Source organism: Macrococcoides bohemicum (genome assembly GCF_003259675.1).
Lineage (GTDB): Bacteria > Bacillota > Bacilli > Staphylococcales > Staphylococcaceae > Macrococcoides > Macrococcoides bohemicum.
Genome location: NZ_PZJG01000003.1, coordinates 1 through 57,671 on the forward strand (window position 1 = coordinate 1; position 57,671 = coordinate 57,671).

The 57,671-nt window shown below is 33.7% G+C and carries 56 protein-coding genes, 6 tRNA genes and 2 rRNA genes (1 of these 64 running past the window's edge); 52 read left to right on the forward strand and 12 right to left on the reverse strand.

Going from position 1 to position 57,671, the window contains the following annotated elements:
- From BHX94_RS06215 to rocF, 9 genes are all read left to right on the forward strand, one after another.
- A 23S ribosomal RNA gene (locus BHX94_RS06215) occupies positions 1–112 on the forward strand; the annotation flags it as partial.
- 93 nt (positions 113–205) lie between these two features.
- Positions 206–320 (forward strand): 5S ribosomal RNA (gene rrf / locus BHX94_RS06220).
- 14 nt (positions 321–334) lie between these two features.
- Positions 335–409 (forward strand) — tRNA-Asn (locus tag BHX94_RS06225).
- A gap of 4 nt (positions 410–413) precedes the next feature.
- Positions 414–488: transfer RNA gene (locus BHX94_RS06230), tRNA-Glu, on the forward strand.
- Between the two features lie 3 nt (positions 489–491).
- Positions 492–567: transfer RNA gene (locus tag BHX94_RS06235), tRNA-Val, on the forward strand.
- Positions 568–595: 28 nt separating this feature from the next.
- Positions 596–679 (forward strand) — tRNA-Tyr (locus BHX94_RS06240).
- Positions 680–685: 6 nt separating this feature from the next.
- Positions 686–760, forward strand: a tRNA-Gln gene (locus BHX94_RS06245).
- Between the two features lie 7 nt (positions 761–767).
- Positions 768–840, forward strand: a tRNA-Lys gene (locus tag BHX94_RS06250).
- A gap of 202 nt (positions 841–1,042) precedes the next feature.
- Entirely contained in the window at positions 1,043–1,945 is a 903-nt protein-coding gene (rocF, locus tag BHX94_RS06255) for an arginase (RefSeq protein WP_111745361.1), read from the forward strand.
- Positions 1,946–1,972: 27 nt separating this feature from the next.
- On the opposite strand, the gene BHX94_RS06260 is transcribed toward rocF, so the two are convergent.
- Positions 1,973–2,416, reverse strand: coding sequence for an ArsR/SmtB family transcription factor (locus BHX94_RS06260; protein ID WP_111745362.1), 444 nt, complete (start codon positions 2,414–2,416; stop codon positions 1,973–1,975).
- 354 nt (positions 2,417–2,770) lie between these two features.
- Here BHX94_RS06260 and BHX94_RS06265 point away from each other — a divergent pair, with 354 nt between their 5' ends.
- The 6 genes from BHX94_RS06265 to BHX94_RS06290 all read left to right on the forward strand — a co-directional run bounded on the left by BHX94_RS06265 (position 2,771) and on the right by BHX94_RS06290 (position 10,221).
- Positions 2,771–4,072 carry a tetratricopeptide repeat protein gene (locus BHX94_RS06265; protein ID WP_111745363.1) on the forward strand — a complete coding sequence of 434 codons (1,302 nt, stop codon included), beginning with the start codon at positions 2,771–2,773 and terminating at the stop codon, positions 4,070–4,072.
- 31 nt (positions 4,073–4,103) lie between these two features.
- Positions 4,104–4,913: a diadenylate cyclase CdaA gene (gene cdaA / locus BHX94_RS06270; RefSeq protein WP_096077325.1), complete on the forward strand. Its 810-nt coding sequence runs from the start codon at positions 4,104–4,106 to the stop codon at positions 4,911–4,913.
- Entirely contained in the window at positions 4,913–5,848 is a 936-nt protein-coding gene (locus tag BHX94_RS06275; protein ID WP_111745364.1) for a CdaR family protein, read from the forward strand. The genes cdaA and BHX94_RS06275 overlap by 1 nt, the downstream gene beginning before the upstream one ends.
- A gap of 26 nt (positions 5,849–5,874) precedes the next feature.
- Positions 5,875–7,221: a phosphoglucosamine mutase gene (gene glmM / locus BHX94_RS06280; RefSeq protein WP_111745365.1), complete on the forward strand. Its 1,347-nt coding sequence runs from the start codon at positions 5,875–5,877 to the stop codon at positions 7,219–7,221.
- A 526-nt stretch (positions 7,222–7,747) separates the two neighbouring features.
- Positions 7,748–9,550 (forward strand): glutamine--fructose-6-phosphate transaminase (isomerizing), encoded by a 1,803-nt coding sequence (glmS, locus tag BHX94_RS06285; protein WP_111745366.1) that lies wholly within the window; start codon positions 7,748–7,750, stop codon positions 9,548–9,550.
- Positions 9,551–9,675: 125 nt separating this feature from the next.
- Positions 9,676–10,221, forward strand: a complete 546-nt coding sequence (locus BHX94_RS06290; protein WP_111745367.1) for a hypothetical protein — start codon at positions 9,676–9,678, stop codon at positions 10,219–10,221.
- A gap of 96 nt (positions 10,222–10,317) precedes the next feature.
- On the opposite strand, the gene BHX94_RS06295 is transcribed toward BHX94_RS06290, so the two are convergent.
- Complete coding sequence (locus tag BHX94_RS06295; RefSeq protein WP_111745368.1) at positions 10,318–10,701, reverse strand: hypothetical protein; 384 nt, start codon at positions 10,699–10,701, stop codon at positions 10,318–10,320.
- Between the two features lie 123 nt (positions 10,702–10,824).
- On the opposite strand from BHX94_RS06295, the gene BHX94_RS06300 reads away from it, so the two are divergent.
- On the forward strand, positions 10,825–11,931 hold the full coding sequence (locus tag BHX94_RS06300) for a glycerate kinase (protein WP_170120780.1): 1,107 nt from the start codon (positions 10,825–10,827) through the stop codon (positions 11,929–11,931).
- A 23-nt stretch (positions 11,932–11,954) separates the two neighbouring features.
- Here the strand turns inward: BHX94_RS06300 and BHX94_RS06305 are convergent, their stop codons facing one another.
- A complete protein-coding gene (locus BHX94_RS06305) occupies positions 11,955–12,857 on the reverse strand; it encodes a CPBP family intramembrane glutamic endopeptidase (protein ID WP_111745370.1) in 903 nt (300 codons plus the stop codon).
- A gap of 110 nt (positions 12,858–12,967) precedes the next feature.
- Between BHX94_RS06305 and BHX94_RS06310 the strand changes: the two genes are divergently transcribed.
- From BHX94_RS06310 to BHX94_RS06320, 3 genes are all read left to right on the forward strand, one after another.
- On the forward strand, positions 12,968–13,564 hold the full coding sequence (locus tag BHX94_RS06310) for a hypothetical protein (protein ID WP_111745371.1): 597 nt from the start codon (positions 12,968–12,970) through the stop codon (positions 13,562–13,564).
- Positions 13,565–13,694: 130 nt separating this feature from the next.
- Positions 13,695–15,848 carry a Z1 domain-containing protein gene (locus BHX94_RS06315; RefSeq protein WP_111745372.1) on the forward strand — a complete coding sequence of 718 codons (2,154 nt, stop codon included), beginning with the start codon at positions 13,695–13,697 and terminating at the stop codon, positions 15,846–15,848.
- An 80-nt stretch (positions 15,849–15,928) separates the two neighbouring features.
- On the forward strand, positions 15,929–16,144 hold the full coding sequence (locus BHX94_RS06320) for a hypothetical protein (protein ID WP_099483900.1): 216 nt from the start codon (positions 15,929–15,931) through the stop codon (positions 16,142–16,144).
- 43 nt (positions 16,145–16,187) lie between these two features.
- Here BHX94_RS06320 and BHX94_RS06325 read toward each other — a convergent pair whose 3' ends face one another.
- Positions 16,188–18,599, reverse strand: a complete 2,412-nt coding sequence (locus BHX94_RS06325) for an MMPL family transporter (protein WP_099483899.1) — start codon at positions 18,597–18,599, stop codon at positions 16,188–16,190.
- Between the two features lie 142 nt (positions 18,600–18,741).
- Between BHX94_RS06325 and BHX94_RS06330 the strand changes: the two genes are divergently transcribed.
- Positions 18,742–19,296: a TetR/AcrR family transcriptional regulator gene (locus BHX94_RS06330; RefSeq protein WP_111745373.1), complete on the forward strand. Its 555-nt coding sequence runs from the start codon at positions 18,742–18,744 to the stop codon at positions 19,294–19,296.
- 267 nt (positions 19,297–19,563) lie between these two features.
- Positions 19,564–20,616: a hypothetical protein gene (locus tag BHX94_RS06335; RefSeq protein ID WP_111745374.1), complete on the forward strand. Its 1,053-nt coding sequence runs from the start codon at positions 19,564–19,566 to the stop codon at positions 20,614–20,616.
- Between the two features lie 16 nt (positions 20,617–20,632).
- On the opposite strand, the gene BHX94_RS06340 is transcribed toward BHX94_RS06335, so the two are convergent.
- On the reverse strand, positions 20,633–21,025 hold the full coding sequence (locus BHX94_RS06340) for a hypothetical protein (RefSeq protein WP_111745375.1): 393 nt from the start codon (positions 21,023–21,025) through the stop codon (positions 20,633–20,635).
- A 134-nt stretch (positions 21,026–21,159) separates the two neighbouring features.
- Here BHX94_RS06340 and BHX94_RS06345 point away from each other — a divergent pair, with 134 nt between their 5' ends.
- The 4 genes from BHX94_RS06345 (at position 21,160) to BHX94_RS06360 (ending at position 23,975) form a co-directional block, all read left to right on the forward strand.
- Positions 21,160–21,795, forward strand: a complete 636-nt coding sequence (locus tag BHX94_RS06345; RefSeq protein ID WP_111745376.1) for an endonuclease III domain-containing protein — start codon at positions 21,160–21,162, stop codon at positions 21,793–21,795.
- A 23-nt stretch (positions 21,796–21,818) separates the two neighbouring features.
- Positions 21,819–22,325 carry a DUF6933 domain-containing protein gene (locus BHX94_RS06350; protein ID WP_111745377.1) on the forward strand — a complete coding sequence of 169 codons (507 nt, stop codon included), beginning with the start codon at positions 21,819–21,821 and terminating at the stop codon, positions 22,323–22,325.
- A gap of 29 nt (positions 22,326–22,354) precedes the next feature.
- Positions 22,355–22,843 (forward strand): hypothetical protein, encoded by a 489-nt coding sequence (locus BHX94_RS06355; protein ID WP_111745378.1) that lies wholly within the window; start codon positions 22,355–22,357, stop codon positions 22,841–22,843.
- A 64-nt stretch (positions 22,844–22,907) separates the two neighbouring features.
- Positions 22,908–23,975 carry a ubiquitin family protein gene (locus BHX94_RS06360; protein WP_111745379.1) on the forward strand — a complete coding sequence of 356 codons (1,068 nt, stop codon included), beginning with the start codon at positions 22,908–22,910 and terminating at the stop codon, positions 23,973–23,975.
- 191 nt (positions 23,976–24,166) lie between these two features.
- On the opposite strand, the gene BHX94_RS06365 is transcribed toward BHX94_RS06360, so the two are convergent.
- Positions 24,167–25,840 carry a DUF262 domain-containing protein gene (locus BHX94_RS06365; RefSeq protein ID WP_111745380.1) on the reverse strand — a complete coding sequence of 558 codons (1,674 nt, stop codon included), beginning with the start codon at positions 25,838–25,840 and terminating at the stop codon, positions 24,167–24,169.
- A gap of 200 nt (positions 25,841–26,040) precedes the next feature.
- Between BHX94_RS06365 and BHX94_RS06370 the strand changes: the two genes are divergently transcribed.
- From BHX94_RS06370 to BHX94_RS06380, 3 genes are read left to right on the forward strand one after another with little or no spacing between them, the layout of a single operon-like run.
- A complete protein-coding gene (locus BHX94_RS06370) occupies positions 26,041–27,942 on the forward strand; it encodes a hypothetical protein (RefSeq protein ID WP_111745381.1) in 1,902 nt (633 codons plus the stop codon).
- Positions 27,939–28,793 (forward strand): hypothetical protein, encoded by an 855-nt coding sequence (locus BHX94_RS06375; RefSeq protein WP_111745382.1) that lies wholly within the window; start codon positions 27,939–27,941, stop codon positions 28,791–28,793. Before BHX94_RS06370 ends, BHX94_RS06375 begins: the two co-directional genes overlap by 4 nt.
- A gap of 4 nt (positions 28,794–28,797) precedes the next feature.
- The gene (locus BHX94_RS06380; RefSeq protein ID WP_242446667.1) at positions 28,798–29,520 is read left to right on the forward strand and encodes a hypothetical protein; all 723 of its coding nucleotides are present in this window, start codon (positions 28,798–28,800) and stop codon (positions 29,518–29,520) included.
- A gap of 82 nt (positions 29,521–29,602) precedes the next feature.
- Here BHX94_RS06380 and BHX94_RS06385 read toward each other — a convergent pair whose 3' ends face one another.
- Complete coding sequence (locus tag BHX94_RS06385; RefSeq protein ID WP_111745384.1) at positions 29,603–31,540, reverse strand: DUF2075 domain-containing protein; 1,938 nt, start codon at positions 31,538–31,540, stop codon at positions 29,603–29,605.
- Between the two features lie 61 nt (positions 31,541–31,601).
- On the opposite strand from BHX94_RS06385, the gene BHX94_RS06390 reads away from it, so the two are divergent.
- The 3 genes from BHX94_RS06390 (at position 31,602) to BHX94_RS06400 (ending at position 33,073) form a co-directional block, all read left to right on the forward strand.
- Complete coding sequence (locus BHX94_RS06390) at positions 31,602–31,895, forward strand: nucleotide pyrophosphohydrolase (protein ID WP_111745385.1); 294 nt, start codon at positions 31,602–31,604, stop codon at positions 31,893–31,895.
- A 66-nt stretch (positions 31,896–31,961) separates the two neighbouring features.
- A complete protein-coding gene (locus BHX94_RS06395; RefSeq protein WP_146606906.1) occupies positions 31,962–32,705 on the forward strand; it encodes an Ig-like domain-containing protein in 744 nt (247 codons plus the stop codon).
- 107 nt (positions 32,706–32,812) lie between these two features.
- Positions 32,813–33,073, forward strand: coding sequence for a hypothetical protein (locus tag BHX94_RS06400; RefSeq protein ID WP_111745387.1), 261 nt, complete (start codon positions 32,813–32,815; stop codon positions 33,071–33,073).
- A 167-nt stretch (positions 33,074–33,240) separates the two neighbouring features.
- On the opposite strand, the gene BHX94_RS06405 is transcribed toward BHX94_RS06400, so the two are convergent.
- A complete protein-coding gene (locus BHX94_RS06405) occupies positions 33,241–33,342 on the reverse strand; it encodes an SE2200 family small protein (protein WP_086038098.1) in 102 nt (33 codons plus the stop codon).
- A 22-nt stretch (positions 33,343–33,364) separates the two neighbouring features.
- Positions 33,365–34,864 carry an L-lactate dehydrogenase (quinone) gene (gene lqo, locus BHX94_RS06410; protein WP_111745388.1) on the reverse strand — a complete coding sequence of 500 codons (1,500 nt, stop codon included), beginning with the start codon at positions 34,862–34,864 and terminating at the stop codon, positions 33,365–33,367.
- Positions 34,865–35,180: 316 nt separating this feature from the next.
- On the opposite strand from lqo, the gene BHX94_RS06415 reads away from it, so the two are divergent.
- Positions 35,181–36,158, forward strand: coding sequence for an aldose epimerase family protein (locus tag BHX94_RS06415; protein WP_111745389.1), 978 nt, complete (start codon positions 35,181–35,183; stop codon positions 36,156–36,158).
- Between the two features lie 52 nt (positions 36,159–36,210).
- Here BHX94_RS06415 and BHX94_RS06420 read toward each other — a convergent pair whose 3' ends face one another.
- Together BHX94_RS06420 and BHX94_RS06425 are read right to left on the reverse strand one after the other, a co-directional pair.
- The gene (locus BHX94_RS06420) at positions 36,211–37,146 is read right to left on the reverse strand and encodes an ornithine cyclodeaminase family protein (protein ID WP_111745390.1); all 936 of its coding nucleotides are present in this window, start codon (positions 37,144–37,146) and stop codon (positions 36,211–36,213) included.
- 9 nt (positions 37,147–37,155) lie between these two features.
- Complete coding sequence (locus BHX94_RS06425) at positions 37,156–37,377, reverse strand: hypothetical protein (RefSeq protein ID WP_170120782.1); 222 nt, start codon at positions 37,375–37,377, stop codon at positions 37,156–37,158.
- Positions 37,378–37,578: 201 nt separating this feature from the next.
- Here BHX94_RS06425 and BHX94_RS06430 point away from each other — a divergent pair, with 201 nt between their 5' ends.
- From BHX94_RS06430 to BHX94_RS06475, 10 genes are read left to right on the forward strand one after another with little or no spacing between them, the layout of a single operon-like run.
- Positions 37,579–38,871, forward strand: coding sequence for an ABC transporter substrate-binding protein (locus BHX94_RS06430; protein WP_012656261.1), 1,293 nt, complete (start codon positions 37,579–37,581; stop codon positions 38,869–38,871).
- A 57-nt stretch (positions 38,872–38,928) separates the two neighbouring features.
- A complete protein-coding gene (locus BHX94_RS06435) occupies positions 38,929–39,795 on the forward strand; it encodes a carbohydrate ABC transporter permease (protein ID WP_012656262.1) in 867 nt (288 codons plus the stop codon).
- A complete protein-coding gene (locus BHX94_RS06440; protein ID WP_012656263.1) occupies positions 39,795–40,607 on the forward strand; it encodes a carbohydrate ABC transporter permease in 813 nt (270 codons plus the stop codon). The genes BHX94_RS06435 and BHX94_RS06440 overlap by 1 nt, the downstream gene beginning before the upstream one ends.
- Positions 40,608–41,618, forward strand: coding sequence for a LacI family DNA-binding transcriptional regulator (locus BHX94_RS06445; RefSeq protein ID WP_111745391.1), 1,011 nt, complete (start codon positions 40,608–40,610; stop codon positions 41,616–41,618).
- Positions 41,615–42,328 carry a ThuA domain-containing protein gene (locus tag BHX94_RS06450; RefSeq protein WP_012656265.1) on the forward strand — a complete coding sequence of 238 codons (714 nt, stop codon included), beginning with the start codon at positions 41,615–41,617 and terminating at the stop codon, positions 42,326–42,328. The genes BHX94_RS06445 and BHX94_RS06450 overlap by 4 nt, the downstream gene beginning before the upstream one ends.
- A gap of 1 nt (position 42,329) precedes the next feature.
- Positions 42,330–43,346, forward strand: a complete 1,017-nt coding sequence (locus BHX94_RS06455; protein ID WP_012656266.1) for a Gfo/Idh/MocA family protein — start codon at positions 42,330–42,332, stop codon at positions 43,344–43,346.
- Positions 43,347–44,393: a Gfo/Idh/MocA family protein gene (locus BHX94_RS06460; protein ID WP_111745392.1), complete on the forward strand. Its 1,047-nt coding sequence runs from the start codon at positions 43,347–43,349 to the stop codon at positions 44,391–44,393.
- Positions 44,394–44,405: 12 nt separating this feature from the next.
- Positions 44,406–45,374, forward strand: a complete 969-nt coding sequence (locus tag BHX94_RS06465) for a sugar phosphate isomerase/epimerase family protein (protein WP_012656268.1) — start codon at positions 44,406–44,408, stop codon at positions 45,372–45,374.
- A gap of 10 nt (positions 45,375–45,384) precedes the next feature.
- Positions 45,385–46,494: an ABC transporter ATP-binding protein gene (locus tag BHX94_RS06470; protein WP_096077264.1), complete on the forward strand. Its 1,110-nt coding sequence runs from the start codon at positions 45,385–45,387 to the stop codon at positions 46,492–46,494.
- A 21-nt stretch (positions 46,495–46,515) separates the two neighbouring features.
- Positions 46,516–48,171 (forward strand): glycoside hydrolase family 13 protein, encoded by a 1,656-nt coding sequence (locus tag BHX94_RS06475; protein ID WP_111745393.1) that lies wholly within the window; start codon positions 46,516–46,518, stop codon positions 48,169–48,171.
- A gap of 48 nt (positions 48,172–48,219) precedes the next feature.
- Here the strand turns inward: BHX94_RS06475 and BHX94_RS06480 are convergent, their stop codons facing one another.
- On the reverse strand, positions 48,220–48,630 hold the full coding sequence (locus BHX94_RS06480; protein WP_111745394.1) for a DUF2188 domain-containing protein: 411 nt from the start codon (positions 48,628–48,630) through the stop codon (positions 48,220–48,222).
- A 118-nt stretch (positions 48,631–48,748) separates the two neighbouring features.
- Here BHX94_RS06480 and BHX94_RS06485 point away from each other — a divergent pair, with 118 nt between their 5' ends.
- The 10 genes from BHX94_RS06485 to BHX94_RS06530 all read left to right on the forward strand — a co-directional run.
- A complete protein-coding gene (locus tag BHX94_RS06485; protein WP_111745395.1) occupies positions 48,749–49,072 on the forward strand; it encodes an antibiotic biosynthesis monooxygenase family protein in 324 nt (107 codons plus the stop codon).
- 128 nt (positions 49,073–49,200) lie between these two features.
- Positions 49,201–49,392 (forward strand): arginase family protein, encoded by a 192-nt coding sequence (locus BHX94_RS06490; protein ID WP_146606907.1) that lies wholly within the window; start codon positions 49,201–49,203, stop codon positions 49,390–49,392.
- A gap of 27 nt (positions 49,393–49,419) precedes the next feature.
- Entirely contained in the window at positions 49,420–50,610 is a 1,191-nt protein-coding gene (gene gltS, locus BHX94_RS06495; RefSeq protein WP_111745397.1) for a sodium/glutamate symporter, read from the forward strand.
- Positions 50,611–50,800: 190 nt separating this feature from the next.
- Entirely contained in the window at positions 50,801–51,559 is a 759-nt protein-coding gene (locus BHX94_RS06500; RefSeq protein WP_111745398.1) for a DeoR/GlpR family DNA-binding transcription regulator, read from the forward strand.
- Positions 51,560–51,678: 119 nt separating this feature from the next.
- Entirely contained in the window at positions 51,679–52,569 is an 891-nt protein-coding gene (locus BHX94_RS06505) for a carbohydrate ABC transporter permease (protein ID WP_111745399.1), read from the forward strand.
- Positions 52,566–53,390: a carbohydrate ABC transporter permease gene (locus BHX94_RS06510; protein ID WP_096077257.1), complete on the forward strand. Its 825-nt coding sequence runs from the start codon at positions 52,566–52,568 to the stop codon at positions 53,388–53,390. Before BHX94_RS06505 ends, BHX94_RS06510 begins: the two co-directional genes overlap by 4 nt.
- 29 nt (positions 53,391–53,419) lie before the next feature.
- Positions 53,420–54,742 (forward strand): ABC transporter substrate-binding protein, encoded by a 1,323-nt coding sequence (locus BHX94_RS06515; RefSeq protein WP_111745400.1) that lies wholly within the window; start codon positions 53,420–53,422, stop codon positions 54,740–54,742.
- A 16-nt stretch (positions 54,743–54,758) separates the two neighbouring features.
- Positions 54,759–56,081 carry a CehA/McbA family metallohydrolase gene (locus BHX94_RS06520; protein ID WP_111745401.1) on the forward strand — a complete coding sequence of 441 codons (1,323 nt, stop codon included), beginning with the start codon at positions 54,759–54,761 and terminating at the stop codon, positions 56,079–56,081.
- On the forward strand, positions 56,071–56,787 hold the full coding sequence (locus BHX94_RS06525) for an HAD family hydrolase (RefSeq protein WP_096077254.1): 717 nt from the start codon (positions 56,071–56,073) through the stop codon (positions 56,785–56,787). Before BHX94_RS06520 ends, BHX94_RS06525 begins: the two co-directional genes overlap by 11 nt.
- Positions 56,787–57,671: the 5' portion of an ABC transporter ATP-binding protein gene (locus BHX94_RS06530; protein WP_111745402.1), read on the forward strand. It continues 150 nt past the right edge of the window; 885 of the gene's 1,035 nt are visible here — the first part of the coding sequence; its start codon is at positions 56,787–56,789; its stop codon lies beyond the right edge, outside the window. The genes BHX94_RS06525 and BHX94_RS06530 overlap by 1 nt, the downstream gene beginning before the upstream one ends.

Below are 57,671 nucleotides of genomic sequence, written 5' to 3' on the forward strand. Positions count from 1 at the left end.
TTCCCAACTTCGGTTATAAGATCCCTCAAAGATGATGAGGTTAATAGGTTCGAGGTGGAAGTACAGTAATGTATGGAGCTGACGAATACTAATCGATCGAAGACTTAATCAATTTTATAGATTTTTTGCACGGTGATGTTTGGTACATCATATTTCTTCTTAAGTTTATCTAGTTTTGAAGGTACAATACCTTTAATATACTTTGTCTGGTGACGATGGCAGAGAGGTCACACCTGTTCCCATACCGAACACAGAAGTTAAGCTCTCTAGCGCCGATGGTAGTTGGTCTTACGATCCGCGAGAGTAGGACGTTGCCGGGCAATTTTTATATTTATCCACAGTAGCTCAGTGGTAGAGCTATCGGCTGTTAACCGATCGGTCGTAGGTTCGAGTCCTACCTGTGGAGCCATTTAGGCCCCTTGGTCAAGCGGTTAAGACACCGCCCTTTCACGGCGGTAACACGGGTTCGAATCCCGTAGGGGTCACCATTTGGAGGATTAGCTCAGCTGGGAGAGCATCTGCCTTACAAGCAGAGGGTCGGCGGTTCGAGCCCGTCATCCTCCACCATTTTTGGAAACAATCAGCATACATATACGGAGGGGTAGCGAAGTGGCTAAACGCGGCGGACTGTAAATCCGCTCCTTCGGGTTCGGCAGTTCGAATCTGCCCCCCTCCACCATCTTATTGGGCTATAGCCAAGCGGTAAGGCAACGGACTTTGACTCCGTCACTCGTTGGTTCGAATCCAGCTAGCCCAGCCATTTTTTAGAGCCATTAGCTCAGTTGGTAGAGCATTTGACTTTTAATCAAAGGGTCAGAGGTTCGAATCCTCTATGGCTCATCATTAAGCATCCTGATTAGGATGCTTTTTTTGTGGTCTTTTTTCTCATAAATTCATTATTATCAGTGTATAGCTTATCAATATTATACATAAATATCCATTTTATTCATTTATGCATAAAAATATTGTATATTCACTTTATGTTGTATAAAATTAAAGTAGTCAGATTATTTAAAAATTTATGGGATAAGGGGAATACATAATGAATAAGACAATCGAGATTATTGGAGCGCCAAGTGCTTTTGGTCAACGTAAACTAGGGGTGAATATGGGACCAGATGCTATGCGCTATGCTGGATTAATTGAACGGTTAGAAAATATAGGTCATACAGTTATTGACCAGGGTAATGTGGAATCACCAGCAATTGATATGAAAAAATATAAAGCAGAACAAGGTGGTCTTCGTAATTTAGAAGAGGTTACAATATTCTGTGAATCACTTTGTGATAAAGTTGATGGGGTAGTACAAAAAGGTAATTATCCTGTTGTCATTGGTGGAGACCATTCAATTGCAATGGGTACTATCAGCGGTATTGCTAAGCATTATGAAAATTTAGGTGTAATCTGGTATGATGCGCATGGTGATTTAAATATCGATGAAACTTCACCTTCTGGTAACATTCATGGCATGCCACTAAGAGCTTTAATCGGAGATGGTCATGAAGATTTAGTTAATATCGGTGGATACAAAAATAAAGTGAAAATAGAAAATATCGTATTAATCGGTATGCGTGATCTTGATGAAGGCGAGAAAGCATACATTAAAGAAGTAGGTATTCAAACATATACGATGGCTGATATCGATCGTTTAGGTATTGGTACAGTGATTGCGGAAACATTAGCTTATTTAGATAAATGTGATGGCATCCATTTATCATTAGATGTTGATGCTTTAGATCCTGTAGAAACACCAGGAACAGGAACAACAGTGCCAGGTGGTATTACATATCGTGAAAGTCACTTTGCATTAGAGTTATTAAATGATAGTGAAAAAATTACTTCATTTGAAATCGTAGAAGTGAATCCTTTAATCGATATTTATAACAAGACAGCAGAGCAAGCTGTTGGTTTAGTAGGGTCTTTCTTTGGTGAAAAATTATTATAAATAAGTAAAAAAAATATTCCCTGCCAATTAATTTTGGGCAGGGAATATTTTTATTTGGTAATTTGAGTCAGCATTTTTAGATGAAGCTTTTTTCACATACTTTTTAAGGTCTTTTTTAAATTCAGGAAATTCTTTTTCGTTGATTTGAAGCTTAAATGATAGATTATCTTTCTTGCTATCTTCTTCTGCATATTTCAGTAAATCTAGCTTTGGAACAAGTTGTTTTGCAACAGGTGCATAAAATTTCTGAATAATACTATGCTTTTGTTCTGTTTTCACTAATTCTATAATGCCTTGTTTTTCAAGTTCTGCTAAGTGGTAATGAATTTTTGCACGTGGAATTTCTAATTCATCTGCGAGCTGCTGTCCAGTTTTCGCTTCAACTGCAAGTAATTCTAATAATTTAATACGAAAAGGGTCACTTACGCACTTTAACTGAGCAAGGTTTTCGATAACTAAAATATCTAACATTACGCTTCTCCTTAGTATTATTACTTATTTTATTTGGATAATTATATTATCGTTGTTAACATCAATTATGTCAACGAATTACACTAATTGTTTAATTTTAGCATTATACTAAATATCATTATTTTTCATGGATTTTTAGTTTTTGTTAAAAGATAAATAGACATGTTGGAAATATTAATGATATTTATAATTTCTTGATATTTTTGTGATGCCAGTAAAAAGTGTTGTATATTTATATTATTGTTATCAAGTGGTTGTAATACTAACTTTTACTTTGATTTTATCATTTAACAATGTCTTAAAATATCTATCTATATAATAAGTTACGTATGGAATGTTAACTTTATTTCGTTTATGATGATATTATATGAAAAAGAGGTGAATCTCGTGGTTGGTCAAAGAATAAAAGAATTACGTAATCAGGCAAATTTAACACAACAGGAATTAGCTGATGGTATTATTTCAAGAACATATTTAAGTTTAATAGAAAAGAATTCGGTACATCCTTCTACCAATGTCCTAAAGAAATTGAGTGTGCGTTTAAATTGTACATTGGAGGATTTTACAAATACATCTGAAGATCGTAATTTAAGTTTATTAGAGATTAAAAAAGAGATTAAATGGGCTGAGAATCATGTTTTGATGAATGATTTCAAAAACCTTGGAGCGTTTATCAATAAGAATTACGAAACGCTTGAGAGCATTACAGAAGCTGAACGTGGAGCTATCAGCTGGGTAACAGCCAGTTATTATTTTCACCAAAAAGACTATGATAATGCCCGTAAGTATGTAGAGAAGGCGATAGCTATCGTTAAGAAGATGCGTGAAGTTACTATTTATTTACGTTCATTAGAGCTATTAGGCAGGATTGAATATGAAGTTGGCAATGTTATGGAGGCAATTAATCAATTAACTAAAGCAAATAATATTACAATCGTTGAGAATGTGGTAAATATTACGCGTGTCTCTATCCTTTACCATTTAGGTAAGTATTATTCACGTGTCGGTGAATTTTACGTTGCAATTAAACTGTGTGAAGAAGCAATCGATCTAAATATGAAGCTTAATACGTATCATATGGCGTTAAATATCGAGAATACATTAGGCCGTTCTTACCATGCAACGAAAGATTTTGAACAGGCTGAATATCATTATCGCAGAGCAATTAGTTATGCTGAACTGCGCCCAGTCTCATTTGATCTAATAGGTAGTTTGAGTAATCTCGCGATGCTCTTAATGGAGCTGAATCGTACAGATGAAGCATATGAAATCATTTTAAAATGTAATAAAATGCTTGATAACTATCGATTTGATCATCCTTATGCAGTTAATATTCGCCTGCACTTAGCTGAGGTGATGATTTGCAAAGGTAATTATGAAGATGCAAGAGCGATAATCGCAGAAAATATTAAAAATGATGATACTGGATATGGTGAAGAGTTGATGGGTGACCTCGAATATCAACTGGAGAACTATCAAGGTGCATTAACTTACTACAAAATTGCGTTAAATGGTAATGAGCATGTGTACTATTTTGGTAGAATTTCGAAAAAGATTGCAGAAATTTATGTGAAACTTGGAGATTTAGAACAATCCAATGAATATTATAAAAAATGCATCAATCTATACGAAGATTCCCTGCCATACATGGTATAATTATTTTTAGCATGAATATGGAGGAGATACAATGCAGCTCTTTAGTGTACTTGATAATTTAAGTACTGTTAAGATCATTACGGGCATCTTAGACTTGCTGATTGTATGGTATGTTATTTATTTGCTAATCAATGCAATTAAAGGCACGAAAGCCATCCAATTATTAAAAGGTATCTTCTTTATTCTGATTGGTAGAACACTGAGTAATCAGCTGGATTTAACAACAACGACGAAAATGTTTGATATGGTTATGGAATGGGGTTTCTTAGCCATCATTGTTATCTTTCAACCAGAATTAAGAAGAGCTTTAGAACAGCTCGGACGAGGTAGTTTATTTAAACGCAATGCAGCAAATTTAAAGGTTAACCAGGCAAAGCTTACAGATGCCATGGTAAAATCAGTACAGTACATGGCGAAACGTCGTATTGGTGCGTTAATCGTCTTTGAAAAAGAAACGGGTTTACAGGATTATATAGAAACAGGTATACCAATCAATGCAGATATATCATCTGAATTATTAATTAATATATTTATTCCTAATACGCCTTTACATGATGGTGCGATGATTGTACAGGGTGATAAGATTGCTGTTGCAGCAAGTTATCTTCCTTTATCAGATAGTGCTAAGATTCAAAAGAGTTTAGGAACACGTCACCGTGCCGCAGTAGGTATTTCTGAAGTATCAGATGCTTTTACTGTAGTTGTTTCTGAAGAGACAGGCGACATTTCAGTGACATATAACGGCAGATTACGAAAAGATGTATCATTAGAAGTGTTTGAGGCCTTGCTTACGGAACATTGGTTTAGTACACATGTCACGAAGAAAGGTGTTGAAGAATAATGCTTGAGAATAAATGGGGACTGAGATTTATTGCATTTGTGCTTGCTTTGTTTTTATTTTTATCAGTCAACGATGTCTTCGCACTTTTTGGTGATAATCAATTCAATCAGAAGGATCAGACGGTCATTGAAGATGTTCCGGTTAAAATTGTGTATGATGATAAAAACTTATATTTAACCGGTGCGCCGAAGACAGTAAATGTTCGAGTGAGCGGTCCACAGTCTATCGTAAAGAAGACGGAGAGTATGATGGACTTTACGGTGACGCTCGACTTGTCCAGTTCTAAAGTTGGAGAATATAAAAAGAAGTTTAAAGTAAAAGGAATTTCTGATAAATTAAATTATGAAGTAATTCCGAAATTTGCAAATATCACTTTATCTGAAAAGATTAAAGATACAAGACAAGTAGAAGCAGAAGTGAGCAATTCTCGTATTGCGACGGGTTATGAATTAACAGGTAAAGAAGTTGATCCATCACAAGTTACCATTACTGGTGGAGAAGATGAGATTAATAAGATTGCATATGTGAAAGCAACATTGCAGGATAATACGAAACTATCTAAGACAACAAGTGAAGAAGCAGAAGTTAATGTATTTGATTCTAATCTTAATAAACTTGATGTATCCGTAAAACCTGCTAAAGTAAAAGTTAACATCAAGATTGCACCGACTTCAAAGACGGTAGCGATTAGTGTAAAGAAATCAGGAAAGTTACCTTCAAATCTAAAACTAAACAGTCTGGAACTATCTGAATCTGAAGTAGAACTATTTGGAAAGCGTTCGGTGTTAGATGGTATCGGTAGTTTAGCGATAGAAGTTGATTTATCGAAAGTAACAAAAGATACAGTCGTTAAGGAAAATATTCCTTTACCGAAAGACGTATCAAGTGCCAATCCAAAGCAAGTAGAAATTATGATAGATGTATCTAAAAAATAACGATATGAATAAAAGGAGTTTAAAAAATGGGTAAATATTTTGGGACAGACGGTGTAAGAGGTGTAGCTAATAGTGAGTTAACACCAGAATTAGCTTTTGAATTAGGCCGATATGGTGGTTATGTATTAGCACACGGCGGAACGGCTAAACCAACAGTAGTTGTAGGTCGTGACACACGTGTTTCTGGTATTATGTTAGAGTCAGCACTTGTAGCAGGATTATTATCTACAGGTGCAGAAGTAATGCGCTTAGGTGTTATTTCTACCCCAGGTGTTGCTTATTTAACAAGAGAATTAAATGCACAAGCCGGCGTTATGATTTCTGCAAGTCATAATCCAGTACAAGATAATGGCATTAAATTCTTCGGTTCAGATGGTTATAAATTAAGTGATGCACAAGAAGCGAAAATCGAAGCATTATTAGATGCGAAAGAAGACACTTTACCACGTCCAACAGGCGTTGACTTGGGCCATACTTCAGATTACTTTGAAGGTGGACAAAAGTATTTAAGCTTTATTAAATCAACGATCGATGGTGATTTAGAAGGATTAAAGATCGCATTAGATGGTGCACATGGTTCAACATATTCATTAGCGCCTTATTTATTCGGTGACTTAGAAGCTGATACAGTAACAATCGGCTGTAATCCAGATGGCAACAACATCAATGACGGTGTAGGTTCAACGCATCCTGAAGGATTAGCAGAATTAGTAGTGGACTCTGGTAGTGACTTTGGTTTAGCATTTGATGGTGATGGAGACCGTATTATCGCAGTAGACGAAAAAGGACAAATTGTTGATGGCGACCAAATTATGTTTATTTTAGCGCAAAGTATGCATAATGAAGGCACTTTAAAAGACAACATGGTTGTTTCAACTGTAATGAGTAACTTAGGATTCTATAAAGCATTAGATGCATTTGATATTAAATCAAATAAAACTAAAGTAGGAGACCGTTACGTTGTTGAAGAGATGAGAAACGGTAAGTACAACTTAGGTGGAGAGCAGTCAGGACATATTGTAATGATGGATTACAATACAACTGGTGACGGATTATTAACAGGTGTTCATTTAGCGAGCATCATTAAGAAATCTGGTAAGACACTAAGTGAGTTAGCAGGACAAATGAAGAAATATCCACAACGTTTAGTGAACATCCGCGTTTCAGATAAACATGCTGTTGAAGAGCACTCAGCAGTCGCTGAATCAATTGTAAAAGTTGAAGTGGAAATGAACGGTGAAGGACGCGTATTAGTACGTCCATCTGGAACTGAACCATTAGTACGTGTAATGGTTGAAGCGAAAACTGATGAAGATGCTGAACGTTTTGTAAACAGTATCGCTGATGTTGTACGTGAACATATGGGGATTTAATAATATTATATAAGAGGACCAAATCTTCTGATTTGGTCTTTTTTATGGTTCTTAAATCTAAAAGATAATTATTTAATCTTTGTGAACTATAATAATTTCGAAATAATCTTCCAAATAATGACATTAAAAAAATAATTTAACTCATATTTATAGTGTAATAATATAAAATCTGAAGCTTGTATTGTTTTGATATATAAGACAAGTTGTATTAATAGTTCTATTTCCGAAAGATATAATCTTCTGATACTTGTCTAATTTATATAAAATATAGTACAATTACAGAAGTTTGATTGAAAGTGAGGGTAGATAAAAACTGAATATACAGCGCCAGAACAGGAAACTGTTGACGAGGAAGATGGTTATCGAAAATTCGGCGGATGCCATCACGGATAGTAGCTATTCGATAGTTGATGTAACAAACCACTTGGGCAACTGAGTGAACAAAAGACATCAGCATAGCACAAATAAACAATCTATTTAAATTAACTTATTTTAAATGCGCCAATGCGCTCAGGAGGAACTTATTATGTGTGGTATCGTAGGTTATATTGGAACACAAGATGCAAAAGAAATTTTATTAAAAGGTTTAGAAAAATTAGAATACCGTGGTTACGATTCAGCGGGTATCGCTGTTCGTAATGGTGAAGATGTACGTGTTTATAAAGAAAAAGGTCGTATTGCTGAATTACGTAAAGCAGTAGATTCAACGTTTGAATCAACGACTGGGATTGGTCATACACGTTGGGCAACTCACGGTGTACCAAATCGTGAAAACTCTCACCCGCATCAATCTGAAAGTGGTCGTTTCACTTTAGTACATAACGGTGTAATTGAGAACTATGAACAATTAAAGAAAGAATATTTAACTGGTGTAACTTTCAAATCAGAAACTGATACTGAAATCATCGTTCAATTAATTGAATGCTTCTCTAAGCAAGGTTTAGAAACTGAGAAAGCCTTCGTTGAAGTAATCAAATTATTACATGGTTCATATGCATTAGGTTTATTAGATAGTAAAAACCCAGATGTTATTTATGTAGCGAAAAACAAATCTCCATTATTAGTAGGTTTAGGAGATGGATTCAACGTTATCGCTTCTGACGCGATGGCGATGTTACAAGTTACAGACACTTACGTTGAATTAACTGATGGTGAAATCGTTCTTGTAGAACAAGAAAAAGTTACAATTAAAGATCAAGACGGTAAAGAAATTAACCGTAAACCATACAAAGCTGAAATCGATGCAAGTGATATCGAAAAAGGTACGTATGCGCACTATATGTTAAAAGAAATTTACGAACAACCTGGTGTTATGCGTAAAATCATTCAAAAATACCAAGATGATAAAGGTAACTTAATCATCGATAAAGATATCATTAAAGCTGTACGTAAGTCAGACCGTGTCTATATCGTAGCTTGTGGTACTTCATACAATGCTGGTTTAGTTGGTAAAGAATACTTAGAGAAATGGGCAAACGTACCTACAGAAGTACACGTTGCATCTGAGTTCGTATACAATATGCCATTACTTTCTAAGCAACCATTATTTATCTTTATTTCACAATCAGGTGAAACTGCAGATAGCCGTGCAGTATTAGTAGAAGCTAAAAAATTAGGACATACAGCATTAACAATTACTAACGTACCTGGATCAACTTTATCACGTGAAGCTGACCATACATTAATCTTACATGCTGGACCTGAAATCGCTGTAGCATCAACTAAAGCTTACACAGCTCAAATTGCTGTACTTGCGATTCTTTCACAAGTTGTTGCAAAAGAATCAGGTATTGAAACAGGAATCGATTTATTACCTGAACTTGCAAAAGTTACTGCTGCAATGACTGCAGTTATCGACGATGCAGATAAAATGGAACAAATCGCTACTGATTTCTTATCAACTACTCGTAATGCGTTCTTTATTGGACGTACAATGGACTACTATGTAGGTGTTGAAGGTGCGTTAAAATTAAAAGAAATCTCTTACATTCAGGCTGAAGGATTTGCTGGTGGAGAATTAAAACACGGAACAATTGCTTTAATTGAAGAAGGTACGCCAGTAATCGCATTAGCGACTCAAGAAGCGGTGAACTTATCAGTCCGTGGTAACGTGAAAGAAGTTGTTGCGCGTGGAGCTCATCCATGTATCATTACAATGGACGGGTTAGAACAAGATGGTGATACTTATGTGATTCCTCACGTTCATGAAATGTTAGCACCATTAGTATCTGTAGTTACAACTCAATTTATCGCTTACTATGCAGCTTTACACAGAGGTGCAGACGTAGATAAACCACGTAACTTAGCAAAATCTGTTACAGTAGAATAATATCAATATATTAAGTGTCTAAACATCATTGTTTAGGCACTTTTTTGTATCAAAAATCACTATATTTTTAAACACTTATCTATATGCTTTTGTTATATAATGGAACTGATGAGAGGATGATGAAAATGAAAAAACTAATGACTTGTTGTATAGCTATGTTGTTACTGTTCACTTTAACAGTTGATGCAAATGCGGCATTAAAGAAACCTTCTGTTCCTAACTTAAAGAACAAGACGGTTGTTCAGGCGATGAAAAAAGGGAATTATAAATTAAACGGTATTAAAATCGGTAACACGTACGGCTATGTGAAGCAAAAATGGGTGAAACCTTCTTTTAAAGTGACATCACTTTATCAACGTTATGATTTTGAATATCATTATTTTACAGAACGTGGTGATAATACGATTCTTTACTTTACAGGTAAACGTGGTGATAAACCGGAGCAATATCGTCTGCGTTCAATAAGTTTTGCAGGTATTCCGCAATACTTTACAGTAAGTGATATGAATAAATATTGGGGAGAAGGCGATCTTTATTATCCTCAGGCAGGTACGATTAATTACATTCAGGGTAATACATTATTATCATTTGATGTTAATGGGAGTATTGCTTATGTTGCACAATTACATCCTGAAGATATTAAAGAGATACTAAGAAAATTTGCATTTTAAAATAAAAATTAAATATAGTAAATAACCACCAATAATAAGGTATTATTGGTGGTTATTTACATGATTAAAGTTGATTAGTTGTTTTTCATTAGACATTTATCGCTTGTTTTTTCCGTTTAATTGATTTATTCGTGTTCGTATTTCAAAAAATACCGATAAAATAAGCATGAATTGAACAATCTTCGTTAAAATACCTAAGTCATAAATAAATATACCGATTAACACAATTAACCCGAATATAAATAGCAGAACTGCTGCTATAAGCTGTTGTTTAACCATAGCAGTCGTCACAACTTTACCAGACTGCGTAAGCATTGCATTGTATAAATTAAATAGCATAAACAAACCAATTGACATTAAATAGAGCGCGTTGACGACTCTCTTCGAATCATTATGTGTAATCCCATCATATAAATTAAAAATTTGTGCCATAAAAAATAATAATGCAAAAAATCCAATTAAAATATTACCGAACTTCATCATGTACTCCTTTTAAATGTATAAAATAATATAATATACAATTATCATACCATAAATGCGTTTTATCCAATCAATTTGAAGTTAGATTGATGTATTATGGATGATAAAAAGGAGGGATTTACGATGAAAATTTTAATTGCACCTGATTCCTACAAAGAATGTTTAAGTGCAATGCGTGTGGCAGAATGCATAGCTAAGGGATTACAAGCATCAATACCTGATGCTGAAGTGATTCTTCGTCCGATGGCAGATGGTGGGGAAGGAACGGTTGATGCATTAATCTATGGATTGAATGGTAAGAAAGAAGAGATACATACTGTTGATATGTATAGCAGACCGTTGACGACATATTATGGCAAGCTTGATGACACAACTGCAGTGATTGAAGTGGCTAATATTATCGGAATGGAAGTAACGCGAGCGCGTAATCCTTATCTTGCTTCAAGCTTTGGTGTTGGTGATGTCATACGTCAGTTAATTGAACGTGGATATAAGAAAGTATTTATCGGTTTAGGCGGTAGTTTAACGAATGATGGCGGTGCAGGTTTATTAGAGGCACTTGGATTACAATTTCTTGATAATAAAGGACGAATCCTTACTATTAATGGTGGAAACTTATCTGAAATTAGATTGATAAAAGGCCACCTGATACCTGCGCTAAAAGAAATTGAACTTCATTTAATTTGTGATGTGACAAACCCTTTAACCGGTGAGCATGGTGCAACATATACTTATGGTAAACAAAAGGGAATTGAAGAAGAAGAGATGAAAGCTTTTGATGAAAGTATTGCCTCATTTGCTGTTAAATTAGAACAGCATTTAAATGTACACTGTCATCATATAGAAGGTGCCGGTGCAGCTGGTGGTATAGGATATGGATTATTATGTGTTGGTGCTGTGATGCATAATGGTGCTGAATATATTGCAGATATTGTATTGAACGATCTTGATTTAAAGACATTCGATTATATCTTCACTGGTGAAGGGAAAAGTGACTTCCAGACACAGTACGGAAAGCTACCGGTTTGTGTTGCAAATAGAGGGAATGATGTGGGCGTGCAATCAATACTTGTGGCAGGGGGCTTAGGTACAAATTACGAAGCACTTTATGATCACTTCTTAAGTATCCACGCAATTACTGATGGACCGATGTCACTCGATGATGCGATGGATAATGCTGAAAGATTAATCAGTAACACGTGCAGGAATATAGGAAGATTATTGAAATAATTTTTTAAAACAAAAAGAGCCAGCTAGGCTCTTTTTTGTGTACCGTATTTTTCAAGACTTAATTTAAGTAATAAAGTGATCACGAGAATTGAGATGACAGTGACAACAAGCCCACCTTCTAACCCGAAATGCCCACCATTAATAATAGACTGATCCATATTTGATTCAGTATTTAAGATGGTTGCTGGTAAAGCCTGCCCACTTACTTCATTACCTAAAAATACGCCAAGTGTAATATTCCAGAAGCTATGCGCAGCGCCTGTCAGCCAAATATTATCTGACCAGTAGAATAATAGTGAGAATACGATACCTGCCAGGAATAAATTAACAAAGCTAAGGATACTCGTATTCGGATTTAAGAAATGCAGAAATGAGAAGAATGCTGAATTGATGATTATACCAGCAGGCACACCGATTTGATAGCTGATTTTGTTCATCAAGAAACCTCTGGCAATCACTTCTTCAGTTAAACCTTGTATCATAAATAATCCAATCACCCATGTTAAAGTAAACCAAGGAATACTAGGGTTAACCGTGCTGTGCATTGCACCGAATAGTAGATTGATGAGGTAGACGATAATGATGATTGCCATCCCTAGAAGCAATCCAAATCCATATTTGGAAAATACTTTTTCTTGAAAGAAACCTAATGCCTGTACAGGATGACGATAGGCAAATTTATTGATGATAAGACATGCAACGAGTAAGAAAGGAAAGATTAACAAACTGATGAGCGTACTCAACGGTTCTTCTTGTAATTCAGTAAGTGTTGCCGTTGGATTGAAAGCGAGAATAATTGGTACTAATATTAATCCAGCAATGATTTGAACGATAAAGAAAATCGCAAATGCAATAAGTAGTGTCGCATACCATGGAATATTGCTCGGAGATTTTTTAGATAGCGATATACTTTGATTGAAATTCATAAAGCCGCCTCCATATAATTTTACCACTAGTATAGCATAGAAAATTTACCGTATATTGCGAATTTGTAGTATCATAGAATTTAGGTGGAATATAGAACGGAGATGAACACATGAACGTAAAAAAGATGAGTATTTTATTATCGGCAGCAATTATACTTGTAGCATGTGGTAAAGAAGATACTGCACCGAAAGAAAAAGTGAAAACTGAGCAAAAAGAAAGTGCTGCAGATATCGCCAGAAAGAAAATTAAAGCGAGTCGTGAAAAACATAAATCAAATAAAAATGATTCAAATACGAGTGAAATAGAAACAACTGAACCTGCAGCTACGACAGAAGAATTAAATACAACTGAAGCGGTAACGACAGAAGAATTAAATACAACTGAAGCGGTAACGACAGAAGAATTAAATACAACTGAACCTGCAATGACAGAAGCTGTTGTCAAAGAGAATGTTAATAATATAACGAATATAAATACATTAAGCCAAATTATATATAGTAATGATTATACATATGATGAGAAAATGGCAGCATATCAAAGTGGTGTAGCCAACGGTCTGATTCCGCAAGGCACAAACACTTCATCACCAGCCGCTGCATTTGAAAGTGCGTTACAAGTAGAACGTACAGAAGCACAATCTACGACAGAAGCTCCGGCAGCTTCACCGACAGTAGATCCGAATACAGGATTACCAGTGCAGCCTTAGTGGAGTTTGTGATGAATGGGAAGTGTTGCTGAAGCGGCTGTAATCGGAAAATACAGCCGCATGCGCCATAAAAATAGAGAAACTGGCTTCTGAGCTGGTTTCTTTTTATTGTTAATTTTAGGAGAAGATTATGGATTTAAAACACGGTGTGTTTATTAATACACTTCAACATAAAAACAATTATTCAATAGATGAATTAAAAGTAATGCATGATACTATAAATAACTTAATAGAAATATCTACAACAGAAAATAAGCCCGGTATGCTACTTGGTCGTATACAGTCTGGGAAGACACGTAGCTTTATGGGTTCGATGGCTTTAGGGTTTGATAATGGCTTTGAAGTAGTGATCATCTTAACAAAGAACTCTAACGCACTTGCACGACAAACGTATGAACGGCTGCACAAAGAATATGAAGCACTGATTGATCAGGACTATATTTCAGCATATGACATTATGAGCCTTCCTGAAGATTTACGTAAGTTTGAACTAAATAAGAAAATTGTCATTGTCGTTAAGAAAGAAAAGAAGAATGTGGAACGATTAACGAAAGCTTTATTTGAAATGTATCCGGTACTCTCAAAGCGTCAGATGATGATTATCGATGATGAAGCAGATTATGCGTCAGTTGTTTATGATAAAGATAAGGATAAGAACTTAACGGAACTCAAGGTCATTGCATCCCAACTCGATCAAATTAAAAGAGAAATTCCTACAGCAGCCTACTTACAAGTAACTGCGACACCGTATTCACTATATTTACAGCCGGACAGTGAAGTGTTATCTGCACGTGGTTATCAACCGAAACGACCAGCTTTCACAGTGCTTGTGCCGACGTATCAGTCGTATGTTGGTGGGAAGTTCTATTTCGAACAGTCTAAGCTTGAAGGTCCTGCAAGTCACGTCTATCAACCGGTAAGTGAAACCGAACTGGAGCTGTTACGTAAAGAAGATAACCGACGTGTAAAAGATGCATATGTACTTACTACTAAACAATTAAATGGGTTGCGCAATGCACTGATTAACTTTGTTGTCGGAGGCAAGATTCGTAACCTTCAACAAATAGCTCAACAGGAACGTCCTAAAAAGTATGCTTTTATTATGCATACCATTACGACAAAACGCGCGCATATGTGGCAATATCAGGTTGTGATGAAGATAGAACAGAAGCTCACACAACTGATCGAAGAAAACGAAGCTGCATTTAAATCAATTATTATGAAAGCATATGAAGGGTTTAAATTATCTTCAGAATCAAATTATTTTCCAGATGCAAGAGACGTTTATGAAGCGGTAAAATCAGCGTTTCTTGATGAAGAGTTGTTGATTACTATCGTTAATTCAGAACAAGATGTGAATCAATTGCTGGATAAACGGGGAGAACTGAAACTTCGAGCACCACTTAATTTCTTTATTGGGGGTCAAATTCTTGATCGTGGTATTACGATTGGCAACTTAATCGGTTTCTATTACGGACGAGATCCGAAGAAGTTTCAGCAAGATACGGTACTGCAGCATTCACGTATGTACGGGGCACGACCGAAAGAAGATTTGTCTGTGACGAGATTTTATACTACAAATAGAATCTATGACGTAATGGAACGAATGCATACGTTTGATGAAGATTTAAGGAAAGCATTTGAAACTGGGCGTAATGGGGGAGAAGTTATCTTTATGATGCATGATACAAAGAAAGACATTGTACCATGTAACCCTAATAAGCTTCTGTTGTCGAAAGTCATTACGATTAAAGGAAAGAAACGTTTCTTACCAGTTGGATTTCAGACGAAAAGTCGCAGCGAGATGATGCGTCGCACAAAGAAGCTGGATACAATGATTCAGGAATTATGTAAGTTTGCTATCGATCAAAATAACAAAGATGCACGTCATATACTCGTTCCTGTTCAGAAAGTAATTCCGATACTTAAAGAAATAACAGAATGTCTCATCATGGAAGAAGGCTATGAGTGGAACGTTGAAACTTATAGCGCTATACTCAATTATTTATCAAGGCTACCAGGAAACAATACGGGATATGTCTGGATTGTTACACGTGAAAACCGAAATATATCACGCTTCCGTCAAGACGGTAAAAGATTTGCTGATCGACCAGATAACGGACAAGATGAACTTAAACAAAGTTATCAGCTTGGTACGACACATCCAACTGTAATGCTGCTCAGACAAAACGGAAATGAGAATGAAGGATGGCGCGGTGGACCTTTCTACTGGCCGGTCATTGTCGCACCAACACAGATGAATACGATTGTATTTGAAGGATAATAATATATTAAAGGATAAACAATAATTATGTATTTTTAATATTAACTAAATAAAATAATACTTTTATTTTTTCTACCTTTATGGTCGATTATGATTTTGCGAAACAATCATTAACTGATATTGAAAAAGTAGTCGGTAAACCAGATCGTTCTGAAAAGGGCAGCTATGTTGAAGAAGAGAACGGTGTGAAGGGTAAAAGAATTCCTACAGTAATGAATGAATATGGTCACTTAGTATTAAACGCTGAAAAGATTAATGGTAAGTGGGATGTTGTAGATATTCAGTATGTGAGATAACGAATAAGGACCACATGAAAATTGATTCATGTGGTCCTTATTTTTAATTATTCATATATTTTTCAATCAGAGTATTTAAATCTTTTATATTATTACTCTGTTGTTTTAATAAAGCTAATAATTCAGATTGACTCAATTTATCGACTTCTATTTCTTTAGTAGTCGCTTTATTTGTGTGGACGGTTGCTTCGAGTTGCGTTTCATTTATTGAATGTTTATTTGTGTCTTTAATATCTGCTGTCATTGCTTTTTGAGATGGTGTATAAATTGTAGACACATTGCTTGTAGTTTGCTGCATTTCAACTTCGTCATGCATTAAATTATGTCCTTCTATATCTACAACAGGAAGGATACGATCTAACCATTTTGGTAGATACCATGATGCTTTACCAAATAATAAAGTTAGCGCTGGAACTATCATCAATCTCACGATAAAAGCATCAAACAGCACACCGAATGCTAAAGCAATTCCCATCGACTTAATCATGACATCATCCTGGAATACGAAACTGATGAAGACGCTGAACATAATTAGTGCAGCAGCAACAATTACTGGGCCACTTTCTTTTATTCCTACTTTTAACGAATGTAAATTATTTTTAGTTTTCGAATATTCTTCGTGTACACGCGACATTAAGAATACTTCATAATCCATAGCTAATCCGAATAATAATCCAATCGTGATAACTGGTAAGAAAGCTAGTAATGGCCCATTTGCATCTATACCAAATAATTCACTCATGACACCTTGCTGCATTACTAATGTAGTAAAACCAAGTGTAGCTAAAAGTGATAATAAAAATCCGGTAACTGCAATTAATGGGATTAATAATGATCTAAACACAATCATAAGTAATACGAAAGCTAAACATATAATAACACCTGCAAATAAAGGGATTGCATCATTTAGTTTCTTAGACATATCAATGTTAATGACAGTCAGGCCAGATATTTCTGTTTGATAATCAAATTTGTCTTTTGCATCTTTATTATAATCACGTAAATCTTTTGCAAGCTCATTCGTTGATTTTGCATTCGGTCCTTTTTCAGGTACAATAGTAATCAATGCGTAGTTATTATCTTTCGTCATCTGTGGTGGAGATACAACATCCACATGATCCATATTATTAATATCATTTATAACTTGCTTAACATTACTTTGAAGTGCTTTAGGATCGTCTTTATCAGCAGTAGTTTTTATTAACATTGGAATAACCCCGTTATAACCTTCACCGAATTCATCTGAAATGATCTGATAAGCTTTTCTTTGTGTACTATCTTCAGACTTCATTCCATCATCAGGTATACCTAGACGCATATCATTTACAGGAATAATTAATCCACCTAGAAAAACTAAGCCTAAGAGTGCTGCAATCCATGGTTTGCCTAAAACAAATTTTGACCAGAAATTATCATAATTTTTCTCTTTAGTAACAATTGCTTTTGGTTCTATTTGCTTATGAAATACACTGATTAGCGTTGGTACTAAAGTTAAAGAAGTTAATACTGCAAATAAAACACTTAATGCAGAAGCAAGCCCCATTACTGATAAAAACTTAATACCTACAAGCGATAGACCACATACAGCGATCATGACTGTAATACCTGCGAAGACGACAGCACCGCCAGCAGTTCCTAATGCAAGTCCGATAGCTTTGACATGATCTCTTTCATGTTTCTTGATTTCACGATAGCGATATAAAATAAATAATGCATAATCGATACCAAGAGCGAGACCAATCATTACAGCTAGCGTCATAGTGATATTGGGAATTTCAAAGATATGCGTGAGTAAACCGATAATCCCAACACTTGAAATTAAACCGATGAGAGCACTAATAATTGGCATACCTGCAGCGATTAGAGAAGCGAAAGTAATCATTAATATAATAAATGCAACACTAATGCCAATGACTTCACTCGTTACACCCAATTCATCTATTGCATTCATCCCACTACCTGTTAATTCAATCTGTAAGGTAGTATCTTCTTTTAATTCCTTTACTTCGTCTTTAACTTTATCGATAGACTTCTTATTTAAATTAATTGGTTCAGTATCAAAGGTGACATCTGCATATGTGGCAGATTGATCTTTGTTAATAAGTTTCATTTCATAAGGATTAGAAACTTTATCGACATGTTTATCATTTTTTTTAATATCTTCCAACATCTTTGTAACCGCAGTTACATTATTTTTGTTTGTAATTTCACCATCTTCATTTGATTTTAAGACAATACGTATCGTTGCTTTACTACCATCTATACCGTACTTATCTTCAATCTTTTCATTCGTATCAAGTGATTTGATACCATCCATCTTAATCTCGTTAGAGAAAGTTGGCGGATCTATAGCGATAGGTGTAAGAATAGATGCGATGATGAGCACCCAGATAAATACACCTGCTAATTTATGCGTTGCCATAAAACGCCCTAGTTTGTTTAAGAAATTTGCCACAATTTGACCTCCTATTTAATCTACAATATAGTTTAAATATATTGTGTTGTTTGTGTGAATTATAATACTAAGGATTACGATATAGGAAAAGAGATAAAAAATTTGTACTGTATAGATAATCTACAGAATAGGAGAATTGTATATGAATGAGAATGATTTGAGAGTGAGAAGAACGAAAAAAATGTTGATTGATGCGTTAGGTAATCTTTTAGAAAAACATACCTATACCTCAATATCAGTCAATATGATATGTGATACAGCTATGGTACATCGAACAACATTCTATAAACACTTTTATGATAAATACGATTTGCTAAGCCAGTGGGTGCATCAAATAGCTGGAGAATATGAGAAAATTCCTTTTGAGCGAAGAGTGAAATCACCCTTTCAATCCCTAAGTTTAGTGTTCTTGAAGAAATTTGAAGAAATCGATCGAAAGCAGGAAGAGGACCAACAATTTAGAGAGATAGTTATTAATGATTTCGTAAAGCTGTTTAAAGAAGACTTAGAAAAGAACATCGATAAAATTGAATACGAACAATCTATACCTGAAAGTCTTGTATTCTTTATGTTCAGTTCCAGTATACTATCAATTATTGTATGGGTGAAGCACGAATCAATTGATTTACAACCTGAAGAATTGGACGCATTGTTTTTAAAGATTAACCAAATTAAATTAAAAGATTTAAAGTCATAAAAGAGAACCTATAATAAATATATTAACTTACCACAATTATAGGGCTGATTAATTGTGTTGCTAAACCATACTAATATATTAACGCTTAAAGCAAAGTATGGTTGATAGAAGAGATAAAACAGAAAAACATGATGAATTCAATATATCATTCAAATCTAAGAAAAGTGTCAAACAGTAGTATTTGAAGGATAAATATTAATAAATTTATCTTGTAAATGATATACAATTAATATACATTTAAGTAAATAAATTTATGAGGAAACCACCATGAAGAAACTAATAGCAGGGGTATTGATTGCATCATCATTAATATACGCACCACAAGTAGATGCGAAATCTAAATCACTTTGTAGCATACCAGGTAAGACGTACGACGCGATATCTATCCATAATGACAAAGATTTAAAAGCAATCAATGCTGGGAAGTACACATTTAAAGGTGTTAAAATTGGTAACACGATGAAATATGTAAAATCGAAGTTAGGTAAACCAGAATCATTCATAGTCACGAAAGATAAAACAGGAATTACCGGTTACTTAATGTACGGAGATTATACGTTAACATTCTATAGTCCGAAACGATTTGTAAGTGATGATACGTTAAGGTTAAGTGCGATATCTATTTTACTTGAAGAAGAAAAGCGTATACTGAAGCGAGACATTGAGTCAGTCGTTGGACCAGCTAAACAATCGAACGTTGAAATAGAAGGTGAAAAGATTGATATATTCAATTATTTAGGTGTACAATACTCACCAATTTCTAAAGGAAAGATAGCAATAATGGCGCATATGATGAAACCTTCATTATATCAATCAGATTCAGTTGTAAGTAAAGATAACTTAGTAGGAAATAAACTTAAAAATTTGAAACCAAAGAAACTTACGGTAGCAGAACTTAAAGTATTAAATAATGGTAAGTTTAATTACAAAGGATTAAAGTTTGGTGCATCACCTGCTACAATTAAGAAAGCAGCTGGCAATTCTAATTCAGATGAGTATACGAATGAAGAAGATACACATACTTTAACGCAGAGTTATGGTTATAAAGACTGGATTGAACTAGATTATACGGCAGATAAATGCGACGGAAAGTATATCTCGGATTACTTAACATTCGATTATAGTAAGCTGAAAGTTACAGAGAAAGAAATGCGTGCAGCATTAGGTAAACCGTCAGACAGCTATAAAGATAGTTATGAAGATGATGAAAAGCCAGGAAAAATGATTTATATGAAGACACTGGAATATAAGCACCTTGACGTTAACTTAGAGAAAGTTGGTAAGACGTATTACGTAGATTACATCGATGTGTTTAGATAATAAGAAGCACCGTGAATTATTTTTCACGGTGTTTTCTTTTGTCCGTCATAGTTAGCATGTATAGAGTAAATGTTATAAATAAAATACTAATAATAAGAAACGCAATATAAAGTATACGACCAAATGTAGACGTTGCAATCATAATGCCAACCATACTTAAAATACCGACAAATAAATAACTGAACATCATTAAACAATCGCTAATCAGTATAACCTTGCGCGTAGATCCGTTGTAGAATAGTTCTACTAAATCTTTAACAATAATAGCAAATAAATTCAGTGCAATGAGGATGTAGATGAGATAATCCTCAAGCGGCGCATCAGCAGTATAATGTTTAAAAATATTCACTGATAGAAACGTAATAACAAAAATATTAATATAAAATAGCAGTTTACTATTCTTAGTCATTAATAAAGTCCTTTCTATTTTAAACCTTTATATTTCATTATAGATTTTAAATACAGTATACAGCAAACAAGGATTGGAGAATAGGTAAAGGGGAATAAAGAAAGATAATATTTGAAGGCATTGGAGTGAGCGGAATGAAACTAACCATTCAGGAGTTATATGATAAACTGTATGATAATCTCGGACCACAAGGCTGGTGGCCAGCTGATAATCCATTTGAGATTATTGTTGGTGCGATTCTTGTGCAGAATACAAATTGGCGCAATGTAGAGCGTTCTTTACATAACTTGCGAGAGAAGACGAAGTTTGATCCAGATAAAATATTGGCATTAAATATGGAAACGTTACAATCTTGTATTCAACCAAGTGGATTCTATAAGAATAAATCAAAAGCAGTGCATAGTATCTTTCAGTGGCTAAAAGAACATGACTATGACTTTAAAGCGATTGATGCAATGTATGTGGAAAGACTGCGCAGTGAACTACTTGCCTTACCAGGTATCGGACCGGAAACCGCTGACGTGTTACTCGTCTATGTGTTTGACAAGGTCGTGTTTATTCCGGATACGTATACACGTCGATTATTTAAATTATTAGGTCACGCTGGAAGTGATAGTTATAAAGCATTGCAGGAAGCTGTAAAATTGCCAGCAGACTTTACACCAGAACATGCGCAGGAATTTCACGGCTTGCTTGATGAATTTGGAAAACTTTATTTATCACCTAAAGGCTTGAAGAGTGAGACGTTTCTGGATGAGTATTTTTGTTAAATTAATATACGGAGGAAAATATTATGATAATCAACCCAACAGTAAAGGCGATGCCGTTATTTAGCGCAATACCAAAGGTTAAAGACATTGAAGCATCAAAAGCATACTGCAATGAAAACCCAATTTATTCATGGCACGCAAATTATTATACGGTGAATCGTAAGAAGATATTGTTTCTTGTAAATGATTTAACATTACTTACAATTGTAATTCAGGATGTGAATGCTGAAAGCAAGAAATATCTGGATCATTTAATTCGTGATAGCATCTTTAAAATACTTATGAGTTGTGGCATAGCGCCAGACAAAATAGAACGATATATGGATAATGCGAATGAAATACTTATAGGTAAAGGACATAAGAGAAATATAACGAGTATTGTCACTCAGAATATAATGATGGCTGAAACATTTGAATACCACGACTTATTATGGGCAGAACTTATGGACTTTTGTAATAACATGATATTTAGTACAACGAATTATGTGAAACCGATTGATAAGACGATAGAAGTGTTTGAGGAGTTATAGAAAAAAATAAATTTAAAGAGGTGTTTCCCGTGATAACGATGCCGGATATTTTAGACAAAAAGATAATTAAACGATTAAAGAAAGGGAAATTTCATTATAAAGGTGCGAAGCTTACGATGACGTATAAACAGATCAAGGACAGATTAGGTGATGCACTGAATGATAAGCCAAGCTCTGATTACCCCGGAAATAAAATGTATACAGCAAAAGATTATCCTGAAGAAATTACCTTCGGGTTTGCCGGAAAACCTAAATGGAAGAAGAATCAATTAAAGTTAATCACGATTGATTATAATCATTTAGAGCGATTTTATGATTTGAAAGCGAAAGATATTAGAAAAGTCTGGGGAAATCCTGATAAGAAAAAGAAAAATTCTTTCGATTGGGATGATGAAGGTATATTCGATACGTACACATATCGTTATGGACATACATGGTTATGGTTTGATAAAGAAAAGAATCTTTTTGCGATGACATACTTAAATAGAAAGCTACAGAAGAAGTGGGGGGAGATATAAGATATTTGTATTTATTTACAAAAATAATGCTATAATTGTAAATAAATACAAGGAGGTTGTTGGGATGAAGAAAGCGTTATTATCAGCACTATTGTTAGCAGGTCTTGTGGGTCAGGTCAATATCGCAGATGCACAGGGAGAAGTTAAGCCATGTTACACAGCGAGTAAAGTACAGGTTAAAGCACCAAATATGTTAGACAGTAAGACGATTAATGCAATAAAGTCAGGTCAATACAGCTTTGGTAGTATTAAATTAGATATGACTTATTCAGCAGTGAAGAAAGCTTTAGGTAAACCAAAGATGGAAATGATACAGCAGGACCAATTTGGGAAGATGGTTACTTTAAAATACAATCATTTGACACTTTCTTTATTCTCTAACGACCGCTATGCGAAGCCAGATACAATAAAAGTGATCGGCATCACTTATGATTTCCCGAAATATAATAGATTTGATATAAAACTATTACAATCAAAGTATGGCAAACCTGAAGATATTACAACGGGTGCAAATGATAAGGATGTTAATTACAATAACTACAACTTAAAATATAAAAAGTCCGGTAAATCATGGTTACTCAGTTCTATGGATCTAATGACAAAGCATGAGCCTGTGATTGACGAAACAACTATGGCTAAGAATCATAAAAAGACAAAAATAGCCCATACTGGCGAGTACACAATTACCAATTCAGATATTAAGAATATGGCTAAAGGAACGTTTGCATTAAAAGGTGCAAAGTTGAATATGACAGCCACTGCTGCAACGAAAGCAATAGGACAGGCACTTGAAGATCGAACGATTATGACGCCAAATGGAACAGATGTATTTCAGGAATATGCGTTCGGCTCAGTGCATGTAAGATATCAATCTAAAGATTGTGCCTCATCACCAGTGCTTAAACAAATGATATTTGATTATGATAAACGTGGTCTAACATTTAGTAAGATTGAAAGCTTAGTTGGAAAAGCAGATCAAACTGTGGATGGTAAAGTGGATACTACGTACGTTGGCAATAAAGAAATTAAAGTGAAAACAAGAACAAACACTTACGGCCATTTAATTGCAAAAGGTGAGTATTATAAAGGTGCGTGGCGTGTGACGGAAGTGCAGTATAAATATATAAAATAGTATAAATCGAATTTATCCTTCCTATTTTAAGGAAGGATATTTTTTTGAAAAAATAGAAATTACCGCTGTAATGTATTTATAGTTATTTATGAAAAGTTATATATTTGTAATAGAAAACAAACCATTGAATTAGATTACTTTTTTATTGTGGAAATTTGCTTTTTTGATAAATATAAATGATAAATTGAAGATTATTTTGACCAAATCTCTAAAGCAATTTTCGCTAAATTTTCTTGCCTTTTTTTGATATCATTAATTGACCAAGTTTGATGATTTATCAAATCATTAGTTATTTTTATTTGTGAGTTTGCGTATATCTCCTTTTTATATTCAAATGTTTTATTAGTGGCATTTCTATTATATTCATCACCCAGTAAAGTTAAATTACCTAACTTTTGTAAATTTTCTTCGTACTCGTCATTAGATATTTTCCAACCTTTAGATAGTTTCTTAGGCATGATGTGTTCAATATGAACTTTACTATTATCATTGATAATTCTAGTTTCACTATTATAATAATTATTTATTGCTCTCAGAATATATCTAATAACTGCAGCCTTCTTCACTGAGAACTGACTGAATGCGTAATAGAATTCATCATCTGAAATTGTTTCTTTTTTAATTTCAGATATTATTTCATTCACATTTTTATGTCGATCCTTAAATTCGTCCTTATTTATTTCAAAGGCAATTTTTGAGAATGACATTTCATATTTATTCGCTACTTTTCCAGCTACAACAAAGTTTCTCACAACAAGACATTCGATTGAATTAAGGACTTTTAGTATATCTATTTCATCATAATCAGAAGCTACAAGAGATAGAATTATTGGGAAATAAGATTTTGTTCCAAGCACACTCATTTCTTGTATTTTTTCATTCAACAGATTATTTGAAAAATAGATATTTTCTTTTGGATTGTTTAATGTAACATAAACTTCTGATAAAATAGCTAATTCGTCAACGATACGTTTTGCATCTTCTGGTGTAGTAACTTTCCTTCTTAAAGATTTATATAAATCTTTCTCTCTTATGAATTTATATTGTGAATTCCAATAATGTCTAATGAATTTAGTTGGTTCGATTTTTCCAATCATATCTATCATAGAATTCCACTGTTCTTGTATCTCGTTGATTTTATTTCCAGCAATCCTAAATACATGATTTTTTAATAAATCTGAGGTTTCTAAATCTTTTCCTCTTGCATTAAGTGTTTCAAATATAATAAAAGCTTCATTTATATCATCTGTTTCAACATACATAACTAACATTTCTCTTATTAAAGATTCATAGAGTTTTTTTATAGAAATAAATTTTTTGTTAGTATCACAGATATCATTTACATGTTTGTTAATTCTCTTTTTAAAATAATCACTAGCATCTATAATACGCTGTTCAGATTTCGAAAGTTTTTTTGGATTTACAATTCTTTTCTCACTTGATTGAATATAATGTCTAAAGATCTCGAAATCACTCTTACCTAAATGAAGACGTAACTCATTTGTATTATTAGAATATCTTCCTATATATTTTGAAGTGATGTCATCAACGGCATATTGCGCATCTTGATTTTTAAATTCTTTGAAAGCTGCTCTAAACGCATCTAATAGAATAATGATAGTTGATGTTCTCTGCTGTCCATCGATAATATATTTTCTTTTATCCTCTTTATTTGAATGTATTACAATTTGCCCAAGAAAATGTGAATCTAATTCGGAGTCATCATGCATTTGGATTAAGTCCTCCCATAAATCATCCAGTTGACTTTCTTCCCATGAATATCCCCTTTGATATTCATGAATATAAAATATATCTTCTTGTAAAAATGATTCCACTTTTCTAAATGTAGCATTCTTAATACCCATAGTTATTATACTCCTTTGTTATGTATATAACAAAATTACCATAGTAAGTAATTATGATCAATTTAATAATACATTGTGTAATGATAAATAGTTATTAATAAAAAAGTATAAATATATATAATTATATTGATCTTTTCCAATTTTATAATTAAATTATTTATATACGTATAGATTATTTTATTTAAAAAAAGGGTGATAATATGGGGAATCAAATTCAGTTCGCATCAATAGATTATATGGAGGTAGCTACTTTTGATAATTCATTAGAGCATTTTCATAGAAATGGAATAAAGGGTACTATTAAAGAAAATATACAAAATGCATTAGATGCTAGGTTAAATGAAAATAAGCCAGTAAAAGTAACAATTAGAATGAATGAAGTAGATAAATCTATTTTACCTGGTATTGACGAAATTTTTGAACATATAAATTCTTTAGAGGGACATAACAATTACACGATAGAAACAATAAATTATATGAAAACAAAAATAGAGGATAAGACTGTACCAATTCTTTCTTTTGAGGATAGTAATTCAAAAGGATTAACTGGGGCCAAAAATGGACAATCTAATAGTAAACAAGACACATATGGCATATATGCGTATAATAAAGGCGTTCATTTTGTAGAAGGTGATTCCACAAAAGAAATTAAACGTGGAGGATCTCATGGTATTGGAAAAATTGCTAATAATGCTGCCTCAGATATTCATTTAATGTATTTTGCCAATTGCGACAATGAAAATAATCAGCATCTAGGTGGCACTATACAATTAATAGAGCACAAACTAAATAATAAAAATTATAGAGCTACGGGATACTATTCGGATGTATCAGAAAATAATGGCAAGTTAATACCTTTTGAAAATATAGTGAAACATGAAGCATTTGAAAAAAAAACACGAGGTCTTAAAATAATTATTCCTTATGTCAGAGAAGAGTTTTTTAAGTTTGATGAAATTATAACAGCGGTGTGTGATAATTTTTTCTTGGCAATTCTTGAACATAATTTAGCAGTAGAAGTTTTTGATGTTGATAATGAACAAACCATCATTAATCATGAAACAATAAAAGAACTAGTGCAAGATACAAGATTTTATAAAACAGATTATAGTGATATGAAAAAGATTTTTACACCTCTATATGTAAATACTTTGAATAATAACAAACCTTTAAAATTTGAAGTATCAAATAATACTGATACATATCAATTTAAATTATATTTTGTTTATAATCCTGAAATTATAGTAGGAAGAGTAGCAATCTTTAGAACAATAGGTATGAAAATAGAGGATTTCGGTGTAATAAACAATAAAAGGAAACCTTTTAATGCTGTATTAGTCGGTGGGGATAAAGAGGATGAATATTTAAAGTCTTTAGAGAATGAATCCCATACCCAAATTTCATATGAAGATATTAGAGATGAATATGAAAAGAAAAATGCTAAAAAATTTATATCAAATCTGCATAAGGAACTGTCTAGAATAATTGAAGAAAATTTTAATAAAAATAATCCTACAGATGGAAAGTTAGAAACAGACGATTTAATTTATGAAACTGAAACTAGTTTTAGAAATATGTTAGAAAGTAGTTCAGAGAAAGTTACAATAAGCGGTGGGAAAACATTATTAAAAAGAAATGTGAAAGAAAAAAGAGAAAAAAAAGGTGGATCAACAAAGAATAAAAAAGTTGATAAAAATAAAAATAGAAAGCCACGTAAGATTAAAAGTGATGATGATTCTACCACAGAACTGTTTATAACTCCTACAGATGCTGTTTCGAGAATAACTATTGGCCAAGATGAAATTATTTCAATTGATTTAAGTAAAGTTGGAGTAGATTATACTGAAATTAATGGAGTTAATTTGTGTAACCTTATTTTCAAAGTTGTAGATGGTAATGGTGAAATAGTAAAGGATATATTTGATTTCTCGAGATATGCTATAAGAATAAATGATCTAGTTTCTAACCGTACGTATCAGTACGATATGAATAAGGTAAAGAATATTAATATGAACAATCAGCAAATCCAAATAAGGATTGCATTGAAGAATAATTCTTTGAGTAGGCTTAAATTTACTTATGAAGTGGAAGTGGAGAAATGATTTACAATAAAGATGCTGCATTTTCTTACCCTATTTTAACCAATAATTCTAATAGCTATAAAAATAGTTCATTTTTATTAGATGTTAATTTGTTGGATGACAATGATAATTTTATATTTAATATTAGTTATGAAATTGAGAACAATTTTATTAAAGAGCTTATTAATAATAATAAAGCAGTATTAATTTTTATTGTTCAATCCAAGGATAATTATTTTACAAAGTTAAAAAATGGCCAAAAAACTATAATAATTCCTAAAAATAGAATCTCTATGTCAAATTCAACCGTTATACAATTACATATTCAATCATTAGAACAGGTAAGTTTCATAGATTGTAAAGAATTGACACAGTTTTATGATAAATATAAAGATAGGTTATATATTAATAAACATATGCTACTTGGATACTCTAATATTGTAAAGTATCAAGGTTCTGAGAATAAACCTTTAACATTATTTGAAACTTCTATTGCAAAGAATCAAGATGCTGCTTTTAAAGTTGAGTTGGGTTCAGAAACAATTATATTGAAATTTAATGACGAAAATTTACTTATGAGGTCATCTGTTCAGAATAAAAATATTATGAATATGTATTTATATAATGGTTTATATAGAGCAATTGAAAAGTTTATAGAGGTTAATAACTCTGATGAAGAATATATAGATGTAGATACTATAAATACAAATCAAACTAATGGATTAAATCAAAAAATATTAGATCTTATAATAAATAAAGGTATTGAAGAAATTAATCCAGATGATATAGACGGACTAATTTCTAAAATATCTAATAAATTAGTTGAAAAATTTGTGAATAGCATTGAAGGGATTGTTAATTGTGGAGATTAGGTTGTTGAGCAAAGGATATAAAAATAATGAAGAACTATATAAAGACTTTATAAATGATTCTTTAGATTTTAATAAAGAGTATTTTTCGGAAGATAGTATTTTTATAAATGATGTTGATGATTTTCCAATATATATTGCCAAAGGTACAGATAAAGAGAAGTTATTAGATTTTAAAGAGGCAATTCTTGCATTAAAAAAGTTTGTAAATGAAACTGAACGAGATATCCATTTGAATGAGACTTTTTGGCATTCATTACTAATAACAAAAAAACGTAACTATTTAATAAATAAATATCCAAGCATCGAAGATTCAATTAAAGATTTTAATAATATTGTTATAAAGAAATTTGATTGGGAAAATTATATTTATAAATGTGTTCTTGCAGCTGAATATATAAACGACGCGAATTTTAATGATAATGAAATAGATGAAAAATATATAAAATTAATTTATGAAAATTTAGATATTTATAATTACATAATTAAATATACTATTTTCCGTAATTCGGAATTTATTATTAAAGTATTAACTGTAATTGATGAAGAAGATTTATCTACTAAATTAAAAGCAAAAATCAAGAATAGAGATGATTTAGGAAATGATGAAAGATACGGTAGAAAAGTAATTTACGAATTGAACAAAAATTACCCAGTTATAATGTCACCATTCCTAGAAAAAGAAGAGTTAAAGAACGAGATTTATAATGCCTTAGCATTGTATGAATAAGTAATAATAAAAAGACTGAGAAGATGTTTATAATTAACTAAATAACTCTTCTCAGTTTTACTGTTATTTTTAAAATAAAAATTTAGTACTCCTCTAAATCTTCAGCTACGTAACTAATATCATATTTGGCTTCATAATTTTGAACTAAATTAATTACTTTATTAGCGATATAATTATTTAACTCATTATTTACACAATAAATGTAGCAGCCCTTTTGTCCGCGAGTCATGAGCGTTCTATAAGTATTTCTGATGATTTCATCAGCGAGTTTTTCATAATGTTCTTTGTTTTCTTTAATACCTTTTTTAATGCCTTTTAAAGATTGATCGGTTTTGGCACGTTTCGTGTAATCAGTGATAATTTTGCCATTTTCCATTCTCAAATCATTACCTATAATAACACCAACATAATCAAATTCTAATCCTTGTGCAGTATGAATACAGCCTATTTCATGCACAGAATCTGTTCCTATTGCCCAAGGTCCTTTACTACTTAAATTCCAACTCATGCCAAAGTTAAATTCAGGAATTTCAATGTCTTTAACTTCAGACTTATCTTTTCCATCTTTCTTCCATTCCCAACAGTAACCTGCCATCATTCTAGCTTTATTGTTACGTTGATTTAGGAGTTGAATAGATTCATACATTTTTTGTGGGTCATCAAAAACTTGTAATTTATAATCAAAGCCTTCAAAGCCATCTTCATTAGCAGTTTCTCTTATTCCTAATAAGTCATCTAACCAAGCTAAATAACCATCGGAACCATTACATCTGAATTGTGATTGAAGTTCCATTTCAGTAACCTCACTTCCTAGTAATTCAGTATATTTTTTAATTTCATCAATTGAACCTATATCTTTTAAGGTTACTTTCTGGTGTTCATCAATAAAAAATAATGAGAATTTAGATGCAAAGATAATTTCTTTAATTTGGTTTTCTCCTAAATTCGAAAACAAGCCAGATTTTTCGTTTAATCGGTGTGATTCATCAACAATTAATGCATCGAATTCATTTTCAGGTGCATTAATATAACTTCCACTACCTTTAAATAAATTATCGATTTGAGTCTTTTTAAAATCTTGTTTTAATTTTATAGAGTATACATCACGTGGTGCTGCATTTTTGGTAACATACTGTGCTACCATAGATCTACGTGTCAATTCTACTAATAAATTTATTGCTAATACTGACTTCCCTGTTCCAGGACCTCCTTTTACAATTAGTGTTTGACGCGTATTTGTTCTTAAAGCTTTTTCTGCTAATTGAAGGGCGGTTTCATAAACAACCTTTTGCTCATCAATCATTATAAACTCTTCATTACCTTGTAACATACTCAATAGAGTGTCTTGTAGAGATTTTGAAGGTCTAATTTTCCCGTTTTCAATTTTATAAATACCTTCTTTATTATCACCATATTTAATATATTTCTTGATGAAGTTTCGAAGTTTAGAAGATTGACCCTTAGTAAATATAGGAGCTTTTTCAACATAGAATGAATAACTCTTATCTAACAGAGGATCTCCTAGTTCAGCATCTGAAATGTAATTATGTAAATAGGCAGAAGGAATTATGTTAATATTTTCATTTTGAACAGTTTGATTATAGTCTTCTATTAAAGAAGCATATGACCAAGCTTGATAAGAAGGATGTGTTGTCTCAGCAAGACCATGTTGGAATCTCGTTCTTACAATACCTTCTTTGTCTACTTTTTCTACCGTGTTCCACTGTTTCAATTCTATAACGATAACGTTAGAATGCGTCTCGTCTTTACCACTAATTAAGAAATCCACACGTCTAGATGTATAGGGGATCTTAAATTCAATAGCAACACCTGAATCTTCGGGTATACCAGCATCTTGCATAACTCGATACATATACTGCATAGAATTATCCCACGAACGAACTTCACGTTCATTGATATTACCAATTTTTGCTCTGTAATTTTTAATAATATTGTTGACAAGTGTTTCTTCATATACATCATTGATAAATTCTTTCTTTGTAGCTTCATAAATAATCATATATTTCCCCCTTAGTCTCTTACTATTTATTATATAATAATAGAAAAAGGATGTGGCAGAAATGAATCAAGAAATTATAGAATTAATTAATGAATTTCGAGAAGAACGTGGTTGGAAACAATATCATAACCCTAAAGATCTTGCTTTATCACTTACGCTAGAATCATCTGAGTTGTTAGAGAATTTTCAATGGATTTCTAGTGATGAAGCGGTACAAAAGAATAGACAAAATATTGCTGAAGAACTAGCAGATGTATTTATTTATGGTATTCAACTAGCAGAAGAAATGAATTTTGATATTGAAGAAATTATTAGAATGAAAGTTAAAATGAATGGAGATAAATATCCTAAATAATAATGAAACAGGTCAACGGATAGATATATAGCGTATCAAACTACGGATCAGGCGATTCGTGGAGCAATGTCTAATCTTGATTCCTCAGTATATTACTATGATAGTGTTAATGTTTCAAAAGGCTACACAATGTTAAGTACAGGACAAATGTCTTACAGAGGAACTTCAAGTGATATTACTATTAATGTAAAAGCTTATGTGGATTATAATAAACCTGTGGTAGTTGATAGACCGACGACAGAAAGACCGACGACAGAGAAACCAACTACAGAGAAACCAACTACAGAAAAGCCAGTCTCATCTGTGAAACCTAAACCTGTAAAAAATTCAAAGCCAGTTGTTAATCCTATAGATGACAATGATATTAAAATTACAGGTAAAGCAAAGTCTGGTAGTACGGTCTATGTACTTGTGAAGAATAAAGTTATAGGTAAAGGGAATGCTAAAAACGGAAAGTATAGTATTTCGGTGAAAAAACAAAAAGCAGGAACTACAGTTAGTATCTATTCTGTTTATAAAAAGGTAAAAAGTTCAACAGTAACTACCAAGGTGCTAGATAAAACACCTCCAAGCTTTACGAAATTAAATAAGGTTACAACAAAATCAAGAGCGGTTACAGGAAAAGGTGAAAATTCTGCATTTGTAACAGTAATTAAGAATCGTAAAGTGATTGCTAATGGCAAAGTGAATTCTAAAGGAACGTTCAACTTAAAAATTAAAGGTCAAAAGAAAGGGACTGTATTAACTGTATATCTGAAAGATAAAGCTGGTAATAGTAGCAAGAAGTCGATAAAAGTTACAGTAAAATAATCTAAAAGTTTTATAAATAGTAATGCCATCTTTTGTTGTAAACAACAAAAGATGGCATTTTTTAATTATAAATAAAAGATCAAATATTAGAAAAAGAAAGGGCCATTATGTCTAAATTAAACAAGAATTTCCTAAGGGGTGGTGCTAGTGAAGGTGCATTTCGTATAGAATATAGCCTAGGTCAACAAATGCTATCACCTGTAGATTATCGTTTCGAAGACATCGCAGTACCTTTATGGAATGAGGTGAATCCAGGCATGGAAATAGAATCAATATATGATGGATATGATGATGCTATGGAAGCGATATCAGAAGATTTAAAGGCAATGAATTTTGATAAGTACATTTATACATGGGATAAATTATAAGGGATACTGAGGTTTGTTTAAACAAATTAAAAAGCAAGATTTCTATATGTAGAAATCTTGCTTTAAAATACGTAACTTAACTAAAAGTTTCGACTTTTGTGTTCACTCTAGACAGGTGAACTTTTTTTATCACTAAAAGGTTTGGTTTTACAGAATATATTTTAATATTAATATTCTATGTTTGGCATTGCGTTTACTTGTTTTTGATAACGCTTAAGCGCATAAAAACCAGCACCACTAATAATTGTTACGATTAATAATTTTTTCAAGCTCACCATTCCTTTATTTTAGCTATTTATTATTTTGGTAATAATTCAGTTCTAAATCTTTTGATGTTTGTTGACGAATTTTTTTCATCAATTCTGTGTCATCAATAAGTGATTGACCATATGACGGTATCATTTCTTTAATTTTAGGTGTCCATTCAGATTCATATTCAGGGAAGTTTTTCTCAAGCACTTCTAATGCGACTGAAACCGAAGTTGATGCTCCTGGAGATTCTCCTAATAGTGCAATCACTGTATGATCTTTAGAGTTAACAACTTCTGTACCGAATTGAATAAATCCTTTACCATATTCCGGTGTGTCTTTAATGACCTGTACACGTTTACCTGCTGTATATAATTCCCAATCTTCATCACGTGCTTCTGGGTAGAATGTACGTAAATGGTTCATACAACCTTCTTTAGTCATTAAGATTTGGTCGATAGAATACTTGATTAAAGGTAAATTCTTAACTGCAGAAGATAATAATGTTGCAATATTATATGGTTTAACAGATTTAAATAAATCTAAATTAGAACCATTTTTTAAGAATTTAGGGCCAATACTTGCGAATGGACCGAATAGTAATGTACGTTCACCATCAATATAACGTGTATCTAAGTGTGGTACAGTCATTGGTGGTGTCCCATGTGGCTCTTTACCATAGACTTTCGCGTCATGTTGCGCGATGATGTCTGGATTAGTACAAATTAAGAATTGACCTGTAATCGGGAAGCCGCCTAGATTTTTACTTTCAGGAATACCTGTTTTTTGTAAAAGTGGGATTGCACCGCCACCAGCACCGATAAATACATAATCAGCAATTTCAGTTTGAACGCCACCACTATTAAGTTGACGTACTTTTACTTCCCATTTGCCATCTTGTCTTTGATTAAAATCGATAACTTCGTGATTGTACTGAACATCAGCATTTGGGTGCTGTTCAATATTTTGAGCCATTTTACGTGTTAGCTCTCCAAAGTTCACATCCGTACCTTCATTGATTTTACTAGCGGCCATAATATCACTTGGACTGTGACCTTGCATCATTAATGGAATCCATTTTCTCATTTCTTCGATATCTTCTGTAAATTCGATATTATCGAACATTGGAGATTCTTTCATCACATGATAACGATCTTTTAAGAATTGGACGTTATTTTTACCTCTAACAAAACTAATGTGAGGTAATGGTTGAATGAAGTCTTTAGGGTCTGAAATATTTTTACTTTTAACTAAATGTCCCCAAAACTGTTTTGAAATTTCAAATTGTTCATTAATTTCTTTTGCTGTTTCAATGTCGATTGACCCATCAGGTTGTTTCACTGTATAGTTCAATTCACATAGGGCAGCGTGACCTGTTCCTGCGTTATGACGCTCATTTGAACTTTCGAGACCAGGGCGGTCTAAACGTTCATAAAGTTTTATATTCCAACTTGGTTCTAATTCTTTAAGCATAGAACTAAACGTTGTACTTAAAACCCCAGCGCCAATAACAACAACTGTTTTTGACTCTTGTTTATTCATATGAATCTCCTTCCTATTACACATAAATGTTATTGTAATACAATCATTTTGAAAATTAAAATACTTAGCTTGAAATAAAGTACTAAATTTTATTTTATAAATTTAGTACTTAATGGTTGTAGTATAGATACCTTGTGAGTAGTAACGATAAAAATTTTAACGAGAAAGTGACCTATCGTAACACTTGGAGGCCAATGTGCCAGGTATTATCGCAGCTTTATTTGTAAAATATTTTGTATTTGAGACAAGAGGGTATACATTAGAAGAAATAGAACAGGCACTTGTTACAAACAATACAAAATCTCTTAATTAAGGTGTGAACACATTGAACAATAAAGAATACAAAACCTACACAATTTCCAGTAACAATATAACCATTGAATTAACAAATCTCGGCGCAATTATGAAAAGAATTTTAGTTCAACACAATAATCAAAAACTCGATATTGTCCTGGGGTTTGATAATGAACAGGACTACCTCGAAAACGATTCAACTTATTTTGGTGCAGTTATTGGTAGAAATGCTAATAGAATAGAGGATAGTATTTTTAACATAGAAGGTACACAATTTCATGTTGAATCTAATGAAGGAAATCATAACCTGCATAGTGGTTCAAGCGGTTTTCATACTAGAAAATGGGATGTTGTATCTCATAATGAATATAGCATCACTTTTTCATTACTTAGTCCGCACTTAGATCAGGGATTTCCCGGGGAATTAAAGATGGAAGTAACATACGCACTTACTGACGATAATGCGGTAGAAGTGACTTACAAAGGTCGAAGTGATAGATTAACTGTGTTTAATCCAACGAATCATAGTTATTTCAATTTAAATGGGCATGATTCAGGTGACGTATTAGATCACAATCTATGGTTGAATAGTGATAAATATAGTGAATTAAATGATGAGAGTATTCCTACGGGTAAACAGATAGAAGCGACGGATACGAATATGGACTTTACAGAAATGAGAAAGATCTCAGAAGATAAGACGGTTGAATATGATGATAATTTTATCTTAAATAGTAATGACATTCATCAGAAAGCAGCAATGCTTATAGGGGATGTTACTGGAATACAAATGGATGTTTATACGAATAGTCCATGTATTCAGCTTTATACCGGAAATGGTTTGGATAATGTATATGGTAAAAAGGGTACGGTTTATAACAAACATGCTGGTGTTTGTTTAGAAACTCAATTTGAACCGAATAGTATAAATTCAAATCATCCACCGTTAATTGATGGTGAGAAAGAATATAAAACGATTTATAGATTTTCAGAATTTTAATAAATGAAAGAAATAAAAAAGTGAGCAATCCATCATCGGATTACTCACTTTTTTATGACTTTTTCAACACGTCATACGCCCCGGCTGTTACTGCCAGGTCATAATATGCGGCGCCGACTGATTTGAAGATGGTGATGCCTTCTGATGCTGTCTTATCTGTTACATCTTTTAATAACGTTGCCTGAATGAAATCAAAGTGTCCGTCTTTTTCAGCCTCTATAAATTCTCCTGCTTCATGCATTGCACCGTGTAGATCATCTAAGACGATTGTGTCAGCGTGCTTGATTGAAGCTGTATCGATTTCTCGCATTTCAGGTAAGTAAGATCCGACACCATTAATATGGGTATGAGCCTGAAGGTCTTTATGGTCAAAGACACTTTTCTCTGAACGTGTTGCACAGTTAATAATATCGGCATTTTTAACAGCTTCTGAAACACTATCAAACACTTGAATGTCACTCGTAACACCAAAGTCTTCGAGTCGTTGTTTAAAGTCTTTCGCTTTCTCATGTGTTCTGTTATAAAGACTAATCTTCTTTATATTCCTTACTTCAATAACACCTAATACTTGTTCGAATGCCATTCCGCCAGTTCCAATAACGCATATCACTTCAGCATCTTGCTTAGATAACTTATCCGTAGCAATGGCACTCATCGCACCTGTTCTAAGGCGGGTTAAGTAGCTGCTTTCAAGATTTGCGATATGCGTTCCATCTGTTAAATCACTAAGTAATGTGACACCTTGCGATACCGGCTTGGATGTATTTTCCGGAAATATCGAAATCGTCTTTAGAATAGAGTAGTTACTTTTTGTATTGATACAAGGCATATACAGCATTGTATTGTGTGTACCTGATACTTCAAGTACAGTTCGTTCTTTCATGATTATTTTATCATCATTTAAATCATTGAGGATTGATTTCACATCCTCGATGGCATGACGCATCTTGTAGACTTCTTCAATTGCTTCATCACTATAGAATTGCATAACTTCCTCCTAATTGATTGAAGTGTGCATTAAATCTTCAGCTTTCTTATTCTTAATTGATAATACTGAAATAATTGAGATGACTGCAATGATCATGATGTAGATGGCAACTGGTACATATGAGCCATTAAATTTACCCATCAAGTATTCCGCAATCATCGGTGCAGTTCCACCGGCTAGTGCAGCACCAATTTGATAACCTAACGTAACACCAGTATAACGTACTGTCAATTAAATTTAAGAATTATTAGAAAGATTACGTTGGTTAGTTCGTTGTTGTTCTTGCTCTTATAACGCATAGAAAAAATTAATGTATCAAAAGTTATGCAATCGTTTGCAAAAAAATATTGCACTGACAAGAATAATGTGATAATCTTTAGATGTATTAAATGAAAACGTTTTCTTAAAAAACTAAACAAAAGGAGATTGACGATGAAGAAAAAGACGTATTTATCGTGGGTAGCATTAATCGTATTAACACTTGTATTAGCGGCTTGTGGTAACTCAGGCTCAGGCGGAGGTACTGCAAAAGATGGAGACAAAACAACAGTAAATGTATTCCAGTTCAAAGTAGAATTCAAACAACAGTTTGAAGATATGGCCAAAAAATACATGGCTAAACATCCTGATGTTCAAATCAATATCGACACTGTTGGTGGTGGTAACGACTACGGTCAAGCTTTAAAAGCAAAAATCGCTTCAAAAAATGAACCAGATATTTTCAATATCGGTGGTCCTGAAGATTTAGAAGTTCACAAAAATCGTTTAGCTGATTTATCAGATATGAAAGCTACTAAAGCAGTAATTAACGAAGATTTATTAGCACCTGTTCAAAAAGATGGCAAATCTTACGGTATCCCAATGAACCAGGAAGGATATGGTTTAATCTACAACAAAGAAATCTTCGAAAAAGCTGGTGTTAAAGCTGAAGATATTAAAACTTTAGATGATCTAGAAAAAGTTGCGGAAAAAATCGATGCTAAAAAATCGGAGCTAAAACTTTCTGGCGTATTCGCTTTACCTGCAAAAGAGAAATGGGTGTTAAGTGACCATGCTTCAAGCATGTTCTTAGCAACTGACTTTGATAATGATATTAAAAAAGCTTCTGAAGCAAAAACGTTAACATTCTCTAAAGCTGATCAATTAAAACAATACTTAGATATTCAAAACAAATATTCAAAACAACCTGTTGCATCTTTAGATTACTCTCAACAAGTTGAAGAATTATTCTCAACTGGTAAAGTTGCAATGATTCAACAAGGTAACTGGGCATATCCTACAGTTGAAGGGGTAAACCCAGAACTTGCGAAAAATATTGGTTTAATCGCAGTTCCAACTGGTGATAAAGAAGTTACAATGCCAGTAGGGGTTGCAAACAACTGGGCAGTTAACAAAAAATCAGATGAAAAAGTTCAAAAAGCAGCAAAAGATTTCTTAGACTGGTTATATACTTCTGAAGAAGGTAAGAAAATCGTTGTAGAAGATTTCAAATTTATTCCTGCTTATAAAGACTATGATACTGATAAGATTGCTGATCCATTATCAAAAGAAATCTACAAATATTCACAAGAAGGTAAAACTTCTGCTTGGGTATTTAAAGGTTATCCAACTGGATACACTGATGACGCTTTAGGTGCTTATTTACAAGATTATTTAACTGGTAAATTAACATTTGATGAAGCAATTAAAAAATCACAAGATGCTTGGGCAAAAGCACGTAAATAAAAACTTAAGGGAGAACGCTTCGGTGGTTCTCCCTTTTTTAAACAAAGGAGTGAGCATATGAAGACGAAAAGTTTAGCTTTCTGGTTATTTTTATTACCGGTTTTAGTAGCTTTATTTATGGTAATTATTATTCCGTTTATTTACGGTATTTACTATTCATTTACCAATTGGAATGGAGACATTAGTCAAACACCTGGATTTGTTGGGTTTCAGAACTATGTAGATTTATTGAAGGACGATACATTTATCAATGCATTGATGTTTACATTTAAATATTCGATTGCAGCGATTTTCGTCATTAACTTTATCGGTTTAAGTTTAGCGTTAATTGTAACAAGTAAGATTAAATCAAAGAATTTACTAAGAACAGTATTTTTCATGCCCAACTTAATCGGTGGATTAATTCTAGGGTTTATCTGGCAGTTTATCTTTACGAAAGTATTTGCAATGATCGGTGAAGCAATCGGTTCTACTGCGTTGCAAGGTTGGTTAAGTGATACGCATACAGGTTTCTGGGGAATGGTCATCCTTTCAACATGGCAAATGGCAGGGTACATTATGATTATCTACATCGCATATTTAGAAAATGTACCAGATGATTTACTGGAAGCGGCAGAAATTGATGGTGCGAATGCTTGGCAACGTTTCAAAAATATTACCTTCCCAATGGTAGCACCTGCATTTACAGTATGTATGTTCTTAACGTTATCAGGTGCATTTAAAATTTATGATCAGAACTTATCTTTAACAAATGGTGGTCCAGGTAACTCAACGAAAATGTTAGCGATGGATATTGTAGATACAGCATTTAAGATGAATCACATGGGTGAAGCACAAGCGAAAGCGGTTGTATTCTTCCTTATCGTAACAGTGATTAGTTTAACGCAAGTATACTATAACAAGAAACGTGAGGTGGAAATGTAATGGCTAAAGTCAGAAGATGGGGACTCGAAATATTAGCAATTATTTTAGGAATAATTTGGTTATCACCATTTTACCTGATGATTGTAAATGCTTTTAAGACAAAGTTAGAAATTTTTGATAATACTTTAAAGCTTCCGGCAAACGTTACTTTCCAGAATTTTAAAGATGCTTTTGAACAGTTATCGTTTTTACGTACATTCTTTAATTCAGTGCTTGTTTCAGTGATAGCAGTGACATTAATTATCATTTTCTCAAGTATGGCAGCATATGCTTTAAATCGTAATAAAAGTAAGGTTTCAGGTATCATATTCTTCTTATTTGTTGCAGCGATGCTGATACCTTTCCAATCAGTAATGATTCCACTTGTTAAGATATTCGGTGATTTACAAAGCTTAAATATCAGTGGATTAATCTTTATGTACTTAGGTTTCGGTGCAAGTTTATCAATTTTCTTATATCACGGGGCATTACAAAGTATCCCGAAATCACTAGATGAAGCAGCTATGATTGATGGTGCAAGTAAATGGCAGATTTTCTGGTATATCATCTTTCCGATGTTAAAACCAATTTCAGTTACAGTAGGTATTTTAAATATTATTTGGATCTGGAATGACTACCTATTACCAAGTTTAGTATTAGGTGCTGGTCAGGAAACGATTCCACTTAAATTATTCTTCTTCTTTGGACAGTATACGAAACAGTGGCACTTAGCTTTAGCAGGATTAACATTATCTATTATACCGGTTGTTATTGGTTACTTCTTTGCACAAAAACACATTATTAAAGGTGTATCGGATGGGGCTGTGAAATAGTTGGTAACAATCAAGGATGTAGCTAAAAGAGCGAGTGTATCACCTTCAACTGTATCGCGTGTGATTAGTAACCATAGCGGTATCAGTAGTGAGACAAAGAAGAAAGTACAGAAAGTGATGGACGAAATAGGTTATACACCAAATTTATCTGCACGTTATCTTGTAACGAAACAAACGAAAACAATATTACTCGTGTTAAAGACTGCTTCGATTGAAATGAGACAGAACCCCTTTTTCACTGACGTATTAATCAGTGTTTCAAAGGTCTGTAAAGAGAATGGATATTCAACGATTACGACAACAAGTATCGATGAACAAGCACTATTTAAAGAAGTTAAGAATTATATAGATAGTCGTATGATTGACGGTGTTATTTTACTATACTCAAAACAAGACAAAGTAACAGATTATCTGAAGGCGAAATCTTTTCCGTTTGTAGTGATCGGTAAAGCACTTGATGACAATTATCCAGTTATGTATATCGATAATGATAACGTAAAGGCAAGCGAACAGTTAACTGAATATATGGTAGATCTTGGTCACAAAAACCTATTATTTATTCGTGAACAAGGTGATTATGAAGTAAGTAAAGATAGAGAATTGGGATTCATCAATGTTTGCAGAAAACACGGTATTGATTATGAAGTATTAGAAGGCACGCTTGAATTAAAAGAAGCTCAATCCATATTGAAAGAAATTAATATTGAAAGATTTAGTGGTTTGATTACATCAGACAGTATGATGAACTTGTTAGTATTAAATATACTTTATCAGAAGAAGATTAATGTGCCTGAAACAATACAGACCGCAACATTTAATGACTCATTTCTAAGTGAAACTGCATGTCCGTCACAAACTGTCGTCAATATTTATCCAGAATCACTAGGCAAAGTAGCAGCAACGAATTTAATTGAACTATTATCAGATAAAGCATTTCCAATATATAACGTGATTATTCCTACAACAATAATTGAAAGAAACTCAACACAAATGATTGGAGCGAGAAGATGAATATTACAGTATGGAATGAATATAGACACGAAAAAGAATCAGAAAAAGTGAGACTTCATTATCCAGAAGGCATTCATAAAGTTATTGCAGACTTTCTGGAAGGTGATGTAACGACCGCAACACTTGATATGCCTGAACATGGTTTAACAGAAGAAGTCTTAAATCGAACAGATGTATTAATTTGGTGGGGACATAAAGCACATGATGAAGTCAGTGATGAAATTGTTGAGAAAGTGCATCAAAGAATATTAGAAGGTATGGGGTTTATCGCCTTGCATAGTGCGCATTTCTCAAAAGTATTTAAGAAACTCATGGGTACAGGCTGTGATTTGAAGTGGAGAGAAGCAGGAGAAAAAGAAAGAATCTGGGTAATCAACCCTGCACATCCTATCGCCGAAGGTCTGCCAGAATACTTTGAACTTGAAGAAGAAGAGATGTACGGTGAACATTTTGATATTCCAGCACCAGATGAATTATTATTCTTAAGTTGGTTTGAAGGTGGAGAAGTATTTAGAAGTGGTGCTACTTTTACACGTGGCAACGGCAAGATATTCTACTTCCGACCTGGTCATGAAACGTATCCGACATACCATAACGAATATGTTCAAAAAGTCATTAAAAATGCAGTGAATTGGGTGAAACCAACGCAATCAACATATCCGACGTATGGTAATCATCAACCGATAGAATCGATACAGAAAGGTGAATAATATGGCACAATTAAATGTAGGTATTATTGGAGTAGGTAGCATTGCTACACATAGACATATCCCTGAATATCAGCTTTTGGAAGATGTAAATATTGTTGCATATTGTGATATTGTACAGGAGCGTGCTTCTGAATATGCAGAACAATTTGGTGGCAAAAGTTACGATAACTATAAAGCATTACTACAAGATGATTCTATTGATGCAGTTAGTATCTGTACACCAAACTATTTACATGCTGAGATTGCGATAGAAGCTTTAACAGCAGGAAAGCATGTACTGTGTGAAAAACCGATGGCAACAACGATTGAAGATGCAAAACGTATGATTGAAGCAGCAACCAACTCAGGAAAACAATTAATGATTGCTCAAAATCAACGATTTACAGAAGCACATGAACTAGCTCGTGAAAAACTTTCACAAGGTAAGCTAGGTAAAATTTATTCATTCAAAACAACCTTTGGCCATGCTGGTCCGGAGTCATGGAGTGTGGACGGTGCTAATAGCTGGTTCTTTGACAAAAGACGCGCTTTTATTGGTGCTATGGGGGATTTAGGTGTTCATAAAATTGACTTAATGCATTACTTATTGAATGAAACGTTCACAGAAGTTGGTGCGATGATTGAAACAAGTGAAAAAGAAGGTACTGTTGATGATAATGCAGTCTTTATTCTGAAAACTAAAAGTGGTGCTATTGGAACAATGAGTGCTGCATGGGTATACAAGGGTGAAGAAGATAACAGTACAATTATTTATGGTGAAAAAGGCATATTAAAGCTTAACACAGATTCTGAATTTAACTATATCTTTATTGATGAAGAAGGCAATAAAGAAGCATATAAATTAGGCAAGATACAAACAAATGACGCACAAACGTCAACAGGTACGATAGAGCGATTTATTGAAGCGATTCAAGGTGGTCAACCTGTACCAGTAAACGGGCAGGATGGATTAGCATCATTAAATGTAATCGTAAAAGCTTTGCAATCAGCACAAGAGAAAAAAGTGGTGAAGATTTAAATGGAACAATTAAAGATTGGTATCGTTGGAGCAGGAGGAATCGCAACAGGTAGACACATCCCTACATTCCAGCAGTTCCAGGAAGTTAGTGTAAGTCATATTTATGATATCGATGCTGAGAAAGCAAAGATTGTGGCAACTGAGTTTGGTATAGAATATGTTTGTGATACGTATGAAGAAATGCTTGAAGCAGTAGACGCAGTAATCATTACTACTCCGAACAAATTTCATGCACCATATACAATCCAGGCACTCAATCGAGATGTTCATGTGATGTGTGAAAAACCGATGGCATTATCAAGTGAAGAGTGTGATGCGATGATTGGAGCAGAGGAACGTAGTGAAGGCGTATTACATATCGCATATCATTATCGTTTCATGAAAGAAGCAATAGCAGCCAAACAAATCATTGATCAAGGCGTTATCGGCGAACCTCTTGTAATTAACGTAAAAGCAATGCGACGTCGTAAAGTACCTGGTTGGGGTGTGTTTACGAATAAAGAGCTACAAGGTGGCGGTTCATTGATTGATTATGGTTGTCATCTACTAGATTTAGCGATGTGGTTAGCAGGAGATGTTAAACCTATTGAAGTAAATGGAACGACTTATAATCGTTTAAGTAAAGACAACCATGACATCGTTAATGAATGGGGAAATTTTGATGCATCCACTTTTGAAGTAGATGACCATGTTACAGCATATGTTAAGTTTGATAATCAGGCTTCAATGTTATTTGAAACAAGTTGGGCGGCAAATATTGAACACGATGAAGAATTCATTAGTATAGCAGGTACTAAAGGCGGCATTAATGTATTTGATATGAAATACAATACAGCTTCAGAAGGTTTGATGACGACAACCATGATAGATTACGTGCAGGAGAAAAATACTTTCGAGTATTTACAGGCTAGCAATTTTATTAGAACAATCTTGCATGATTCAGTATTAAAAGTGAAGTCTGTTGAAGCACGTAACGTATCTAAAATTATTGAAGCAATTTACTTAAGCAGTGCACAAAACAAAGCGATAAAAATTCAAAATAGTTAGGAGAAGATCACGATGAAATTAGGCGTATTCAATCCTTTATTTAATGATTTATCATTTACAGAAATGTTAGATTATGCACATAAAGCAGGTTTAGAAGCGGTTGAAGTAGGAACAGGAGGAAATCCTGGTAGTGCACATATTGATGTAGATTTACTACTGGAATCAGAAAGTGCGCGTGAAGAATATTTAGCAGAATTCTCAAAAAGAGGATTGATGATCAGTGCATTTAGTTGTCACGGTAATCCGATTTCACCAAATGAAGCTGAACGCGTTGATTCAGATAATGCTTTAAGAAATTCAATTAAACTAGCATCATTGATGAATGTTCAAGTTGTGAACTGCTTTAGTGGTACAAGTGGTGCAGATGATAATAGCAAATATCCAAACTGGCCGGTAGTAGCATGGCCAACCGAGTATAAAGATATTTATGATTGGCAATGGGAACAAAAACTTATTCCATATTGGAAAGAAATAGCGGAACTTGCAAAAGCGCATAATGTAAAGATTGGTATTGAGTTACATGGTGGATTTTTAGTGCATTCACCATACACTATGCTGAAATTACGTGAAGCTACAAATGAATATATTGGTGCAAATTTAGATCCGAGTCATATGTGGTGGCAAGGGATTGATCCCGTAGCAGCAATTAAAATTTTAGGTAAAGAGCATGCGATTCATCATTTCCATGCTAAAGATACATATATTGATCAGGATAATGTCAATATGTATGGATTGTTAGATATGCAGCCGTACGGAGATGTTCTAACACGCAGCTGGACGTTTAGAAGTGTGGGTTGTGGACATGACAAATTCGTCTGGTCAAATATGATGAGTGCATTAAGAACTTATGGCTATGATTATGTAGTCAGCATTGAACATGAAGACCCATTAATGAGTGTCGATGAAGGATTTAGCACAGCAGTTAAGAACTTAAAAGAAGTATTAATAAAAGAAACGCCTGCAAACATGTGGTGGGCATAGGAGTGATATCATGGCAAATATTAAATTAGAACATATTAAAAAGACATATCCAGGTGGCAATACAGTCGTTAAAGATTTCAATCTTGAGATCCAGGATAAAGAATTTATCGTATTCGTTGGACCTTCAGGGTGTGGGAAATCAACAACATTAAGAATGATTGCAGGTTTAGAAGATATTACTTCAGGTGAATTTACAATTGATGGTGTAAGAATGAATGACGTTGCACCGAAAAATCGTGATATCGCAATGGTATTCCAAAATTATGCGTTATATCCACATATGACGGTATTTGATAATATGGCATTCGGTTTAAAATTAAGAAAGTTACCGAAAGATGAGATTAAACGCCGTGTACATGAAGCAGCTGAAATATTAGGACTTACAGAATATTTAAATCGTAAACCAAAAGCATTATCTGGTGGACAACGCCAAAGGGTTGCATTAGGTCGTGCAATTGTCCGTGATGCAAAAGTGTTCTTAATGGATGAACCTTTATCTAACCTGGATGCTAAATTACGTGTTCAAATGAGAGCGGAGATTTCAAAATTACATGAAAGAATTCAGACAACGACTATCTATGTAACACATGACCAGACAGAAGCGTTAACGATGGCATCACGTATTGTCGTATTAAAAGATGGAGATATTATGCAAGTTGGAACACCGCGTGAAGTATATGATCATCCAGAAAATATATTTGTAGCGGAGTTTATCGGCTCCCCACCAATGAATATCTTTGATGCAACACTTACTGAAAATGGTATAGTTATCGGCAATAAAACATTTGAAGTTCCAGGTGGTATTATGAAATCTTTAAAATCTCGTGGATACGTGGGGAAAAATATTAAATTTGGTATCAGACCAGAAGATATTCATGATGAGACTTTATTTATCAATGCTTCATTAAAAACTTCATTTGATTCAACTGTGACAGTAAGTGAGTTACTTGGTTCTGAAGTGATGATCTATTCTCAATTAGAAGGACAGGAATTTATTTCTAAAGTAGATGCGCGTAATGATTTATATGCAGGAGATAAGATTACATTAGCATTTGATATGAACAAAGCACATTTCTTTGATGCAGAAACAACAGCAAGAATAAAAAATGTAAACGAGTAAATGTGCACGAAGGAGAAAGCGATGAAAAGACAATGGTGGAAAGAAGCAGTTTGTTATCAGGTTTATCCAAGAAGTTTCAAAGATTCTAATGGTGATGGTATTGGTGATATTAATGGCATCACTGAAAAGTTAGATTACTTAAAGGCATTAGGTATAGACGTCATCTGGGTATCTCCAATCTATGATTCACCAAACGATGATAATGGGTATGATATTAGTGATTATCAAAATATTATGAGTGACTTCGGTACGATGGAAGACTTTGATCGATTATTACTTGAAACGCATCAACGTGGTATGAAACTTATTATGGATCTTGTCATTAATCATACAAGTGATGAGCATCCTTGGTTTATAGAAGCAAAGACATCAGAAAACTCAGCGTATAGAGACTGGTATATTTGGCAGGATAGTAAAGAGGGAAAAGAACCGAATAACTGGGCAAGTATCTTTGAAGGATCTGCATGGGAATATGAGCCGGTATCTGAACAATATTATTTCCATACGTTCAGTAGAAAACAACCCGATTTAAACTGGGATAATCAAGAGATGCGTCATGCAATTTATAATATGATTAACTGGTGGCTGGATAAAGGAATTGACGGATTCAGAGTAGATGCTATCAGTCATATTAAGAAATCATTTGATAAAGGTGATATTGAAAACCCAGAAGGATTAGAGTATGTTCAATCCTTTACAAGGCATATGAATCAGCCTGGCATACAGACGTACCTTGAAGAATTAAAGAGAGAAACATTTGAGAAGTACGATATAATGACTGTTGGTGAAGCAAATGGTGTTACAATTGAAGACTCAAATGAGTGGGTTGGAGAAGAAGATGGCAAGTTTAATATGGTCTTCCAGTTCGAACATCTTAAACTTTGGGAGGTTCATGACAAGAAACTCAACATCTTAAAATACAAAAATGTATTGAATAACTGGCAAGTTGGACTTCATAACAGTGGATGGAATGCGCTGTTCATAGAAAATCATGATAGACCAAGAATACCATCTACATGGGGTTCTGAAGACTATCGTATGGAAAGTGCGACTGCTCATGGTGCAGTATATTTCCTTCAGCAAGGTACACCGTTTATTTACCAGGGTCAGGAAATTGGCATGACGAATTATCCGTTTACCGATATAACTGAGTTTGATGATGTACATGCGAAAAATATCTATAATGTGGATCTTGCTGCCGGTAGAGAAGCAGATGACATTATTGCCGACCTGCAACTCAATTCTAGAGATAATTCAAGAACACCGATGCAATGGGACAATAGTGAAAATGCTGGATTTACAGAAGGTACACCATGGATGAAAGTTAATCCGAACTATACTATGATTAACGTGCAGGAAGAAGAAAGAAATGAGCATTCAGTATTAAACTTTTACAAAAAAATGATTCAATTTAAAAAATCACATGATATTGTTACTTATGGTGACTTCAAATTAGTTTATGCAGAAGATGAACATGTATTTGCATATGTACGAACATTGAATAAAGAAAAGTTATATGTTATCGGAAATTTAACTGATCAGGAAGTGACATTACAATCAGAAAATATTCAATATAACTCAGAAGATATCGTTTTAAATAACTATGCAATTGAAGCACACAATGACACATCATTATCATTAAAACCATTCGAAACAAGAGTATATTATGTGAAATAAAGAAAATCCCTTGAGTTTTCAAGGGATTTTTACTATATATTATAAAAGTTATTCACCCTTCTTATGCTCAATTACTGTACTACCTTTATTCGCAGCAATTTCTTTTGCACGGACAACTGCTTCTTTTTTCGTATCGAACGTTTGAGATGCACGTTTAGAACCTTTTGTTTTCACTTTCCATGACTCGTCTTCGAAATACACTTCAACGTCATTATCCATTAAATCAACATTCACTGAATCGTTTTTCTTATGCTGTGTAATCTTTTTATTCTTTAATTCATCCAGTTCATCTTTTGTCGCATCTTTATACCAGTCTTGAGCTTGTTTCGTAGCGATAGGGATCAAATCTTCCTCTTTGTAACCTTGTTTCAACATTGCGTTACCGATATCAATGGCTTTCTTACGCTCGAGTTCATCAAAGTTCTTCCAGCTGTTAGGATAATCTTTCATTGTCCACATATCGAAACCTCCTCAAAAATTATATTCATTTTATATATAACCTGTAATAAATTTCTTAAGCATTTGATATTAAAAAAATTATTTTCCTAACAAATATAGATATATTAATTATGATAATGTGATTACAGTAAATATTTATTACTCAGGAAATAAAGGCAATGCACGAAAGTTTGCAGAGGAAATGAATCGTACAGGGATAGTAGACAGAATTAAAGCACAACCAGGGAATACCCGTTATGAATATTTTATACCCGTTGATGATCCTGAAACAATATTGTTAATCGATAGCTGGGAGAACCAAGAAGCAATTGATAAACATCATGCTTCTGAAATGATATCAGAAATAACAGAGCTGCGAGAGAAATATGATTTACGCATGAAAGTTGAGCGCTATGTTTCGGATGAATTAGGAGAACATGATGCGAAGTTTATAAGAGAGTAGCTGGGATTCTTTTTTATCTTCTTCTTTTACACAACTTTTTATTTCGTCTATGTACTTTTAATTTAGAAACTATGATATCATTTTATAGAGATTATTTAAAGGGTAACTGAAATTTGACTGTTAAAATTATGACTTTATGGAATGGCAGATTAGATAGTGCTTATGCGCCTGGTGTCAGTGCACCTGCTGTATTTGGTATGACACCATTTCAGCTCGAATGTATCGTTCAAGCGGTGCTTCATACGACTAATATAAATTCAGTCAGTATTGGTGAAATGAATCCACAATATGATGTAGATAATCGCACAAATTATGCATAGAATTATTTATTAATAAGGGGGATAAATATGACGATAACATTAAATGAAATTACGACAGTTTTATTAGCTTTTTCAGTTTATTTTATTGGTGAATTTTTAATTAAAAAATTGGATTTATTATATCGATTTGCAATACCAGCTCCGGTGATAGGCGGTTTATTATTCGCTTTAATTGCCTGGCTTTTATCAAGCTTTAATATTTTAACGTTCAAAATGAATACAGAGTTTCAATCGTTGTTTATGTTAGCCTTCTTTACGACAATTGGATTAGGCGCAAGCTTTGCATTAATTAAATTAGGTGGAAAGATATTAATAATTTACTGGCTTGCTTGTGGTTTCTTAGCATTGTTACAAAATGTAATCGGTGTGGGCATGGCAAGTATGTTCGGTATGAATCCTTTAATGGGTGTTGTAATGGGAGCGGCATCTATGGAAGGTGGCCATGGTGGTGTAACAGCCTATGGTACGACGATTGAAGAAATGGGTGTTAATGGTGCGTTGTCTATAGGTTTAGCGTCAGCGACATTAGGATTAATTTCCGGTGGTCTTGTAGGTGGTCCGGTTGTTCAAAACTTAATTAGAAAGTACAATTTGAAACCAACCGACTCAGTAGTAACAAGTAAAAGTTCAGTAGACATTCCGGAAGAAAGTATAGATGCAAATCAATTTATAAGAACATCAGCGGTTATTGTGTTCTGTATGGCGATTGGTTCATTATTAGGCGATTGGTTTACAAATGCTACTGGATTCGCATTGCCAGGGTATGTTGGTGCGATGTTCTTAGCGGTCATCGTCCGTAATGTTATAGAAGGTGTTAAGCCTGAGGTGATCAATTTGAAAGTAAACGGAATTATTGGTGATATCACGTTAGCTGTCTTCTTATCAATGGCATTAATGAGTATTAACTTTGCTGAAATTACTGGTAATGTGGTTCCGATTATTGCAACATTAATTGTACAAGTAATTGCGATTGTATTATTCGGTCGATTTATATTATTTAAATTATTAGGAAAATCTTATGACAGTGCAGTGATGGTAGCTGGTTTCTTAGGTCACGGTTTAGGTGCAACACCTAACGCCATGGCAAACATGGACTCTGTTACAAAATTATTTGGCCCTTCACAAAGAGCGTTTCTCATTGTACCTGTTGTAGGAGCATTCTTAATAGACGTATTTTCAGTACCAATCATTATTATGACGATAAATTTATTCAGTTAATACAAATATGTAAAAGCTCAGAATTTTTTCTGGGCTTTTTTTGATGGCAATAATTTATTTGCTAAATAGTGATTTTATATTAGTGGGTGATTATTTCTCATCGCATATAGTTAATATTGTTGCATATTATTACGATATGTGGGAATGTATAAGTATTAATGTGTGAATGCACAAAGGGAGTGTGTGTATTGTGACTGTTGATGAGAGATATAATGAAATTTTAAATTTATTGTTAAAGCATAAGAAACTTCGCTCTAAAGAAACTGCGCATTTATTGAATGTGTCTTTCGAAACGATACGCCGTGATTTTGAAGCATTAGAATTGCAAGGGAAGTTAAAGCGAGTACATGGTGGTGCTGAATATATTGAACCGAAGTCGGATGTGGAGAAGAATTTCATAGAGCGTGAGAATTTATATGCAGAAGAGAAGAAAGAGATTGCCAGAAAGGCAACGCAGTTTGTAAAAGAGGGAATGTCCATTGCATTAGATGTGAGTACGACAAATACAGCGATTGCGAGACGTCTTACCAGGAAGTTTAACCGCTTAACCATTATTACCAACAGTCTTCCCATCATAGAGATTGTTGCTAAAATAACAACTTTCACAGTTATTGTGCCAGGTGGCGTGTTATATAATCAGGAACGTTGTATTATTGGGGATGTTGCGATTGAGCATATTAGCAAATATAATATTGATTTATTCTTTATGAGTTTAAGTGGTATTGATATGCACAAAGGTTTTACAGATTACGGTATGGAAGAGGTAAAGATCAAGAAGGCATTTCATTCTCATGCGCAAACTGTTGTGGCTGTTGCCGATCATAGTAAGTTTGATAATGTGTCCCTAATTCATCTGGGGGATGATTGTTTATGTGGTGTAATAATTACTGATGAGCAATTGGATGAAAATATAAAAGAGAAATATACGAGTAAATATAAAATTATATAGATAGATTGATTAAACACACAAATTTATTTGTGTGTTTTTTATGTATTTACACATAATTTACATACTATTAACACTGAATACATAATTACCTTGTATATTAGCAATGAAAGGAGATCAACATGAACAAGAATAAGAAGTTATTAAAAAGCAATTGGCTGACTTTATTATGTTTTATTCTGCCTTGTTTAATTCCATTAACAGCATTCTGGATTTTTCCGATGTTCTATAGCTTTTATATCAGCTTTACAGATTGGGATTTTATGAGTGAAGAATACAATATGGTTGCATTAGGTAATTATCAAAGTATTTTAACTGATGAGCAGTTTTACAAAGTACTATGGAATACATTTTACTTTGTAGTTGGAACAACAATTCCTACTTTAGTAATGGGGTTATGTTTCGCGTTGCTCGTTGTGAAGAAGATTCATCTTGGTGGCATTTACAGAACATTACTATTCTCGCCCTGGATTACTCCGATGGTTGCTGTGTCAATCGTCTGGTCATGGATCTTTGAACCGAAAGTAGGTGTTCTCAATCAAGTATTAGGGATGTTTCATTTAGGGCAACCAGGTTGGTTGCAATCTTCACAGTGGGCGATGGTAGCAGTCATTATCGTTACGGTGTGGAAAGGTATTGGGTGGGCGATGATTTTTTATTTAGATGCATTAAAGAAAGTGCCTAAAGAACTTTATCAGGCAGCTTCAATTGATGGTACACCACCATTTAGGCAACTGATGAAGATTACATTACCAATGATCTCACCTACGACATTTTTCTTAGTAATTATTCTGGCAATTGATGCTTTGCAAGCTTATGACCAGTTCCAGATATTAACGCAAGGTGGCCCTGCTGGTTCAACGCGAACGATATTGTACATGTATTATCAGATGGCCTTTGAAGAATACAATATGGGCCGTGCGACAGCACTTGCTACGATATTAATTATTATTACAGCGATACTTTCATCAATACAGTTCTATGTTTCTAAGAAGTGGGTGCATTATCAATGAGGAAATTAAATTTAACGATTAGACATATAATATTAGCACTTGCAAGTTTTCTGATGTTCTTTCCGTTCCTATGGATGATTCTCAGTGCGTTAAAGACAAAAGACGAAATTTTCCAGGTGCCATTCAAGTTATTTCCGGCATCCCCGCAATGGGAGACATTCAATAGTGCATTCCATTCAGCACCTTTTGCAACTTATATTTGGAATAGTACGTATACATCCATTGCTATCGTATTAATTCAAACTGTAACATCAGCATTATTTGCGTATGCACTTACACAAATGCAGTGGAAAGGTAAGCATACATTGTTCTCAATCGTTATGGGAACGTATATGTTGCCGGCAGCTGCAACTTACGTACCGAGCTATGTCATTTTAAGTAAATTAAATTTAATTGATAGTCATATCGGATTAATTATTTCGAGTGCAGCGAGTGTGTATGGCGTATTTTTATTCAGACAGGCATTTAAACAGATTTCTAAAGAAGTGATTCAAGCGGCACTCATTGATGGTGCGAGTCACTTCAAGATTTTATTTAGAATTATGTTTCCATTAACGAAACCTACTTTTGTTACGTTTATGTTGATCAGTTTTGTACAGAATTACAACAGTTATTTATGGCCTTCGTTAATCTTGCAATCACAAGAGAAAATGTTGATTACCAATGGTTTGAGACAGTTCTTTATTGAAGGTGGGGCATATGGCGTGAAGTGGCCGGAAGTTATGGCAGCTTCAACGTTTACAATCTTACCTTTACTCATCTTGTTCTTTGCGATTCAAAAGGTATTTGTAAGTGGTATTTCAGACAATGGTATTAAATAAATTATCATAATTTAAGGGAGAATGAAAAAATGAAAAAATTTATTTATGCAGGTTTATCTTCTATTGTATTAGCAACAACATTAGCAGGTTGCGGTGGTACTTCAAATGGTGGATCTAATGGTAAGATTGTAGAGTTAAAAAAAGGTGAAAAGGTAGAAATCGAGTTCTGGTATGGTCTAGGTGGTAAATTAGGAGATCAAATGAAGAAGAAAATCGATGCCTTTAATAAATCACAAGATAAAGTAGTAGTAAAAGGAGTTCAGCAAGCAGATTATGATGAAACGTATAAGAAATTACAAGCTGCTGTAGCAAGTGGTAAGACACCAGCTTTAATCTTAACAACAACGGATACCGGTAAGATTATGGCGAAGAAAAAGATTTTAACAGAGTTAACACCATATATTGATGTAAAAGATGATTATGAAACGAAAGATATTATTGAGACATTCTTAAAAGATGGACAGTTTGAAGATAAGCAATTCACGTTACCAGCATACGGTACAACACAATTAATGTACTACCGTAAAGATGCTTTAAAGGAAGCAGGATTAACTGAAGATATCTTTAAAGACTGGACGAAATTTGAAGAAGCAGCAAAGCAATTAACTAAGAAGTCTGGGAATAAAGTTGAGCGTTACGGCTGGTCACCGATGTGGGGTGCTGATAACTTAATGGATATGGCATACTCTAACGGAGGTAAAGTAATTGACGAATCAGGTAAGAAAGTAATGATTAACTCTAAAGAGTGGGTTGAAGCATGGTCAATTATTGATCGTGGTATTAATAAAGATAAGACGATGAAAATCAACTCAGGTGGCCAAGGCTGGGAATATTGGTATAAAACGATTGATGAAGTAATGCAAGAGAAATCTGCAGGTTACATCGGTTCGTCAGGTGACCAGGGAGATCTTGACTTTAAGCAATTAGGTGCAGCTGAACAGCCAGGATTTAATGGTAAAGAAGGAACACCTTCAGCATCAAGTCAGCAGTTAGCGATTCCGTCTAAAGCTGAAGCGAAACAAAAGGCAGCGGCATTTGAATTCATTAAGTTCTTTGAGAAAGCTGAAAATACTGCTGACTGGTCAATGAACACTGGTTATATTGCAGTAAGAACTTCAGCGAAAGATGATGCGAAGTTTAAAGCATTTGCTAAAAAAAATCCTCAAATCTTAAAGCCGATTGAACAAGCAGAGCATGCAGTACCAACGTTTATCGATCCAACTGGCGGTAAGATACAAGATGCTATCAAAAAAGCAGCTGACAAAATGGAAATTGAAGGTAAACCAGCGAAAGAAGTGTTAGATGAAGCACAAAAAGAAGCACAAGCTGCATTAGACAATACTGTGAAATAGGTTAGGAGTTTATCTAATGAATAAAGTTACAGGTAAAATTTCAATAAGAGGATTTCAATATCCTCTTATTACTTTAAATATACAATGTGAGTTTTGGACTTATGTCCGTCTTTACCAAGGTGATGCTTTAATATATCAGTATATCGGTAGAGATTCTGAGTTAGTGGTTGATTTGGTAGATGTATCGTATGGTCAATCGCAATTATTTGATGATAGTGATCTTACTTATGTAGTAATGGATGTACAGAAGTTTACAACACCGATTGTCAATGTTGAAGTAACTGATGGTAAGCCTGCTTATATAGAAGAGCATCATCATTTTATTCAGAATATGGCAGATAGAAGTAAAACAGATAAACGTTATTATAAAGGTGATTTACATGCCCATACGAATCTTTCTGATGGCAGCTTAACACCAAGCGAACTTGTTGCACATGCAAAGGAAGTAGGGTTAGATTTCTTCTTTATTACGGACCATAACTTCTACCATACTATATGGCCAAAAAGTGATATGTTAATACTCCCAGGTGTTGAGTTTACGGGTAATACAGGACACTGGAATGCATTAAATCTTCAAGATGCAATCGATATGTATTCTGAAGACTATAATATCGAATCTATTGAAGGTACGCATAAATTGATGGATAGAATGTGTGATAATGATACGTTAGTAAGCGTTAACCACCCTTTCTTAACAATTTGGTCATGGTTGCATGACGAACTGGATTTAACGAAAGTTGATAGTCTTGAATTATGGAATGATCCAAGTTACAAAGACAATCCTAAAGCAACGGAAGAAGCTTTAAAGTTCTGGCATGCTTCACTTGTAACAGGTCATCGCATTACAGCAGTTGGTGGTAGTGACTTCCATCATTTAATTGATGTGAAAGATAACAATAGAACGAACGCCTTAAATGATCCGACAACACATGTTTATTGTGAAGGACTAAATAAAGATAACTTACTTGAAAGCATAAGAAGTGGTCATGTATTTGTAACGAGATTTATTAATGTTGAAGCATTTAATGTTACTGTCAATGATAAAGCAGTGATGTTTGGCGACACAATGAGTACAGGCGGTAACGCTAAAGTGGCATTTGAAGTTAAAGGTGAACCTGTAACAGCAGATGTAACGCTATATACGAAAGATAAGCGATACGTTAGTAGTTTAGAAAATAATGTTGCTACATTTAATGTTGAAGTTGAGGCAAATGATTTCTTAAGATTTGAACTAAGGAATGAAGAGCTAATCGCATTTACAAATCCAATTTATCAAGGTGCAATCGAACGTACTACAACAACATATAAAGAAGTCAAGGCATTGATGTATGAAATATAAATTAGTCATATTTGATAAAGATGGAACCTTGCTGAGGTTTGAATCAGTGTGGGTGAAAATTGGTCATAATATTGTAGATAGCTTTATAAATACGTTCGATGTACAAATTGACAAACAAGATATATTACAAGCATTAGGCTTAGGTGCAGATTACATCGAACCTTCTGGAATACTATCGAGTGGTACGACTAACGATATTATTAAAGTGTTCAATAAATATGTACAAGATGACAATGTTGAAATGTGGACTCGAAAAAATATGGATGCACTCGCCAATCAATATGAACATCAGCTTGAAATGATAAAAGGGACTGATGTAGTTCTAAAAAGGCTAAAAGATAGCGGCTATTTGCTTGCTGTAATAACGGCGGATGATTATATTAGTACGGATAATTTCTTAAGAAAGTTTGATATACGTGATTACTTTAATGAGATTATCACGAGTGACAGAGTCCCTGTTCAAAAACCTAATCATTTAATACTGGATTCACTTATAGAAAAATATCAAATAAAGACGAGTGAAATGATTATGGTTGGTGATACACCTATCGATATGCAGTTAGGTAAGAATGGCAATATAGGACTTACTATAGGTGTATTAAGTGGGACGAGTAAGCATGAACATTTACACGAGGCCGATATTATATTAAATGATGTGACAGAATTAATTAAAGACGACCAATTGATTTGGGAAGAGGGATTTTAATGCTGAAAGTAGAAAATATAAATAAAAGATATCACAAAGAGCAATGGGTTTTAAAAGATATTAACTTTGAAGTAGCTGCTGGCGATTTCTTTGTACTTGTAGGACCTAGTGGTTGTGGGAAAAGTACTCTGCTTAAGATGATTGCAGGATTAGAAGATATTACTGAAGGTAAGTTATTTATAAATGATACGTTAGCAAATCATTTACACCCGAAAGATAGAAATTTATCTATGGTCTTTCAAAACTACGCACTTTATCCTCATATGACGGTAGAGAAAAATATATTATTTACCCTGGAAAATAGAAAAGTGCCTAAAAATGAACGTCAACAAAAGATGATGGAAGCGGCAAAGCTTGTAGGACTAGAAAGTTATTTAAAGAAGAAGCCAGGTGAGCTCTCAGGAGGACAACGTCAACGTGTAGCACTTGCACGTGCAATTGTAAGTGAATCAAAGATATGTCTGATGGATGAGCCATTATCTAACTTAGATGCAAAGCTGCGAGGTCAAATGCGTGCAGAATTACGTCAGTTACAACAACGACTAGATATGACGATGATTTATGTTACACATGATCAAGTGGAAGCGATGACGATGAGCGATCGCATCATGGTCTTAAATGACGGTCACATTCAACAAATTGGCACACCGCTGGAAATATATAATAACCCTGCGAATAAGTTTGTAGCAAACTTTATGGGAAGTCCAGCAATGAATATTGTAAAGGGACACTTAATAGACAATGCGATTAAATTTGGCAATTTTAGTCTGCCAGCTACGCATTATCATCAGACAATTGATGTTGGGTTTAGGCCAGAAGATATTTATCTTTATAAAAATGGTACTGCTGTTAGTGTTACTGCTTGCGAAATATTAGGGGACACG

What these genes read in the sequence shown, in the direction of transcription:
- rocF (WP_111745361.1), top strand. Translation starts at nt 1,043, where the DNA reads ATGAATAAGACAATCGAGATTATTGGAGCGCCAAGTGCTTTTGGTCAA.
- BHX94_RS06260 (WP_111745362.1), bottom strand. Translation starts at nt 2,416, where the DNA reads ATGTTAGATATTTTAGTTATCGAAAACCTTGCTCAGTTAAAGTGCGTA.
- BHX94_RS06265 (WP_111745363.1), top strand. Translation starts at nt 2,771, where the DNA reads ATGATGATATTATATGAAAAAGAGGTGAATCTCGTGGTTGGTCAAAGA.
- cdaA (WP_096077325.1), top strand. Translation starts at nt 4,104, where the DNA reads ATGCAGCTCTTTAGTGTACTTGATAATTTAAGTACTGTTAAGATCATT.
- BHX94_RS06275 (WP_111745364.1), top strand. Translation starts at nt 4,913, where the DNA reads ATGCTTGAGAATAAATGGGGACTGAGATTTATTGCATTTGTGCTTGCT.
- glmM (WP_111745365.1), top strand. Translation starts at nt 5,875, where the DNA reads ATGGGTAAATATTTTGGGACAGACGGTGTAAGAGGTGTAGCTAATAGT.
- glmS (WP_111745366.1), top strand. Translation starts at nt 7,748, where the DNA reads ATGTGTGGTATCGTAGGTTATATTGGAACACAAGATGCAAAAGAAATT.
- BHX94_RS06290 (WP_111745367.1), top strand. Translation starts at nt 9,676, where the DNA reads ATGAAAAAACTAATGACTTGTTGTATAGCTATGTTGTTACTGTTCACT.
- BHX94_RS06295 (WP_111745368.1), bottom strand. Translation starts at nt 10,701, where the DNA reads ATGAAGTTCGGTAATATTTTAATTGGATTTTTTGCATTATTATTTTTT.
- BHX94_RS06300 (WP_170120780.1), top strand. Translation starts at nt 10,825, where the DNA reads ATGAAAATTTTAATTGCACCTGATTCCTACAAAGAATGTTTAAGTGCA.
- BHX94_RS06305 (WP_111745370.1), bottom strand. Translation starts at nt 12,857, where the DNA reads ATGAATTTCAATCAAAGTATATCGCTATCTAAAAAATCTCCGAGCAAT.
- BHX94_RS06310 (WP_111745371.1), top strand. Translation starts at nt 12,968, where the DNA reads ATGAACGTAAAAAAGATGAGTATTTTATTATCGGCAGCAATTATACTT.
- BHX94_RS06315 (WP_111745372.1), top strand. Translation starts at nt 13,695, where the DNA reads ATGGATTTAAAACACGGTGTGTTTATTAATACACTTCAACATAAAAAC.
- BHX94_RS06320 (WP_099483900.1), top strand. Translation starts at nt 15,929, where the DNA reads ATGGTCGATTATGATTTTGCGAAACAATCATTAACTGATATTGAAAAA.
- BHX94_RS06330 (WP_111745373.1), top strand. Translation starts at nt 18,742, where the DNA reads ATGAATGAGAATGATTTGAGAGTGAGAAGAACGAAAAAAATGTTGATT.
- BHX94_RS06335 (WP_111745374.1), top strand. Translation starts at nt 19,564, where the DNA reads ATGAAGAAACTAATAGCAGGGGTATTGATTGCATCATCATTAATATAC.
- BHX94_RS06340 (WP_111745375.1), bottom strand. Translation starts at nt 21,025, where the DNA reads ATGACTAAGAATAGTAAACTGCTATTTTATATTAATATTTTTGTTATT.
- BHX94_RS06345 (WP_111745376.1), top strand. Translation starts at nt 21,160, where the DNA reads ATGAAACTAACCATTCAGGAGTTATATGATAAACTGTATGATAATCTC.
- BHX94_RS06350 (WP_111745377.1), top strand. Translation starts at nt 21,819, where the DNA reads ATGATAATCAACCCAACAGTAAAGGCGATGCCGTTATTTAGCGCAATA.
- BHX94_RS06360 (WP_111745379.1), top strand. Translation starts at nt 22,908, where the DNA reads ATGAAGAAAGCGTTATTATCAGCACTATTGTTAGCAGGTCTTGTGGGT.
- BHX94_RS06365 (WP_111745380.1), bottom strand. Translation starts at nt 25,840, where the DNA reads ATGGGTATTAAGAATGCTACATTTAGAAAAGTGGAATCATTTTTACAA.
- BHX94_RS06370 (WP_111745381.1), top strand. Translation starts at nt 26,041, where the DNA reads ATGGGGAATCAAATTCAGTTCGCATCAATAGATTATATGGAGGTAGCT.
- BHX94_RS06375 (WP_111745382.1), top strand. Translation starts at nt 27,939, where the DNA reads ATGATTTACAATAAAGATGCTGCATTTTCTTACCCTATTTTAACCAAT.
- BHX94_RS06385 (WP_111745384.1), bottom strand. Translation starts at nt 31,540, where the DNA reads ATGATTATTTATGAAGCTACAAAGAAAGAATTTATCAATGATGTATAT.
- BHX94_RS06390 (WP_111745385.1), top strand. Translation starts at nt 31,602, where the DNA reads ATGAATCAAGAAATTATAGAATTAATTAATGAATTTCGAGAAGAACGT.
- BHX94_RS06395 (WP_146606906.1), top strand. Translation starts at nt 31,962, where the DNA reads ATGTCTAATCTTGATTCCTCAGTATATTACTATGATAGTGTTAATGTT.
- BHX94_RS06400 (WP_111745387.1), top strand. Translation starts at nt 32,813, where the DNA reads ATGTCTAAATTAAACAAGAATTTCCTAAGGGGTGGTGCTAGTGAAGGT.
- lqo (WP_111745388.1), bottom strand. Translation starts at nt 34,864, where the DNA reads ATGAATAAACAAGAGTCAAAAACAGTTGTTGTTATTGGCGCTGGGGTT.
- BHX94_RS06420 (WP_111745390.1), bottom strand. Translation starts at nt 37,146, where the DNA reads ATGCAATTCTATAGTGATGAAGCAATTGAAGAAGTCTACAAGATGCGT.
- BHX94_RS06430 (WP_012656261.1), top strand. Translation starts at nt 37,579, where the DNA reads ATGAAGAAAAAGACGTATTTATCGTGGGTAGCATTAATCGTATTAACA.
- BHX94_RS06435 (WP_012656262.1), top strand. Translation starts at nt 38,929, where the DNA reads ATGAAGACGAAAAGTTTAGCTTTCTGGTTATTTTTATTACCGGTTTTA.
- BHX94_RS06440 (WP_012656263.1), top strand. Translation starts at nt 39,795, where the DNA reads ATGGCTAAAGTCAGAAGATGGGGACTCGAAATATTAGCAATTATTTTA.
- BHX94_RS06450 (WP_012656265.1), top strand. Translation starts at nt 41,615, where the DNA reads ATGAATATTACAGTATGGAATGAATATAGACACGAAAAAGAATCAGAA.
- BHX94_RS06455 (WP_012656266.1), top strand. Translation starts at nt 42,330, where the DNA reads ATGGCACAATTAAATGTAGGTATTATTGGAGTAGGTAGCATTGCTACA.
- BHX94_RS06460 (WP_111745392.1), top strand. Translation starts at nt 43,347, where the DNA reads ATGGAACAATTAAAGATTGGTATCGTTGGAGCAGGAGGAATCGCAACA.
- BHX94_RS06465 (WP_012656268.1), top strand. Translation starts at nt 44,406, where the DNA reads ATGAAATTAGGCGTATTCAATCCTTTATTTAATGATTTATCATTTACA.
- BHX94_RS06470 (WP_096077264.1), top strand. Translation starts at nt 45,385, where the DNA reads ATGGCAAATATTAAATTAGAACATATTAAAAAGACATATCCAGGTGGC.
- BHX94_RS06475 (WP_111745393.1), top strand. Translation starts at nt 46,516, where the DNA reads ATGAAAAGACAATGGTGGAAAGAAGCAGTTTGTTATCAGGTTTATCCA.
- BHX94_RS06480 (WP_111745394.1), bottom strand. Translation starts at nt 48,630, where the DNA reads ATGTGGACAATGAAAGATTATCCTAACAGCTGGAAGAACTTTGATGAA.
- BHX94_RS06490 (WP_146606907.1), top strand. Translation starts at nt 49,201, where the DNA reads ATGACTTTATGGAATGGCAGATTAGATAGTGCTTATGCGCCTGGTGTC.
- gltS (WP_111745397.1), top strand. Translation starts at nt 49,420, where the DNA reads ATGACGATAACATTAAATGAAATTACGACAGTTTTATTAGCTTTTTCA.
- BHX94_RS06505 (WP_111745399.1), top strand. Translation starts at nt 51,679, where the DNA reads ATGAACAAGAATAAGAAGTTATTAAAAAGCAATTGGCTGACTTTATTA.
- BHX94_RS06510 (WP_096077257.1), top strand. Translation starts at nt 52,566, where the DNA reads ATGAGGAAATTAAATTTAACGATTAGACATATAATATTAGCACTTGCA.
- BHX94_RS06515 (WP_111745400.1), top strand. Translation starts at nt 53,420, where the DNA reads ATGAAAAAATTTATTTATGCAGGTTTATCTTCTATTGTATTAGCAACA.
- BHX94_RS06520 (WP_111745401.1), top strand. Translation starts at nt 54,759, where the DNA reads ATGAATAAAGTTACAGGTAAAATTTCAATAAGAGGATTTCAATATCCT.
- BHX94_RS06525 (WP_096077254.1), top strand. Translation starts at nt 56,071, where the DNA reads ATGAAATATAAATTAGTCATATTTGATAAAGATGGAACCTTGCTGAGG.